General features: G+C 67.4%; 50 protein-coding genes and 2 pseudogenes (1 of these 52 cut by a window edge). 27 read left to right on the top strand and 25 right to left on the bottom strand.

The genetic code is table 11. The features are described from left to right. On the top strand, positions 1-344 hold a 344-nt coding region (locus H6A07_RS03040; RefSeq protein ID WP_204813349.1), incomplete at its 5' end, for a Tex-like N-terminal domain-containing protein. Between the two features lie 165 nt (positions 345-509). Here H6A07_RS03040 and H6A07_RS03035 read toward each other — a convergent pair. Then, a complete protein-coding gene (locus tag H6A07_RS03035) occupies positions 510-1,220 on the bottom strand; it encodes an HNH endonuclease (RefSeq protein ID WP_204813347.1) in 711 nt (236 codons plus the stop codon). Positions 1,221-1,615: 395 nt separating this feature from the next. On the opposite strand from H6A07_RS03035, the gene H6A07_RS03030 reads away from it, so the two are divergent. The 3 genes from H6A07_RS03030 to H6A07_RS03020 all read left to right on the top strand — a co-directional run bounded on the left by H6A07_RS03030 (position 1,616) and on the right by H6A07_RS03020 (position 4,743). Next, positions 1,616-3,772, top strand: a complete 2,157-nt coding sequence (locus H6A07_RS03030; protein ID WP_204813344.1) for a Tex family protein — start codon at positions 1,616-1,618, stop codon at positions 3,770-3,772. Between the two features lie 88 nt (positions 3,773-3,860). Beyond that, the gene (locus H6A07_RS03025) at positions 3,861-4,136 is read left to right on the top strand and encodes a LysO family transporter (protein WP_204813342.1); all 276 of its coding nucleotides are present in this window, start codon (positions 3,861-3,863) and stop codon (positions 4,134-4,136) included. Position 4,137: 1 nt separating this feature from the next. Continuing rightward, the gene (locus tag H6A07_RS03020) at positions 4,138-4,743 is read left to right on the top strand and encodes a LysO family transporter (RefSeq protein WP_204813340.1); all 606 of its coding nucleotides are present in this window, start codon (positions 4,138-4,140) and stop codon (positions 4,741-4,743) included. A gap of 60 nt (positions 4,744-4,803) precedes the next feature. On the opposite strand, the gene H6A07_RS03015 is transcribed toward H6A07_RS03020, so the two are convergent. After that, the gene (locus H6A07_RS03015; protein WP_204813338.1) at positions 4,804-5,490 is read right to left on the bottom strand and encodes a YoaK family protein; all 687 of its coding nucleotides are present in this window, start codon (positions 5,488-5,490) and stop codon (positions 4,804-4,806) included. Positions 5,491-5,571: 81 nt separating this feature from the next. On the opposite strand from H6A07_RS03015, the gene H6A07_RS03010 reads away from it, so the two are divergent. After that, a complete protein-coding gene (locus H6A07_RS03010; RefSeq protein ID WP_239471010.1) occupies positions 5,572-6,258 on the top strand; it encodes a class I SAM-dependent methyltransferase in 687 nt (228 codons plus the stop codon). Between the two features lie 35 nt (positions 6,259-6,293). On the opposite strand, the gene H6A07_RS03005 is transcribed toward H6A07_RS03010, so the two are convergent. Then, a complete protein-coding gene (locus H6A07_RS03005; protein WP_239471009.1) occupies positions 6,294-8,015 on the bottom strand; it encodes an MFS transporter in 1,722 nt (573 codons plus the stop codon). 67 nt (positions 8,016-8,082) lie between these two features. After that, positions 8,083-9,045, bottom strand: a complete 963-nt coding sequence (gene bsh / locus H6A07_RS03000; protein WP_204813336.1) for a choloylglycine hydrolase — start codon at positions 9,043-9,045, stop codon at positions 8,083-8,085. Between the two features lie 199 nt (positions 9,046-9,244). Between bsh and H6A07_RS02995 the strand changes: the two genes are divergently transcribed. Both H6A07_RS02995 and H6A07_RS02990 read left to right on the top strand, forming a co-directional pair. Next, the gene (locus tag H6A07_RS02995) at positions 9,245-9,457 is read left to right on the top strand and encodes a hypothetical protein (protein ID WP_204813327.1); all 213 of its coding nucleotides are present in this window, start codon (positions 9,245-9,247) and stop codon (positions 9,455-9,457) included. Between the two features lie 61 nt (positions 9,458-9,518). Further along, a complete protein-coding gene (locus H6A07_RS02990; protein ID WP_204813325.1) occupies positions 9,519-10,421 on the top strand; it encodes a DUF5131 family protein in 903 nt (300 codons plus the stop codon). A gap of 36 nt (positions 10,422-10,457) precedes the next feature. Here the strand turns inward: H6A07_RS02990 and H6A07_RS02985 are convergent, their stop codons facing one another. Both H6A07_RS02985 and H6A07_RS02980 read right to left on the bottom strand, forming a co-directional pair. Then, positions 10,458-11,366 (bottom strand): ROK family protein, encoded by a 909-nt coding sequence (locus H6A07_RS02985; RefSeq protein WP_204813323.1) that lies wholly within the window; start codon positions 11,364-11,366, stop codon positions 10,458-10,460. 26 nt (positions 11,367-11,392) lie between these two features. After that, positions 11,393-12,163: a GntR family transcriptional regulator gene (locus tag H6A07_RS02980; protein WP_204813321.1), complete on the bottom strand. Its 771-nt coding sequence runs from the start codon at positions 12,161-12,163 to the stop codon at positions 11,393-11,395. Between the two features lie 308 nt (positions 12,164-12,471). Here H6A07_RS02980 and H6A07_RS02975 point away from each other — a divergent pair, with 308 nt between their 5' ends. The 4 genes from H6A07_RS02975 to H6A07_RS02960 all read left to right on the top strand — a co-directional run bounded on the left by H6A07_RS02975 (position 12,472) and on the right by H6A07_RS02960 (position 16,309). Next, entirely contained in the window at positions 12,472-13,872 is a 1,401-nt protein-coding gene (locus H6A07_RS02975) for a glycoside hydrolase family 1 protein (protein WP_204813319.1), read from the top strand. Between the two features lie 136 nt (positions 13,873-14,008). Further along, positions 14,009-15,403, top strand: coding sequence for a PTS sugar transporter subunit IIC (locus tag H6A07_RS02970; protein WP_204813317.1), 1,395 nt, complete (start codon positions 14,009-14,011; stop codon positions 15,401-15,403). A gap of 241 nt (positions 15,404-15,644) precedes the next feature. Beyond that, positions 15,645-15,947 (top strand): PTS sugar transporter subunit IIB, encoded by a 303-nt coding sequence (locus tag H6A07_RS02965; RefSeq protein WP_087322346.1) that lies wholly within the window; start codon positions 15,645-15,647, stop codon positions 15,945-15,947. 17 nt (positions 15,948-15,964) lie between these two features. Beyond that, entirely contained in the window at positions 15,965-16,309 is a 345-nt protein-coding gene (locus H6A07_RS02960) for a PTS lactose/cellobiose transporter subunit IIA (RefSeq protein ID WP_204813315.1), read from the top strand. Between the two features lie 543 nt (positions 16,310-16,852). Here H6A07_RS02960 and H6A07_RS10180 read toward each other — a convergent pair. The 3 genes and pseudogenes from H6A07_RS10180 to H6A07_RS02945 form a co-directional block, all read right to left on the bottom strand. Continuing rightward, positions 16,853-17,035 (bottom strand): annotated as a pseudogene (locus tag H6A07_RS10180) (transposase); the annotation flags it as partial. A gap of 92 nt (positions 17,036-17,127) precedes the next feature. Continuing rightward, positions 17,128-17,205: pseudogene (locus H6A07_RS10410) on the bottom strand (helix-turn-helix domain-containing protein); the annotation flags it as partial. A 49-nt stretch (positions 17,206-17,254) separates the two neighbouring features. After that, a complete protein-coding gene (locus H6A07_RS02945) occupies positions 17,255-17,971 on the bottom strand; it encodes a YoaK family protein (protein WP_204813312.1) in 717 nt (238 codons plus the stop codon). 100 nt (positions 17,972-18,071) lie between these two features. Here H6A07_RS02945 and H6A07_RS02940 point away from each other — a divergent pair, with 100 nt between their 5' ends. From H6A07_RS02940 to H6A07_RS02920, 5 genes are all read left to right on the top strand, one after another. Next, positions 18,072-18,770 carry a B3/B4 domain-containing protein gene (locus H6A07_RS02940; protein WP_204813310.1) on the top strand — a complete coding sequence of 233 codons (699 nt, stop codon included), beginning with the start codon at positions 18,072-18,074 and terminating at the stop codon, positions 18,768-18,770. A 14-nt stretch (positions 18,771-18,784) separates the two neighbouring features. Continuing rightward, positions 18,785-19,558, top strand: a complete 774-nt coding sequence (locus H6A07_RS02935; RefSeq protein ID WP_239471008.1) for a class I SAM-dependent methyltransferase — start codon at positions 18,785-18,787, stop codon at positions 19,556-19,558. Further along, a complete protein-coding gene (locus H6A07_RS02930) occupies positions 19,555-21,117 on the top strand; it encodes an alpha-amylase family glycosyl hydrolase (protein WP_204813306.1) in 1,563 nt (520 codons plus the stop codon). The genes H6A07_RS02935 and H6A07_RS02930 overlap by 4 nt, the downstream gene beginning before the upstream one ends. Positions 21,118-21,316: 199 nt before the next feature. Then, positions 21,317-22,510 carry a helix-turn-helix transcriptional regulator gene (locus H6A07_RS10175; RefSeq protein WP_239471031.1) on the top strand — a complete coding sequence of 398 codons (1,194 nt, stop codon included), beginning with the start codon at positions 21,317-21,319 and terminating at the stop codon, positions 22,508-22,510. A gap of 138 nt (positions 22,511-22,648) precedes the next feature. Continuing rightward, positions 22,649-24,475, top strand: a complete 1,827-nt coding sequence (locus H6A07_RS02920; RefSeq protein ID WP_204813304.1) for an InlB B-repeat-containing protein — start codon at positions 22,649-22,651, stop codon at positions 24,473-24,475. A gap of 320 nt (positions 24,476-24,795) precedes the next feature. Here the strand turns inward: H6A07_RS02920 and H6A07_RS02915 are convergent, their stop codons facing one another. Beyond that, positions 24,796-25,695, bottom strand: a complete 900-nt coding sequence (locus tag H6A07_RS02915) for a LysR family transcriptional regulator (RefSeq protein WP_204813284.1) — start codon at positions 25,693-25,695, stop codon at positions 24,796-24,798. A 111-nt stretch (positions 25,696-25,806) separates the two neighbouring features. Here H6A07_RS02915 and H6A07_RS02910 point away from each other — a divergent pair, with 111 nt between their 5' ends. Continuing rightward, on the top strand, positions 25,807-26,841 hold the full coding sequence (locus H6A07_RS02910) for a YeiH family protein (protein ID WP_204813282.1): 1,035 nt from the start codon (positions 25,807-25,809) through the stop codon (positions 26,839-26,841). A 44-nt stretch (positions 26,842-26,885) separates the two neighbouring features. Here the strand turns inward: H6A07_RS02910 and H6A07_RS02905 are convergent, their stop codons facing one another. From H6A07_RS02905 to H6A07_RS02885, 5 genes are all read right to left on the bottom strand, one after another. Further along, positions 26,886-27,575 (bottom strand): YczE/YyaS/YitT family protein, encoded by a 690-nt coding sequence (locus H6A07_RS02905; RefSeq protein WP_239471007.1) that lies wholly within the window; start codon positions 27,573-27,575, stop codon positions 26,886-26,888. Beyond that, positions 27,572-28,009, bottom strand: a complete 438-nt coding sequence (locus H6A07_RS02900; RefSeq protein WP_204813280.1) for a MarR family transcriptional regulator — start codon at positions 28,007-28,009, stop codon at positions 27,572-27,574. The genes H6A07_RS02905 and H6A07_RS02900 overlap by 4 nt, the downstream gene beginning before the upstream one ends. 96 nt (positions 28,010-28,105) lie before the next feature. Next, positions 28,106-28,603: a pyridoxamine 5'-phosphate oxidase family protein gene (locus tag H6A07_RS02895; protein ID WP_204813278.1), complete on the bottom strand. Its 498-nt coding sequence runs from the start codon at positions 28,601-28,603 to the stop codon at positions 28,106-28,108. Between the two features lie 44 nt (positions 28,604-28,647). Next, positions 28,648-29,115 carry a flavodoxin gene (locus H6A07_RS02890; RefSeq protein WP_204813276.1) on the bottom strand — a complete coding sequence of 156 codons (468 nt, stop codon included), beginning with the start codon at positions 29,113-29,115 and terminating at the stop codon, positions 28,648-28,650. Positions 29,116-29,173: 58 nt separating this feature from the next. Then, positions 29,174-29,431, bottom strand: a complete 258-nt coding sequence (locus H6A07_RS02885) for a hypothetical protein (RefSeq protein WP_204813274.1) — start codon at positions 29,429-29,431, stop codon at positions 29,174-29,176. A 101-nt stretch (positions 29,432-29,532) separates the two neighbouring features. Between H6A07_RS02885 and H6A07_RS02880 the strand changes: the two genes are divergently transcribed. The 4 genes from H6A07_RS02880 to H6A07_RS02870 all read left to right on the top strand — a co-directional run bounded on the left by H6A07_RS02880 (position 29,533) and on the right by H6A07_RS02870 (position 31,884). Next, positions 29,533-30,063 (top strand): PTS sugar transporter subunit IIA, encoded by a 531-nt coding sequence (locus H6A07_RS02880; RefSeq protein ID WP_204813272.1) that lies wholly within the window; start codon positions 29,533-29,535, stop codon positions 30,061-30,063. A 140-nt stretch (positions 30,064-30,203) separates the two neighbouring features. After that, on the top strand, positions 30,204-30,677 hold the full coding sequence (locus H6A07_RS10170) for a DUF1016 N-terminal domain-containing protein (protein WP_239471006.1): 474 nt from the start codon (positions 30,204-30,206) through the stop codon (positions 30,675-30,677). Positions 30,678-30,737: 60 nt separating this feature from the next. Further along, positions 30,738-31,241 carry a PDDEXK nuclease domain-containing protein gene (locus tag H6A07_RS10165; protein ID WP_342636548.1) on the top strand — a complete coding sequence of 168 codons (504 nt, stop codon included), beginning with the start codon at positions 30,738-30,740 and terminating at the stop codon, positions 31,239-31,241. 13 nt (positions 31,242-31,254) lie between these two features. After that, positions 31,255-31,884: an alpha/beta hydrolase-fold protein gene (locus H6A07_RS02870; RefSeq protein ID WP_239471005.1), complete on the top strand. Its 630-nt coding sequence runs from the start codon at positions 31,255-31,257 to the stop codon at positions 31,882-31,884. Positions 31,885-31,908: 24 nt separating this feature from the next. Here the strand turns inward: H6A07_RS02870 and H6A07_RS02865 are convergent, their stop codons facing one another. The 3 genes from H6A07_RS02865 to H6A07_RS02855 are packed head-to-tail and all read right to left on the bottom strand — an operon-like array spanning position 31,909 to position 34,203. After that, a complete protein-coding gene (locus H6A07_RS02865; protein ID WP_204813268.1) occupies positions 31,909-32,781 on the bottom strand; it encodes an SIR2 family NAD-dependent protein deacylase in 873 nt (290 codons plus the stop codon). After that, positions 32,705-33,529, bottom strand: coding sequence for a protein-ADP-ribose hydrolase (locus H6A07_RS02860; protein ID WP_204813266.1), 825 nt, complete (start codon positions 33,527-33,529; stop codon positions 32,705-32,707). The genes H6A07_RS02865 and H6A07_RS02860 overlap by 77 nt, the downstream gene beginning before the upstream one ends. A gap of 29 nt (positions 33,530-33,558) precedes the next feature. Continuing rightward, entirely contained in the window at positions 33,559-34,203 is a 645-nt protein-coding gene (locus H6A07_RS02855) for an NAD(P)H-binding protein (protein ID WP_204813264.1), read from the bottom strand. A 122-nt stretch (positions 34,204-34,325) separates the two neighbouring features. On the opposite strand from H6A07_RS02855, the gene H6A07_RS02850 reads away from it, so the two are divergent. Further along, complete coding sequence (locus H6A07_RS02850; protein WP_204813262.1) at positions 34,326-34,667, top strand: winged helix-turn-helix transcriptional regulator; 342 nt, start codon at positions 34,326-34,328, stop codon at positions 34,665-34,667. Here H6A07_RS02850 and H6A07_RS02845 read toward each other — a convergent pair whose 3' ends face one another. The 3 genes from H6A07_RS02845 to H6A07_RS02835 all read right to left on the bottom strand — a co-directional run bounded on the left by H6A07_RS02845 (position 34,668) and on the right by H6A07_RS02835 (position 36,720). Next, positions 34,668-35,600, bottom strand: coding sequence for a DUF1848 domain-containing protein (locus tag H6A07_RS02845; protein ID WP_204813260.1), 933 nt, complete (start codon positions 35,598-35,600; stop codon positions 34,668-34,670). A gap of 80 nt (positions 35,601-35,680) precedes the next feature. Further along, positions 35,681-36,118, bottom strand: coding sequence for an acetyltransferase (locus H6A07_RS10300; RefSeq protein ID WP_204813258.1), 438 nt, complete (start codon positions 36,116-36,118; stop codon positions 35,681-35,683). 14 nt (positions 36,119-36,132) lie between these two features. Beyond that, complete coding sequence (locus tag H6A07_RS02835; RefSeq protein ID WP_204813256.1) at positions 36,133-36,720, bottom strand: tRNA (cytidine(34)-2'-O)-methyltransferase; 588 nt, start codon at positions 36,718-36,720, stop codon at positions 36,133-36,135. A gap of 360 nt (positions 36,721-37,080) precedes the next feature. On the opposite strand from H6A07_RS02835, the gene H6A07_RS02830 reads away from it, so the two are divergent. Beyond that, positions 37,081-37,500 carry a peptide deformylase gene (locus H6A07_RS02830; RefSeq protein WP_204813254.1) on the top strand — a complete coding sequence of 140 codons (420 nt, stop codon included), beginning with the start codon at positions 37,081-37,083 and terminating at the stop codon, positions 37,498-37,500. Position 37,501: 1 nt separating this feature from the next. Beyond that, positions 37,502-40,015: an excinuclease ABC subunit UvrA gene (locus H6A07_RS02825; protein WP_204813245.1), complete on the top strand. Its 2,514-nt coding sequence runs from the start codon at positions 37,502-37,504 to the stop codon at positions 40,013-40,015. A gap of 28 nt (positions 40,016-40,043) precedes the next feature. Here the strand turns inward: H6A07_RS02825 and nth are convergent, their stop codons facing one another. Beyond that, positions 40,044-40,706, bottom strand: coding sequence for an endonuclease III (gene nth / locus H6A07_RS02820; RefSeq protein ID WP_204813243.1), 663 nt, complete (start codon positions 40,704-40,706; stop codon positions 40,044-40,046). A gap of 150 nt (positions 40,707-40,856) precedes the next feature. Between nth and H6A07_RS02815 the strand changes: the two genes are divergently transcribed. Both H6A07_RS02815 and H6A07_RS02810 read left to right on the top strand, forming a co-directional pair. Next, complete coding sequence (locus H6A07_RS02815) at positions 40,857-41,915, top strand: zinc ribbon domain-containing protein (protein WP_204813241.1); 1,059 nt, start codon at positions 40,857-40,859, stop codon at positions 41,913-41,915. Between the two features lie 202 nt (positions 41,916-42,117). Beyond that, positions 42,118-43,632: an aminotransferase class I/II-fold pyridoxal phosphate-dependent enzyme gene (locus tag H6A07_RS02810; RefSeq protein ID WP_342636547.1), complete on the top strand. Its 1,515-nt coding sequence runs from the start codon at positions 42,118-42,120 to the stop codon at positions 43,630-43,632. Here the strand turns inward: H6A07_RS02810 and H6A07_RS02805 are convergent. Then, positions 43,629-43,994 carry a hypothetical protein gene (locus tag H6A07_RS02805; protein WP_204813239.1) on the bottom strand — a complete coding sequence of 122 codons (366 nt, stop codon included), beginning with the start codon at positions 43,992-43,994 and terminating at the stop codon, positions 43,629-43,631. The two genes, H6A07_RS02810 and H6A07_RS02805, sit on opposite strands and share 4 nt — an antisense overlap. Continuing rightward, the gene (locus tag H6A07_RS02800) at positions 43,987-45,315 is read right to left on the bottom strand and encodes a Y-family DNA polymerase (protein WP_342636546.1); all 1,329 of its coding nucleotides are present in this window, start codon (positions 45,313-45,315) and stop codon (positions 43,987-43,989) included. The genes H6A07_RS02805 and H6A07_RS02800 overlap by 8 nt, the downstream gene beginning before the upstream one ends. Positions 45,316-45,402: 87 nt before the next feature. Between H6A07_RS02800 and thpR the strand changes: the two genes are divergently transcribed. Then, entirely contained in the window at positions 45,403-45,927 is a 525-nt protein-coding gene (gene thpR / locus H6A07_RS02795; RefSeq protein ID WP_204813237.1) for an RNA 2',3'-cyclic phosphodiesterase, read from the top strand. A gap of 24 nt (positions 45,928-45,951) precedes the next feature. Here the strand turns inward: thpR and recQ are convergent, their stop codons facing one another. Continuing rightward, on the bottom strand, positions 45,952-46,615 hold the 3' end of the coding sequence (gene recQ, locus H6A07_RS02790) for a DNA helicase RecQ (RefSeq protein WP_204813225.1). It continues 1,259 nt past the right edge of the window; only the last 664 of its 1,923 coding nucleotides appear in the window; its start codon lies off the right edge, out of view; its stop codon occupies positions 45,952-45,954.

Below are 46,615 nucleotides of genomic sequence, written 5' to 3'. Positions count from 1 at the left end.
GCTATGCTAGGTGGCTCTTGCACGCAACCGTTTGGAGCCACAGACACATGGACCTTATCGCCACGCTCGCAAGTGAGCTCAACCTCAGGCCGGAAGCCGTCGAAGCCGCAGTCAAGCTCATCGACGAGGGGAACACCATCCCCTTCATCGCGCGTTACCGCAACGGGCGGGCGGCTGTCGCCGGTGAGCGCGGCAATCTGGAGGAAAGGCCATCGAGGTCGCGTCACAACGCGTCTCAGCTGGTCTCGGGGCGTCGCGCCGAAGTGGACTTTGTGACGCAAAGAGGAACGGAATGTTTAGCCTGGATTTGCCTATGCATGAGAGAGCATGATTCTTTCGCGTGACGGCAGAGGACAGCATGGGGATGGCCGGGACCGCCGCTCTCCCGAGGCTCTCCCAAACGCATGTCCCAGCGAGAAAAAATCCGATCGGCCCCTGCTGGGCATAAGGCGGCAGATGCTGATAGCCTGCAGTGAATAAAAAAGTGCAGCCAATCCCTTGGCTCCTGGCTATCGGGCGCCCTTGCGACCATTGCATCTGTTGCAGAGGACCCTCAAATTTGAAGGCACGGTCTTGCCTCCCTTTGCGACGGGAATGATGTGATCAATCTGCAGGCCGACTTCATCCGGCATATACTTTCCGCAGATTTGGCAGGTGTAGTGATCGCGCTCCATGATTTGCTTTCGAAGCGCCTTGGTCATCAGTTTGCGCTGGCTTTTGCTGTGATATTCCTTCAGGGTGGCCTCAAAGCCAATTCTGGCAAGACGTTCGTGGCGGTCCACGAGCCATCCCCAGCTCACGTCCAGCTCAGAATCAGCGACAGACACCTTATAGGACGTTTTGACATAGTTGCGCTGCCTGTAACGCGTCTGGTCTCTTACGGTTATGAAGCGAAACGCTCTCTCATCGTCAAGGGCTTCTCGGTATTGTCTTGTGCGCCGCCCTTTGAGGGCGCACGTTTGTAGGTACTGCTCCTGCTCCGTTTTCCACCGCTCAATCTGGGTTGCGTGCCACTTTACCTCCTGCCAGTTGGCGCGGTTGCACAGGAACCGGTCGACGTAGTCGGCAATATCGACATTCCTTTTTCTGGAGACATCAAACGTGTGCGTGTAATTCGGATAGCGGAAGGGGTTTCGCAGGATTCGATAGGCAACAAAAATGAGGACAGCGAGCGCGACGAGGGAAACGATGGCCACAAATGCAAGTTCGTTCCGGTCCATAGATGGTCCCTTCGAACACCGCCGCCAGTTGTGCTGCATGAATCATAGCGCTCAATTTGCTGAGGGCGCTGGGGACGTTGGGCTTAGATTGCGGTTATAGAATCTCAGCCCCTTACGGCAGATGTACGATACGGGCTTTCTCGGAGCCTTTGAGGTCGGAACCTTTGCTGTGCTCGTCAGAATTCAGCGCCACCTGTTCCGGGACGTCTACAAGTTCTTCTCGCCCGCGTCTCTTCAAAACCTCACAGGTAGTGTTTCTCTCATAAAGAAATGGTTTGCGAGAATAACGGAAAGTCGTGAAAAGTCGTACCACCTATGAGGTTTGACGGGCGAGAAGAACGTCCGACCGCTATGCTAGGTGGCTCTTGCACGCAACCGTTTGGAGCCACAGACACATGGACCTTATCGCCACGCTCGCAAGTGAGCTCAACCTCAGGCCGGAAGCCGTCGAAGCCGCAGTCAAGCTCATCGACGAGGGGAACACCATCCCCTTCATCGCGCGCTACCGCAAGGAGGCCACGGGCGGGATGGACGACGTCGCCCTGCGCGCGCTCGACGAGCGCCTTGCCTACCTGCGCAACCTCGAGCAGCGCAAGGAGGACGTGCTCGTTCTCATCAACGCCCAGGGCAAGCTCACGCCCGAGCTCGAGGCGGAGATTCGCGCGGCCACGCAGCTCCAGCGCGTGGAGGACCTCTACAAGCCCTATCGCAAGAAGCGCATGACGCGTGCGCAGAAGGCGCGCGAGGCCGGCCTGGAGCCGCTTGCCAACATGATCTTCATGCAGGTGGCCACCAAGGGCTCCGCGCTCGACGAGGCGGCCCGCTTTGTGACGCCGGAGGCCGCCGAGGCGGGCTTTGACACGCCGGAGAAGGCGCTCGCCGGTGCGGCCGACATCGTGGCGGAGGTCGTGGCGGAGGACGCCGAGAACGTGGCCGACCTGCGCGCCTTCACGGAGGCAACGGCGGACGTCGTCTCCGCGGCGGTGAACGCCGACGAGAAGACCCCCTACGAGCCGTACTACGACTTCTCTGAGCCCGTCTCCAAGATACCCAACCACCGCGTGCTCGCCATCGACCGCGGCGAGCGCGAGGAGAAGCTCCGCGTGCGCGTCCGGGTGGACGAGGCGGCCGCGGTGGCGCGCCTGGCCGGGCGCTGGCCGCGCCGCCAGGGCGTCTTTGCGCCGGTCTTTGAGGCCGCCATCGCTGACGGCTACAAGCGCCTGATGGCGCCCTCGCTCGAGCGAGAGGTCCGCGCAAAGCTCACCGTGCGCGCCCAGACGGACGCCATCAAGGTCTTTGCCAAGAACCTCGAGGGACTGCTCTCCGCTCGCCCGGTGCGCGGCGCCCGCATCATCGCGCTCGACCCGGGCTATCGCACCGGCTGCAAGGTGGCGGTGCTGGACGAGACGGGCAAGCTGCTCGACCACGGGGTGGTCTATCCCACCAAGCCCCGTCATGATGTCGCGGGCACCAAGCGCACGCTGGCGCGCCTGGCCGAGAAGTACGCGATTAACACCATCGTCATCGGCAACGGCACGGCCAGCCGCGAGACCGAGGAGGTCGTCTCCGAGTTCATCGCCGAGTCCGCGCCGGAGCTGCGCTACACGATCGTCAACGAGGCGGGCGCCTCGGTGTACTCGGCGAGCGAGCTGGCCAGCCAGGAGTACCCGGACCTCGACGTCACCACGCGCGGCGCCATGAGCCTGGGGCGCCGCCTGCAGGACCCGCTCGCCGAGCTGGTGAAGATTCCGCCGCAGTCCATCGGCGTGGGCCAATACCAGCACGACCTCGACCAGACGGAGCTCGCCCGAGCCCTCGGCAACGTGGTGGAGGACGTGGTCAACCGCGTGGGCGTGGACGTGAACACCGCGAGCGCGAGCCTTCTGGGCTACGTCTCGGGCATCACGTCCGCGGTGGCCAAGAACATCGTGTCCTATCGAGAGGAGCGCGGCGCCTTCACCGACCGCCGACAGCTCAAGGACGTTCCCAAGCTCGGGCCCAAGGCCTTTGAGCAGTGTGCGGGCTTCCTGCGCATCGCTGGCGGCGTAAACCCGCTGGACGCAACGGCGGTGCACCCCGAGAGCTACGCGGTGGCGTCGGAGGTGCTGTGCCGGGCCGGCGTCACGGCCGACGAGCTCACGCGCGGCGGCGTGCCCGACATCGAGCGCCGCGTGGGCGGCGTGGGCGCGCTCGCGAGCGAGCTGGGCTGCGGTATGCTCACCCTCATCGACATCGTCGCCGAGCTCAAGAAGCCCGGTCGCGACCCGCGCGACGACGCTCCGGAGCCCGTCTTTAGCCGCGCGGCGCTCTCGATCGACGACCTGGAGCCCGGCATGGAGCTCACGGGCACCGTGCGCAACGTGGTTGACTTCGGCGCCTTTGTGGACGTGGGCGTCCACCAGGACGGGCTCGTGCATATCTCCAAGCTGGCCAGGCGCTTTGTCAAGCACCCGAGCGACGTGGTGAGCGTGGGGGACACGGTGAGGGTCTGGGTCGAGAAGGTCGATCGCGACCGCGGCAGGATCTCGCTCACGATGGTCCAGGGGAAGTAGGGCGCCGGCGAGCCTCTTGCGGCCAAGCCCTTCCGCTCGCGGCCGCGAGCGGCTACACCTCTGAGGGCGCCCGGAAGAGAGGGGAAGCATGCTGACGGTAGTGCTGATGTGCGCTGGCGCGCTGATCGGGAGGTTCCTGCTTCCGCCGTGGTGGGTGCGCGGCAACAGCCGCGTGCAGGCCGCGCTCACGGTCCTGCTCATCTTCACGATGGGCGTCTCCATCGGGCGGAACGACGACCTTTTCGGCGACCTCGGCTCCATCGGGCTTGACGGCGCCCTGTTCTGCCTCATTCCCATGGCGGCCTCCGTCGCGCTGGTCCACCTGCTCGCCCGTCGCGCGCTTGGCGTGGGCAAGGGGAGGTAGCGTGGTCCTTCTGGCCCTGGTCGCCCTGCTTGCCGGCGTTGCCTGCGGACTCTTTGGCGGGGAGCTCCCCGCTGTGGACGCGCTGCTCTCGTCGAGTGACCTCATCCTCAACCTGCTGATGATCTCGGTTGGGATGAGCATCGGCATGCAGCGCGGGATCGCGCGCAAGATCTGCCAGTACAACGTCAGGGCGCTCGTCATCCCCCTAGGCGTGACCATAGGCTCGGTCGCGGGCGGGGTGGCCTGCGCGCTCGTCACGGGCTACTCGCTCGCCGAGAGCATCTCCATCGCGGGCTGCATGGGCTGGTACAGCCTCGGCGGCGTCACCATCGGCGCGCTCTCGGGCGGGATGTACGGCGGCGTGGCGTTTCTCAGCAACCTCATGCGCGAGATGCTCTCGTTCTTCTGCATCCCGCTGCTCGCGCGCCACCTGAGCCCCGCCGCCTGCGTAGCGGCCGCCGGAGCCACGAGCGAGGACACCACCCTCCCCATGATGATGAAGTACACCGATGAGGAGAGCGTCGTCCTGTCGGTTCTCAACGGGGTCATCTGCTCGACGCTCGTGCCGGTGCTCATCTCGCTGAGCTATCAGGTGTTTGGCGGGTAGCGGCGGAGCGTCGGGCCAAAGGGGGCGGAGGATGCATGAGGAGTGAGGGGGTGCGCACGGCTAGGCCTCCGGAGTCCCCGCTGGGTCTGCGATGAAGCGCGTGGAGAGCAGGAAGAGCGCGCTTATCGCCAGGCAGGCAAACTTGCCCGCGACGCCGACGAGCAGGCTGCACGCCACGGCGCCCGCGCAGAACGAGGCCACGAGGGCGGCGTAGCGGGCGGATCGGTGCAGCTCGTGACGGTCGCCGCCCATCAGGCCGTCGTAGAGGGTCTCGCCTAGGGAGCGCAGGTTGCCGGTGCAGAAGACGCTTGAGTAGGCCGAGCGCGTGCCAAAGAGCCGGAAGTTCTCGTACGAGAGCGCGGCGCAGAAGGATATGAAGCTGTTGACCAGGAGGTCTGGGGCAGAGGACGGCAGCAGCGCGATGATCAGGAACGCCGCCGCCTCAAAGAGGGCGACCCAGCGCATCATCGGATGGCGCTCGCCGCCGTGGACGCTCGCGAGGATGTGCTTGGAGAGCACGATGCCCACTACAAAGGAGACGATGGGCACGAGATAGTGGCCCACGCCGGGCAGGTCGCCCGCAGCGAGGCGCATCCCCAGCAGCGCGACGTTTCCCGTCTGGCCGGTGGCAAAGACGTGCTCGTGCAGCAGATACGAGTACGCGTCCATGAAGCCGCCCGCGCAGATGACGGTGAGTCCCAGCCGCACGGGCACCTTGGCCCTCCCCGCTGCCTGTCCCTGGTCCATGAGCCCTCCCATGCTCGACTTTGCCCAAGCCGCGTGCCATCCTAGAACAATCCGACGCCCGTGCGGAGGGAGGCGAGGAAGTTGACGCATGCGACAGAGGTCGCCGCCGCGGCGGGGCTTGAGCTGCGGGAGGGCCCGGAGGGCCTGGCGCTCATCGGCGATGGCATGGAGCTGCGGGCCGATCTCTCGCGTCTGCTGCCGCGGCTGCGCCCGGACCGCCTGGGGCGGGAGCTGCTCGTGCGTGCGGCTCGGGTGCGCGGCGTCGAGAGGCCAACGGTCGTGGACGCCACGGCGGGCCTGGGGGAGGACTCGCTGCTTCTGGCGGCGGCGGGCTTCACGGTCACGATGTGCGAGAGGGACCCGGTGATCGCGGCGCTGCTGCGCGACTCGCTCGCGCGTGCGGCAGGCGATTCCCGGCTCGCGGGCACCGTCTCGCGTATGGAGCTCGTGGAGGGCGACGGCGCAGCCTTTCTGCGTGCGATGGATAAGGCACCTGACGTGGTGTTTCTTGACCCGATGTTTCCGGAGCGCACCAAGAGCGCGGCCGTGAAGAAGAAGTTCCAGCTTCTGCACCATCTGGAGCGCCCCTGCGAGGACGAGCGCGCGCTGCTCGACGCGGCGCTTGCCGCCCGTCCGCGCAAGGTCGTGATCAAGCGCCCGCCCAAGGGCCCGTGGCTCGCCGGGGCGAGGCCCAGCCATTCGATTGCGGGGAAGGCCGTGCGCTATGACGTAATCGCGCCCCCTACGAACGCTCCGAGGCATCCGTAGGGGGCGCTGGGCCCGCCTTGGCCGCTTTGGGTCACTCACTTGCGATTGCCCTGGGCTCTGCGACCTCTCGGGCACTTACCGTTGGAAGCCGCTCCGGGTGCCGGATTCTCCTTGTGGAGCGTCTTGATTGCCGGGGTGGTGAGAAGCCCCAGCAGCACGATGACGGCACCCACGCCGTAGGCGAGGCGCGTCGAGTCAAAGCGTGCCTGGGCCTCCAGGCCCACCAGCGTGGTGCGCTCGGCGTCGCTCATCTTGATGTCGGCGATCTCGTCCTCAAAGGCCGTGTTGCTGTTGAGGTTGATGGTGAGCTCGGAGACCTGTTGCGCCACGTCGGACGAGATGGAGGAGTCGGCGGCCATCTCGTTGCGCAAGGTGGAGCTGATGCCAAAGATGAGCACCGCGCCGAGCAGGGCCACGCCCAGGGCCTGGCCCACGTTGCGCATGGTGCTCTGGATGCCGCCGGACTGCGAGGCGTCGCGGTCGCTCACCGCGAGGGCGACCACGTTGCTCGCGTGGGACGAGACGGTTCCCGCGCCAACGCCGGCCATGAACGCGCCCAGGTAGACGCCCACGCGGCTCGCGCCATCCAGGGTCACCGAGAAGGCCATGATGCCCAACGCCGCCGCCATGGCCACGTAGCCCAGCTGAATCACGTGGCGCGGGTTGGCCCTGGGAAAGAGCTTGGGGATGCCGAGCGCCAGCGCGAAGGTGGGGACGCCAGTCGCGATGGAGATGGTCCCGACCTCAATGGGCGTCCAGTTGGCAACGAGCTGCAGGTAGGGAGCCATGAGAATGGACTGGGCGCCCATGAAGAAGAACATGAGCGCGTTGGCCACGAGGCCGGCGAGCACCTGTGGGGTGGTGATGAACGAGCGCGGGAGCACCACCAGGCCGTAGCGCCTCTCCTCCTTGCCTTCCACCACCACGAGCAGGGCGAGGACCACGATGCCCAGCGCAACGAGCGGAAGCGCCGGCGAGATGCCGAAGAGGGTGAATGGGGCGGTGCGCAGCGGCTCGATGAGGCCCCACGTCGAGATGCTCGAGAGGCCGATGAGCACGAAGAAGAAGCCCGACGCCGCGAGCGCCACGCCAATGGCGTCGAAGTGGGACTTCTCGTGCGGCTGCTCGATCTTGGACAGGCCCAGCGAGAGGGCGGCCACGCCGACGAAATAGGCGGCGAGCACAAAGAAGGTGACGCGCATCCCCGCCGTCTGCATGACGACGCCCAGGACGAGCGGAAGCACGGCCGAGAGGCCGGACGCGGCGCCGATGCAGCCAAAGGCGACGGTGCGGTTGGAGCCGTGGTAGATGAAGGGGATGATGCCGAGAAGGGACGGGATGAGGAAGCTCGCCCCCAGTCCCACGAGCACGCGGCCAACCCAGATGAAGACCGTCATGTTGGGGGAGAGCGCCAGCGCGACCTCGCCCACGGCCGCGAGCGACGCGCCGATGCGGAAGGTCTTTCGCCAGCCGATGAGGGTGCCGGCGAGGCCGCCCGCGATCATGAACGAGCCGCCCACCAGCGGGTAGATCATGTTGGCGAGCTGGATGTCAGAGGTGGTCGCCCCGAGGTCGGCCGTCAGGGCCGTCGCGGCGAGCGAGAGCGCCCCGTTGTCGCCGGTGGCGCCCATTTGGGCAAGGATGAGAATGACGATGGGCAGCACGAGGAACTTCTCGCGCGTGCCAGGCGCCGGCGCGGCCGCGGGCGATGCCGCCGCCGCACGGGCGGATGAGGGTGCAGGGGTCGTGCGCGTCATGAGCGCTCCCTTCGCCCGGGCGCGAGGCCCGGGACTTGGCAGATGGGGTATGGGGCCTCACGGACGCCTAGGCGGCGGTTGCGACGAACGGCGCGGTGCCGGTGAGGTCGCAGGCGGAGAGCGGGTAGGCGCGGATGGCGGGGTCGTCGTAGGTGGCGTGGTAGTAGGTCAGCGTACTGGCGGAGAAGCAGCTGGTGTAGAGGGTCTTCTCGTAGGCGCCGTTGCCCATCTTGGCCACGCCGTCGGGTACCGCGGCCGCGCCGAGCGTGCGGAAGAGACGCGTCACGTTGGCCTTCTCGCCGTCCTGAACGGGGTAGTGCGCGTTCACGAACGCCGCCCGCACAAAGCGCGCCGGGCCGCCATAATCGCCGGGCAGACCCTGGACGCCCACGCCCGAGCCAAACGGCCTGAGCTCGGCGCGGTCCCAGCTGGCGGACGCGGGCAGGCCGTCGTTGAGCATGAGGTAGTTGCGCAGGTTCTGACGGTGCCAGCCAAAGTCGGGCTCGTTGGTGAGCACGTCGACGTCGTCCCCCCAGACGCGCAGGCCGTCGGCCATGCACTCGACCACCAGGCTGCCGGTGGCGTCGCCGACGAGCCAGTGGAGGTTGGCCACCGGCAGCTGCTCGTTCACGGGCTTGGCCACCACGGTCACGTGCGGCAGCGCCGCCCGCAGCTCCTCGAGCGTCGAGAAGTTCCGCGTGACCCAGTAGGGAAACTCATAGGCGGCGACGTTGGTGGTGCCGTCCACGGCGTCGGGGGCGTAGTGCGCGCTCTGCGGGAAGTTGAGGCCCGCGACCGCCAGGCCGGCATCGTTGCCGCAGTCAAAGTAGAGCGGAATGCCCGCCACGACGATGCCCATGCCCATCACGGCGTGGCCGCTCGCAAGATCCCCGGGGCGCTCAAAGGCTGCGGGGACCCTCGTCGCCGGGGGCGTCACAACCACCTGCTCCCCGTAGCCCTGGGTCCAGTCCAGGTTCCGTCCAAAGTACATGGCGCCGTTCTTGTCGTTGAAGCGGATGCCCGTACACATAGGGCCGCTCCCTTCTTGTCGGCGGCGGGGCCGCAGGCGCTTGTGGGGAAGATGAAGTCCTTGTATCCAAAAAGGGGAGAAAAAATCGGTAAATGGCAAATTTGCTAGGCAAACGGTGGGATAAACCATCGTAAACGGGCATCTAAGATGGAGCAGGGAGACATGTCGTCCGTATAATGTGCGCAGGAGGGGGGGCGCGATGGGCTTCTCGATAGACGAGGCGGCCCGCGAGTTCGCCGCGCGGGCGGGCCTGGAGCTGCGTCGCCGCGACGACGAGGCCGGGCTGCTCGGCGCCGCGCTCGCCGCGCGCCCGCGCAAGGTCGTGGTGAAGCGCCTGCCCAAGGGCCCGTGGCTCGCGGGCGTCAGGCCGAGCTATCAGGTTCGGGGCAAGGCCATCCGCTGCGTTGTGTAGCGGCCGGCGGAGGGCCCTCGTGCTACCCTAGGAACGTGCGTTCCTGTAGGGGGTGCGAGGCGTGCACGACATCTGGAACCCGTGGCACGGGTGCCGCAAGGCGAGCGAGGGCTGCACCAACTGCTACATGTTCACGATGGACCGCTGGCGCGGGCTGGACGGCTCCGTCGTGCGGCGCAACAAGGCGACCTTCCGCTACCCGCTGTCCCGATCGCGCGACGGCTCGTTCAAGGTGCGCCCCGGCGAGCTCATTCGCGTGTGCATGACCTCGGACTTCCTCGTGGAGGAGGCGGACGCCTGGCGCGACGAGGCCTGGGACGTCATGCGCCAGCGTCCCGACGTGCGCTTCTGGTTGCTCGCCAAGCGCCCGGAGCGCTTTGCCGCGTGCCTCCCGGACGACTGGGGCGAGGGCTGGGACAACGTCATGCTCAACGTCACCTGCGAGAACCAGCGCCGTGCCGATGAGCGAATCGCGATCCTGCTTGCCACGCCGGCGCGCCACAAGGGCATCATGTGCGCCCCGCTCATCGGGCGGGTGGACATAGAGACGTACCTGGAACTCGGCGAGCGCGGCGGGGACGGCGTGCGCGGGTGCGGCATCGAGCAGGTCATTTGCGGCGGCGAGAACTACGAGGGCGCCCGTCCGTGCGACTTCGACTGGGTGCGTCTGCTCGCGGCACAGTGCCGCGAGCACGACGTGACGTTCGCGTTCACCGAGACGGGCACGATCTTCGTGAAGGACGGGCGGACCTATCGCCTGCGCGACCACCGGCTCCAGTCCGAGCAGGCGTTCAGGTCCGGCGTGAGCATTGTCGGCCGGCCGATCGAGTGGCGCCTGCGCGACGCGCTCGGCCTGCCGATTCCCTCCGAGGAGCTCTACCAGCCTCGCTTTCGCGAGCGCTGCGAGACGTGCGGGCAGCGTCTCATCTGCAACGGCTGCTCCGATTGCGGTCGCTGCGCGTGAGCCAAAAGGGGACAGACCCCTTTTGGCTCACGCGCGTCAGCGCGACTGCTCCATGGCGAGGAAGTGCTCGTAGGCGCCGATGAGGTTGGCGTCGTTGAAGAAGCGGCACGCCACGATGTCCGTCTCGGGGAAGGCGTTGTCGAACGAGGCGTTGAAGCGTCGGTGCGCGTCTCTCACACCCTCCACGAAGAGCGGGTTCTGGCTGATGCCGCCGCCGAGGCAGACACGCTCGGGGTCGAGCCAGCACTGGATGTTGTGAATCTGCAGGGCAATCTCGTCGCACACCCGATTGAACACGCTGGCGACGGCCTCGTCCCCGCCCTCGAGCCAGCCGAAGAGCTGCCGCCCGTCGCAGCCGTCGATCCCCTTCGCTTGGGCAACGCGCTCGCATAGGGACTTCGTCGAGCAGGCAGACGACCAGAGCTGATCACTTGTGATGGGGTCCCTGGGGTCCTCGGGCCAGGAGGTGAGGACCTTCGATGCCTCACCGGCAAAGAGGTGCGCCCCCCGCAGGACCTTGCCGCCGGCGATAACCCCGCCACCGATTCCCGTCCCGAACGCGAGCACCACGCCGCAGTCGACGCCCCGCAGGTTGCCACGAGAGAGCTCGGCAATCGCCGAGCAGCGCGCGTCGTTCTCGACTTCGATCGTGAGGCCAAAGCGCCTCTCCCACTCCGTCACGTCGACGCCGTAGTTGTAGAGCAGCGCCCCGCCCGTCCGAATGTACTTCTGGCGCGCATCGATCTCCCCGGGCATGGAGAGGGCCAGACCCTCGACGTCTCCCATGCGCTCAAGGATGCCCTCGATGGTCTCGAGGAATGCCTCGGGGTCGTGGCTTTCCCCGTCGGGAGTGGGCACCTGCCCCTTACCCTCGATATCCGTACCGCATATGGTGCAGTACTTGATCGCGGAGCCACCTACGTCGAGAACCGCCAGCCTCTTCATGTCTTTCTCCTGCCTTCGCCTGCTGCCTATATGACGTTCACGTCGCGCAGCTCGGAGCGCATGCCGTTGCTGCGTGCGACGGAGAACTCGAAGGGCGTTCCGTCGTCGAGGAAGCCGACCTGGGAGATCTCGAGCAGGGGGGTGCCCGCGTCGAGCCGCAGGCGCCCGGCCTCCTCCTCGGTCGCGCCCACGGCGCGGATGATGCGGTGGAAGCTCGAGATCTTGAGCCCGAGCGTGTCCTGGACGAACGAGTAGACGGAGTGGTAGAGCTGGTCGCGCTTGAGGCCGGGCGTTACGTCGATCGGCATGTAGGTGTACTCAATCGTAATTGGGTCGTCCTCAAGGCAGCGCACCCGGCAGAAGTAGTAGGTGAAGTCGTCGGGGGAGATGCTCAGGTGCCGCGCGACGCTCTCGGGCGGGTTCGTGACCGAGAAGTCGTAGACCACCGAGCTCACGCTCCTCCCGCGCGCGCTGTGCGAGGCGGTGAAGCCGATCGGCTGGTCGGGCCTGGTGAACCCGAACGTGTCCTCCCGCGTGCCGTCCTCGCCCACGAGCAGCGGGTCGACGCCCCCCGTGTCGAAGAGCTCCGTGGTGTTCTTCACGTAGGTGCCCGACCCGCGCTTGCTCGCGATGAGGCCCTTCTCGGTGAGGATCTCGAAGGCGCGCTTGACGGTGATCTTGCTCACGCCGTAGCGGTCGCAGAGGTCCACGACCGTCGGTAGCTTGTCGTTGGGCACGAGGTCGCCGTCCTCGATGCGGCTCTGGATGTCCTGGGCAATCGTCTCGTACTTGAGCATGGCGGCCTCCCTCGTGCTTTCTGTGGTTCTCGGCGCTCACCGCGAACGGTCTATTTTTGGCCGCGAACGGTTTGCTTTGGCGGTCAGGCAAGAGGGCGCGGGTTCGTGCGCGTTGCGCCCCGTCGGGCTGGTCGGCTGCAAAACCCCAGCTCATCGACGTGGTTCTCGTCTGACGTAATCCATTATCTTCCTTTGTTCCCGTCTTTGTCTCCAATAAATCCGCTACATAGAGAAAATAAGAGCGCTACAATTCAACTAACAAAGCGCGACAAAGGGCCGCGCAGGACGACCAAGGAAACGGAGGCGTTATGGCAGAACTGATCCTGCCCAAGAGCTTCTTCTTCGGGGCGGCGATGTCCGGCCCGCAGACGGAAGGGGGCTGGAACGTAGGCGGCAAGCTTGAGAACGTGTGGGACACCTGGTCCAACGAGGACATCGAGGCGTTCTACAACCGCGTGGGCTCCTACGTGGGCAACGACTTCATGCACCACTACAAGGAGGACCTTGCCATCCTCAAGGGCCTCGGGCTCGACAGCTTCCGCACGTCGATTCAGTGGAGCCGCCTGCTCGATGCCGACGGCAACATCAACCCAGAGGGCGCGGCCTGGTACCACGAGCTCTTCCGTGCGGCGCGCGAGGAGGGGCTCGAGCCCTTCGTGACCCTCTACCACTTCGACCTCCCCACCTTCCTCTTCCGCCGCGGCGGCTGGGAGAGCCGCGAGACCTGCGAGGCGTACGCCAACTACGTCGAGAAGGCGCTTCACGAGTTCGGCAAGGAGATTCGGTACTGGTTCACGTTCAACGAGCCGAGCGTCGAGCCTGAGAACCGCTACTGGCACGGTGGCTGGTACCCGCAGCACCACAGCTTCCGCGAGGCCGTGGTGGCGCAGTACAACATCTCGATCGCGCACGCGCTCGGCGTCGCCCGCTACCGCGCGGCGCGCGAGGAGGGCGCGCTCCGTCCGGACGCGCGGATTGGCATCGTGTGCAACTTCAGCCCCTCCTACACCAAGGAGGACCCGAGCGAGGCCGACCTCGAGGCGCTGCGCATGAACGACGGCCTCACCACGCGCTGGTGGCTCGACCTCGCGACCAAGGGCAGCCTGCCCGCGGACGTGCTCGAGACCCTCGCCCGCCTCGGGACGCCGGCTCCGGTGCGTCCCGGCGACGAGGAGGTCCTGCGCTCGGGCGTCGTGGACTGGCTCGGCTGCAACTACTACCAGCCCTGCCGCGTGCAGGCGCCGACCCGCGATCATGACGAGTGGGGCAACCCGCTCTTCGCCGAGCCCTACGTCTGGCCCGAGCGCGTCATGAACGAGAGCCGCGGCTGGGAGATCTACCCCAAGGGCATCTACGACTTCGGCATGAAGTGCCGTGACGAGTACCCCGACCTCGAGTGGTTCGTGTCCGAGAACGGCATCGGTATCGAGGGCGAGTACAAGAACCGCGACGAGAGCGGCCAGATCCAGGACGACTACCGCGTCGACTTCGTGCGCGACCACCTCTCCTGGATCGCCCGTGCGATCAACGACGGCGCCAAGTGCCGCGGCTACCACTACTGGGGCCTCATTGACAACTGGTCCTGGGCAAACGCCTTCAAGAACCGCTATGGCTTCGTCGAGGTCGACCTCATGGAGAACTACGAGCGCAGGCCCAAGAAATCAGCCGCTTGGCTCAAGGAGGTCACCACGACGCACGTGGTGAAGTAGGTCCTTGGTCCGGATCGGGAGGAACGGTCCCGGGCTCCCTCCCCCCCCTGGTTCGGTCATCGGATACGCGTCCCCCTGGAGGGGGAGCGCGATGGTACGGCTAATGTTTCCAACAGTTCAGTTAGGAGTGAAAGACATGGCCAACGGACAAAGCTTCCTCGACAAGTTCGCGGAAGTCTCCGCCAAGGTCGGCAACCAGGTGCACCTGAGAAGCCTTCGCGATGGCTTTGCCACCATCATGCCGATCTTCATCCTCGCAGGCATCGCGGCGCTGCTCAACAACGTCGTCTTCACGTTCCTGTGGAGCGCGGACCCGAGCAGCCCCGGACTCTTCCCGAACGCGGACGTGCTCGCCACGGCCCAGTACTGGGGCAACGCGCTCACGCAGGGTGCGCTCTCCATCTCGGCCATCCTGCTGTGCGCCATGGTGGGCTACAGCTTCGCGAACAACAAGCGCTTTGACAACCCCGTCTCGTGCGTGGTGGTGGCGCTCGCGGTCTTCTTCATCATGATGCCGCAGACGGTGGCTGCCAACCTTGCTGCGTCATCGCCGCTCTACGTGGCTGACGAGGTGACCACCGCTCAGGTCTCGAGCGCGTTCATCACCAACTACACGGGTACCAACGGCATGTTCACCGCCATCATCATCGGCCTGTTTGCGCCCACGCTCTTCATCAAGGTCTCGGGCGTCGAGAAGCTGCGCATCAAGATGCCCGAGGGCGTGCCGCCCGCGGTCGAGAAGTCCTTCAACGTCCTGATCCCGATGCTGCTCACCCTGGGCGCCTTCGGCGTGCTCTCGATGGTTCTCTACGCAGGCTTCCAGACTGACGTCACTGCTCTCATCAACACCTTCATCCAGACCCCGCTGCGAGCCCTCACCACCAACCCGATCGGCCTCGTGGTGATCTACTCGCTCGGTGTGTTCCTGTTCACCCTCGGCATCCACCAGTCCACCATCAACGGCGTGCTCGTCGAGCCCGTCCTCACGGTCGTGCTCGTCGAGGCCACGAGCGTGTACAGCTCCGGCGGCATCGACGCCGTGATCGCCCGTCCGGACCTGTGGCTCAACATGAACACCATCAACGTCTACGCGCTCATGGGAGGCTCGGGCTGCACGCTGGCGCTGCTCATCGCAACGTTCATCTGGGGCAAGTGGCGGCCCTCCCGCGAGGTGTCCAAGCTCGGCATCCTGCCCGCCATCTTCAACATCAACGAGCCGGTCATCTACGGCTACCCGATCGTGTTCAACATCCCGCTCATGGTTCCGTTCGTGCTGAACACCATCATCGGCATCCTCGTCGGCTACTTCGCCACGGTTATCGGCTTGGTCAACCCGACCTGCATCCAGGTGCCCTGGACCACCCCAATCATCGCCTCGGGCATCCTGTCCACGGGCGGCGACATCCGCGCCGGCATTCTCCAGATCGTGCTGCTCGTGATCTTCACGCTGATTTACCTGCCCTTCATGAAGGCTTCTGAGTCCGCGCAGCGCAAGCAGTTCGAGATGGCCTCCGAGAGCACCGAGAACTAGTCCCCCCTGGCGTGCGCGGGGCTCTTGGGCCTCCGCAACCCCCGGCAGCCTTTTCCGGACTCGCCCCCCCACGCGACCGTCGGACGCGAGCTGCTCGCCGAAGCGCCCGTCCCCGCGCACGCCCCCGTTCCACCGCCGACGTCACACATGCCGAACAGTGCTTGCTGGCGTTGGAAACCCATCCGGACCTCCGAGCGTCCGGAGCGCAAGGCCGCCCGCGGGCGGCCGGAAGGGAACCACCATGAAGAAGATCATGCTTTGCTGCAATGCCGGAATGTCCACGAGCCTCCTCGTGCAGAAGATGCAGAAGGAGGCCGCGAGCCGCGGCGAGGACGTCGAGATCGAGGCGCGCCCGATGAACGAGGCCATGGACCACATCAACGAGGCCGACGTCATTCTCCTCGGGCCTCAGATCGGCTATGCCAAGGGCGACTTCGAGAAGGCCGTCGACGGGCGCATCCCCGTGGCAGTCATCCCGATGGTCGACTACGGCCGCATGAACGCCCCCAAGATCCTCGACGACGTCAAGAAGATGCTCGGCTAATCAGCTAGGAGGCTGCGATGGAAGACATGGACGAGCTCGAGCAGATCTGCTTCGAGATCATCAGCTGCGTGGGTACCGCCAAGTCCTGCTACGTCAACTCGATTGCCAAGGCCAAGGAGGGCGACTTCGACGCGGCGGCCGAGCTGGTCAAGCAGGGCGACGAGGCGTACAACGGCGGCCATGAGGTTCACATGAGGCTGCTCCAGGCCGAGGCGTCCGGCGAGAGCAAGAAGACGCTGCCGCTGCTCCTGCTTCACGCCGAGGACCAGATGGCGAGCGCGGAGACCTGCAAGCTCATGGCGCTGAACTTCGCCGATACCTATCGCGAGCTGCTCTCCCTCAAGGAGAAGCTCGGCGCGTAGGCGTGGCGAGACGTGACCTGCGGGCCGGGGCTGCCGATGACGGCGGTCCCGGCCTTTTCGTGATCCCTGCTCCCTTCGGACGTTTCCGACGGCTAGCCGTTTGACGCACAATAGGCGACGATACGTTGCGTACTGACCCGACCACGAGGAGCAGAGTCATGGAGTATTGCGAGCTGCTGCACGGCGGAGAGAAGATCGGCGTCATCGGCTTGGGCGCCGCACAGCTGGGCGCCACGCCGCGCAGTCGCCGTTCGGCCAGGCGCTCGCCCGCTACCAGTGCCTGCAGTACGCGCTCGACACCCCGGGCGTGGTCTGCGTGGTCTCAGGCGTGCGCGACCGCGCCGACCTGCGCGTCCTTCTTGGCTTTTTCTACGCGCCGGATGTCGAGAAGGACTGTTCGGTGCTGAACGGCCTGGCTCCGGAGAAGGTGGCCGGGCGCTGCGTCTACTGCAACCACTGCGCGTCGTGCCCCGCGGGCATCAACGTCGGCCTGGTCAACAAGTTCTACGACCTCGCGCTGTCGGGCGACGTGCTCGCCGCCGACCATCCGAGGGTCTTGCGCGGCCTCCCGTTGGGCTGGTCCTGGGCCTCGCGCACCGCCTCGTCGGTGACCAGCGAGAAGTCCGCCCCCTTGGGGAAGAACCGCCCGAGCAGCCCGTTGGCGTTCTCGTTCGCGCCCCGCTGCCAGGGGGCTGCGGGGTCGCAGAAGTAGACGTCGAAGCCCGTGGCGCCGGCGCCCACGACGAGGTCGCCCCCCCAGCGGCCGGGTGCCGAGGGCCGGCGTCGTAGCGGCCGTCCGGGAGCGCGTTGCGGGCGAGCTCGCGCGACACGGTCGAGTGGGAGGCCCCGAGCCCGCGCGCGATCTCCCTCGCGCCGCGCCCGGCGTCTTGCCGCACCCCAGCTCTCGCGTAGCGGGATGAGACAAACGAACCTGTCCCCTTTGTCTCACAGGGTGACGACGCCGCCGCGATCGGGGTCCTCGTCGAGGCGCGCGAGGCGGGCCGACACGCCTATGAACAGCGCGCTGATGACCAGGCACGCGAGCCGCCCCACCGCGCCGATGAGCAGCACGCCGGCGAACGCGCCCACCACGAAGGCCCCGATCAGCGCGGCGTAGCGCTCCGCGCGGTGAAGCTCGTGTCGGTCGCCGCCAACGAGCCCCTGGTAGAGGGTCTCGGCAAGGGAGCGGAGGTTGCCGGTGCAGAAGACGCTCGCGTAGGTCGACTTGGTGCCGAACGAGCGGAAGTTCTCGAAGGCCAGCGCCGCGCAGAACGAGATGACGCAGTTGACGGGCAGGTCGGGCACGCCGTCGGGCACCAGCGCCATCGCGGCGAACACCACGGCCTCGAGCGCCGCGACCCAGCGCTGCGTGCGGTAGCGGTTGCCGCCGAGCAGGCCGTGCAGCAGGTGCATCGAGAAGAAGATCCCGATTGCGCACGAGAGCACCGACACCAGGCAGCCCAGCGCCCCGAGCCAGTCTCCCCCGGCGGAGCGCACGGTGAGCAGCACGATGTTGCCGGTCTGTCCCGTGGCAAAGACGTGGCCGTGCACGAGGTAGGAGTAGGCGTCCATGAAGCCACCCGCGCAGATCACCGTGAGGCCGAGCCGCACGGGCACCTTGGTCCTTCTCAGCTGCTGCCCTTTGCTCGCGTTCTGCCCCATGCGCTTCCTCGTCCCCGTCGTGTCAGCCGCGTGACATCCTAGCGCGAATGCGCGGCCCGGGGCGCGGCATCCGTATAATCTGCGTAGGAAAGGGGGCGCGATGGTCTTCTCGATAGACGCCGCAGTGTTTGACGCGCTGCCCGCGCTGTGCGTGGGCGTGGTCACGGCCGAGGGGTTTGACAACTCCTCCGAAAGCGTGCCCGCGATCGACGCGTTGCTCGACGAGGCGGTGGCCGACGCCGAGCGGCGCCTTGCGGGCATCCATGCGAGCGACGACCCGCGCGTGCAGCCCTACCGCGCGGCGTTCCATGCGCTCGGCATGAGCCCGAGCCGCTATCCCTCCTCCAACATCGCCCTGCTGAGGCGCATTGCCAAGGGCAAGGGGCTCGGGCGCGTGAACCCGGTGGTCGACCTGGGCAACGCGGTCTCCATCAAGTACGCGCTGCCGCTGGGCGCGCACGCGCTGGCCCCCGGGGAGACGCTCGAGCTGCGCCTCTCCCGTCCCGGTGACGCCTTCGTTGCGCTGGGCGAGAAGGACGCGGACCCCACGCTCGCGCCCGGCGAGCTGGTCTACGCGGTGGGCGACCTCGTGCAGACGCGCCGCTGGACCTGGCGGCAGAGCGAGAACGGCAAGATGGGCGCCGCCACGACGCGCGCGGTCTTTCCCATCGACGGCTTTGTGGGCGTGAACGACGACGCGGTGCGCGCGGCCTGCGACGAGCTCGCCGCGCACCTGCGGGACGACCTGGGCGCGCGGACGGACGTGGCCCTGGCGTCCGCCGCGGCGCCGCGCGTGTGATGGCGGCGCCGGAGATGGCAGCGCCGGAAATGATGACGGCGCCGGAGATGGCGGCGCCGGAGGCCGCGCGCGAGCTCGCCGCGCGGGTGGGCCTGGAGCTGCGGAGGCGCGAGAAGGACGGTGCGCTCGTCCTGGCGGGCGACGACATGGGGCTTGCGGCCGACCTCGCGCAGCTCCTGCCGCGGCTGCGGCCGGACCGGCTGGGGCGCGAGCTGCTCGTGCGGGCGGCGCGCGTGCGGGGCGTCGAGCGCCCCACGGCGGTGGACGCCACGGCGGGCCTGGGGGAGGACTCCCTGCTGCTGGCGGCCGCGGGCTTTGAGGTGACGCTGTACGAGAGGGACCCGGTGATCGCGGCCCTTCTCGCCGACGCGCTGGAGCGCGCAGCAAACGAGCCGCAGCTCGCGGGCGCCGTTGCGAGGATGCGGCTCGTGGAGGGCGACTCGGTGGCCGCCCTGCGCGACCTGCCCAGGCCGCCCGACGTCGTCTTTCTCGACCCGATGTTCCCCGAGCGCCACAAGAGCGCCGCGGTGAAGAAGAAGTTCCAGCTCCTGCACCACCTCGAGCGCCCGTGCGACGACGAGGCCGCGCTGCTCGGCGCCGCGCTCGCCGCGCACCCGCGCAAGGTCGTGGTCAAGCGCCCGCCCAAGGGCCCGTTTCTGGCCGGGGCCAGGCCGAGCTACCAGCTCACGGGCAAGGCCGTGCGCTACGATGTCATCGTGCCGCCCCCTGGTCGGGCGGCTTCCAACGCGATCCCGGCGGGACCGGGGCCCAGAGAGGAGTGCCCATGAGCGCGTGGCTCGACGACGCCGTCTTCTACGAGGTCTATCCCCAGAGCTTCAACGACACCAACGCCGACGGCATCGGCGACTTGCCTGGCGTCATCGAGAAGCTCGACTACGTGCGTGAGCTGGGGTGCAACGCGCTCTGGCTCAACCCGTGCTTCGTCTCGCCCTTCGGCGACGCTGGCTACGACGTGGCCGACTACTGCCAGGTGGCGCCGCGCTACGGGACCAATGCCGACCTCGAGCGGCTCTTCGCCGAGGCGCACGCCCGCGACATGTACGTCCTTCTCGACCTCGTACCCGGGCACACCTCGATCGAGCACCCCTGGTTCAAGGAGTCCTGCCGCGCCGAGCCCAATGAGTTCACCGGCCGCTACGTCTGGACCGACGACGTCTGGACGCCGGTGGGCGACGTGCCCGGCGTGAACGGCGTCCTGCGGGGCATCTCCGAGCGCAACGGCGCGGTGGCCGTGAACTTCTTCGCCTTCCAGCCGGCGCTCAACTACGGCTTCTACCGCGTGACGGAGCCCTGGCAGAGCGCGATGGACTCACCCGAGGCCCTGGCCACGCGGCAGGCCATGAAGGACGTCATGGCGTTCTGGCTCGAGCGCGGCTGCGACGGCTTCCGCGTGGACATGGCCGGCTCGCTCGTGAAGAACGATCCCGAGCAGGAGGGCACGATAGCCCTCTGGCAGGACATGCGCGCGTTCCTTGACGAGCGCTATCCCAACGCCGTGCTCATCTCCGAGTGGGGCGAGCCGGACAAGACCATCCGCGCGGGCTTCCACATGGACTTCCTGCTCCAGTTTGGCACCTCGCACTATATGGACCTCTTCCGCTGCGAGCACCCGTGGTTCGCGCGCGAGGGCGCGGGCGACGCGAGCGAGTTCGTGGCCACCTACCGTCGCAACATGGAGCTCACGGACGGACGCGGCCTCATGTGCATCCCCTCCGGCAACCACGACATGGACCGCCTGCGCAAGTTCCTCGACCCGGAGGAGATGAAGCTGGCGTTTGCCTTCATCATGTCCATGCCGGGATGCCCCTTCGTCTACGCGGGCGACGAGATCGGGATGCGCCACCTGGACGTGACCTCCGTCGAGGGCGGCTACCAGCGCACGGGCGCGCGCTCGCCGATGCAGTGGGACACGGCCGAGAAGAACCTCGGCTTCTCCGACGCTCCGACGGAGCGGCTCTACATCCCGCAGGACAGCGGCGACGACGTGCCCACGGTCGCCGCGGAGATGTCCGACGAGGCGTCGCTCTGGCGTGAGGTGCAGCGGCTCATTGCGCTGCGCCGCGCCACGCCGGCCCTCGGCGTGAACGCTGCGGTGAAGTTCGTCTACTGCGAGAAGGGCGCCTACCCGCTCGTCTACCTGCGCACGGAGCGCGGGGAGGGTGGCCAGCGCGTGCTGGTGGCCCTCAACCCGTCGGCGCGCGCGGTCGAGGTGCCGTGCGAGGGCGAGCCGGCGCGCACGCTCTACGCCCTCGGCGACGCGGCAAAGCTCGTCGACGGCACCCTATCCGTCCCCGCCTGCTCGGCAACCTTCTTCGAGCTGGCGTAGGGGCACTAGACGACAGTCGTGTCACGCGGCGCTGCCGTCGTCGGGGCGGCGCCGCGCGGGCCCGGTCGTGCGTCTCCCTCTCAGCGATTATTCGCCTGAGCGAATAGAACTCACCCCGGCCCTCGTGCCATAGTTGTCCACTGTGACGAGCATACGGCGACGCCGCCCTGCGGCAGTTCGGGAGATGGCAGTGGAGTACATGACCGTGCGGGAGGCGGCGCGACGCTGGAACGTGACGGAGCGCCTGGTGCAGCGGCTGTGCGCCGACGGCCGCGTTGACGGCGCGGTCAAGTTTGGCCGCTCGTGGGGCATTCCCACGGTCGCGCGCAAGCCCGGGGACCCTCGCCGCGCGGCAGCGTCTCCTGAGGTCTCGTGGCGCCCGCGCCGTCTGCCCGGCGACCACGCCAACCTCATGCCGCTCATGAACACCCCCTTCGAGCCGGGTCATGCCCGCGAGTTCGTCGAGTCGCTCGACGCCGGTCCCCGCGCGGACATCGCCCGCGCGGAGCTCGCCTACTTCTCCGGCAGGGCGGACGAGGCCGCCGGGCTCGTCGAGGAGCACCTCGAGAGCGAGGACTTCGAGATTCGTCTCTCTGCCTGCCTCATCTGCGCGTACGCCAACCTTCCACTGGGCCGCATCGACCTCTCCCGTCGCGCGCTCGACGCGGCGAGAAGCGCGCTCGTACGCGCGTCGGAGGAGAACCCGCAGCTCCGAGCCGCCGAGGGCTTCATCTCGCAGGCTGCGAGCGTGCTGCTGCACCTTCCGGTTCCCACGGACGCGCCGGGCGCCCAGGAGGTGATGCCGCTCCTGCCGATGGGTCTGCGCGCCTTCGCGTTCTACGTCCGGGCCCACGCCTTCTATCTCGCCGGCGACTACGCGCACAGCCTCGGGATCGCGGAGACGCTGCTCACGGGCATGGAGGAGGTCTACCCCATACCGTTTATCTACCTGCATCTCGTTGCCGTGATGGACCTCATGAGCCTGAGGAGGACCGAGGAGGCGCGCGAGCACCTGCTGGCCGCATGGGAGCTGGCGCGCCCGGACGACCTGATCGAGGGGTTCGGCGAGCACCACGGGCTTCTCGGCGGCATGCTCGAGGCGGTCATCAAGCCCGCGTGGCCCGAGGACTTCAAGAGGATCATCGCCATCACGTACCGCTTCTCCGCGGGATGGAGAAGCGTGCACAACCCCGCCACGGGCGACGACGTGGCGGACAACCTCACCACCACGGAGTTCGCCGCCTCGATGCTCGCCGCGCGGGGCTGGACCAACGCAGAGATCGCCCGGCACATGGGCGTGTCCCCCAACACGGTGAAGAGCTACATCTCGTCCTCGCTGCAGAAGCTCGGTATCACGCGCCGCCAGGACCTCGGGCGTTTCATGCTGGCGTAGGTCGGCCCCAGACCTGTCTTGCATCACCCGTTTTCCCATCTGAACGGGTGATGCGCCCTCCCCCCCCCTTCGCTGAGAATTGGACCGTCATACCTCTCTTCCGTCCAATGCGACGGATTGCCGAGAAGGACGGTGGCCATGGGGAAGAAACTTGCGACGATAGCGGCGTGCGCGTTCGCTGCGGTGCTGTTTGCGGTGCCGGCACCTGCATGGGCGGTTGAGCACAAGGGCATCAACGTCAACGGTGTCGATATCGTCACGGACGACGACCATATCGTCAAGTGTGGTGACGGCACGGCGGAGTATGATCCCACGACCGGCGTGCTCACGTTGACGAATGCCAAGATTACAAAGGGTACCGGCTACATAACCACACAGTGCGGTATCGAGAGCGGCAGGGACATGAGCCTGAACATCGTCCTGGTGGGCGAGAACACTACGACCTTGCCCATAAGCGCGACGAGCGGTGATTCGGCTGATCCGGTGATCGATGGTACATGCGGTGACATCACGATTTCTGGTCCGGGAAGCCTTGAAGTCACGAGCTCTCAGGTCGCGCCGAATGCCATCAACGCTTATAACAGCCTGACAATTAAGGACGGAGCGCGCGTTACCGTTCGCACCGAGAGCAGCTGTGCCATCAACGCGCAGAACGGGAGCGTAAACATCATCAACGGCGCTCATGTGGAGGCGACGTCGGCTGGTGACTATAGCTTTGCCGTCAGTGCTCTGCAGCCGAGTGGCGATACCAAAGATAACGACATCGTCGTCTCCGGGAAAGGGACGTATCTTAAGGCGTCTAGCGCCAAAGCGGCGGTCAACGCGGGCTATCCAACGCTTTGTGCGGGGAACGATCTCGTTTTAGAGGACGGCGCAGTAATCGAGGTCGACGGAACTGCTGTTGCCAACAAAGACGTGACGATTCAGAGCGGTGCTAAGCTCTCGGTATCAAACGAGGGCGGCTCCTATGCCCTGTACGCTGTGGGCGCGTTGACGATTGATGGTGCGTCCGTGTCCGCGAGCAGCGTTAGAGGATACGGCATCGTCGCGCGCGAGAACCTGTCTGTTCACGACGCCGTCATCGATGCGCAGTCCACGGACTCCAACGGGCTGAGGGTCACTGGCGGCGGAGCGACCATTGACGGCGGGACGATTACCCTATCCTCCGAAAACTATGCTGCTCTGTCGACGGCGGGCAATGCTTCGATTGTCGGTGGTGTCGTAACGCTCAAGGGAGGTTCATCGGGGGCTCTTGCGGTTGCGGACCTCAACTTTGGCGGCATGAACTGGTACCAATGGGCAACATCGGCGGCCGGTGAGGTGACCAAGAGCGAGTCCGACGCTTACGATTCTGCTGACCGAACCGACACCTATCTGCGCATCGAGCCCGTTGGCACCACGTACGATCTGGCCGTCTCGGGCGGCGAGGGCAGCGGTTCGTACGTTGCTGGCACGCAGGTCACCATCTCTGCGGACGCGTTCAATGCAAGTGGGCACTTCAGCGGATGGACGGTGAGTGACCCGACGGGTGCAGGCGTGCTCGCCAGCCCCTCAGCTGCCGAGACCACCTTCACGATGCCCGCCGGTGCCGTCGAGCTTACCGCGAACTACGAGTCCCACGCCGTTCTGGAGCACGTTGCCGCCGTTGACCCCTCCTGCACGAGTGAGGGCACAGCCGAGCACTGGAAGTGCTCGGAGTGCGGCGCGCTCTTCTCGGACGATGGGGGTACGACGCTCGTCAGTGCCGATGACCTGTCGGTTCCGGCCCTCGGTCACGACTATGTTGACGGCGTCTGCACGGTGTGCGGCGAGAAGGACCCGGACTACGTGGCGCCCGAAGATCCCGAGAAGAGCGATACGACCATCCCCGCGACGGGTGACGCGAGCGTGCTCTTCTCGCTCGTGCCCGCCCTTCTCGGCGGATCGGCGCTCGCTGCGGGCGTCGTCGCGAGGCGCCGTCGATAAGAACGAGCCCGCTGCTTGGCTGAGCGCGGGGCGGGCGCCTGGAAACGGGCGCCCGCCCCGCTTTGTTTGCTGCGATGCGATACCCGCTCTGCCCCGTGAACGGGATGTGGGCAATGGGACGGCACGGGTGAGGCGGGCACGCTCTTCTCGGCCATGCGCGCCCGAGGTGCCGTCGCTTGCCGCTCGGTCAAGCGACCTTTCGCCGAGACGGAGGAACTACGGAAAAGAGGCGCCCTGAGGGCCCGATTTTCCGTGATTCCTCCGTCTCGGTGTCTGGCCAGAGGGGGCCACCAAAGGGACCCGACCCCTTTGGTTGCAGGCTAGGCGGGCGCCCGCCCCGTCTCCTGCCCACGCCACTCGTCGAGCAGCGCGCGCCAGCGCGGGGCGTAGCGGCTGCCGCGCTGCCAGATGAGGGAGAAGTCGTGCTCTACGGCTAAGTCCGCCGGCGTGACGTCGACCAGCGTGCCCGCATCCAGCTCGTCCTCGACCGCCACGCGGTAGAGGAAGCTCACGCCGGCCCCTGCGGCCACGCAGGCCTTGATGGCGGGGATGCTCGCGAGCTCGATGACGCCGGCGAAGTCCCCCACGGCAAGGTCGCGTGCCGCGAGATGCCGCTCCAGGATCTCGCGTGTGCCCGACCCCTTCTCGCGCAGGACCAGGCACATCTCCAGCAGGTCGGCGACGCTTGCGGGTCGTGTGCCCGCGGCCGCCACCGCCACGAACGGCTCGCGCGAGAACGTCTCGCTCTCGAACGACGCCCGGTCGAAGGACCCCTCCACCAGCGCGAGGTCGACTTCCCCCCGGTCGAGCAGCCCCACGAGCTCGGCCGTGTTGCCCACGCGCATGAGCAGCTGCTCGTTTGGATGGCGATGCAGATGGCCCGCCAGGATGCGCGGAGCCACGAAGTCGCCCACGGTGCGCGTGCAGCCTAGGCGCAGCGGCGGGCGCACGTTCTTCTCGCCCCCGAGTGCGTCGAGCTCCGCGCGCAGGCGTCTCTCGTCGTTCTCCATCGCGCCGAGCTCCCGGCGGAGCAGCTTGCCCGCCGCCGTCGGCTCCACGCCGCGCCCCGTCTTGGTGAACAGCCGGCAGCCGTAGTGCCGCTCGAGCTGACGTATGTGCTGCGAGACCGCCGGCTGGGTCACATGGAGCTCTGCGGCGGCCCGCGTGAGGCTGCCCGTGCGGCAGACGGCCAGGAACGTGTGCGTGCGATAGTCGAGCATCCGCGTCCTTATCGGTAAATGCTTATGAATCTATAAGCAACTGGCTGTATTTAATTATAACATCCGGCGGTAGTCTCTTCTGGAACGGAGTGGCTCGAGAAGGGCGGACGCATGGAGCTCGTCAAGGACTTTGGAAAGCTGTGGAGGGGAGCGCTGTTTGCGCTGGTCATTGCCGTGCCGGCGTGGCTCCTGGGCAAGCGGTTTGAGGTCGTGGGCGGCCCGGTCTTTGCCATCCTCCTGGGTATGGCGCTGGCCCTGGTGGTGCCGGCCGAGAAGGGCGCGCCGCTTGCGGCCGGCATCAAGTTCACGTCAAAGAAGGTGCTCCAGTGGGCCGTCATCCTGCTCGGGTTTGGCCTCAACCTGGCGCAGATCGCGCAGGTGGGCATGACGTCACTGCCCATCATCGTCTCCACGATCGTCACGTCGCTCGTGGTGGCCTTCGTGCTGTGCCGCGCGCTCAAGATCCCCGGGAAGATCTCAACGCTCATCGGCGTGGGCTCCTCGATCTGCGGCGGCTCGGCCATCGCGGCCACGGCACCCGTGATCGATGCCGATGACGAGGAGATCGCCCAGTCCATCAGCGTGATCTTTCTGTTCAACGTGATCGCGGCGCTGGTCTTTCCCACGCTCGGCGGCATCCTCGGGCTCACGAACGAGGGCTTTGGCCTCTTCGCGGGCACCGCGGTGAACGACACCTCCTCCGTCACTGCCGCTGCGGCCGCGTGGGACGGCATGCATCCCGGCGCCAACACGCTCGACGCGGCCACGATTGTCAAGCTCACGCGCACGCTCGCGATTATTCCCATCACGCTGGCGCTCGCGTTCTGGCAGGTGCGGCAGGCCCGTCGCGCAGGCGGGGAGGCGAGAAACACCTTCAGCCTGCGTCGCGCGTTCCCCACGTTCATCGTCTTCTTTGTGCTGGCGAGCGTGGTGACCACGGTCTTCTCGCTGCCCGCGGCGGTCACGGCGCCCATCAAGGAGCTGTCGAAGTTCCTCATCGTCATGGCGATGGCGGCCATCGGCTTCAACACCAACGTCGTGAAGCTCGTGCGCACGGGCGGCAAGCCCATCCTGATGGGCCTGGCCTGCTGGGTGGCCATCGCCGCGGTGAGCCTGGGCATGCAGCACGTGCTGGGCATCTGGTAAGCTGCCAAACCTGCCAAAGGGGTCAGACCCCTTTGGCAGGTTGCTCAGCAGAGGGAGCGAATCGCGCGGATGAGCGGCAGGCGAGCGTTGATGAGGTTCACGATGGGGCCCACGGCGAGCGCGGAGATCACGGTGCCCACGCCCAGGCCGTTGAGGTAGCCAAAAAACAGCAGAGAAAGCCCGCAGGCAATGAGCACGAGCGTGGCGTCGAAGCAGAGCTTGCACGTGCCGAACGGGCAGCCCAGCTTTCCAGCGATCGCGCGGACGATGCCCTCGCCGGGCACGACAATGACGCTCGGCGCCACCTCGACGGAGAGCCCGAAGCCCAGGATGCAGCAGCCGAGTGCGAGCGATGCCAATTGTGCGGGTAGCCCCACGGGCGCGAGCCAGGAGAGCAGGCCCATGCTCACGTCGATGAACGCGCTGAAGACGAGGTTCGCCACGACCTGCAGCAGCTGGACCGGCTCGAAGTCGCGCCGCAGAAGCGCGACCTGCGCCACGATGTAGACCATGTTGAGCGCAAAGGTCGTCTCGCCGAAGGTGGGCACGAAGGCGAGGTCGAGCACGTAGGGGATGCTCGAGACCGGCGAGGTGCCGAGCGCGGCCTTGGTGATGAAGGCGATGCCAAACGAGTTGATGAGCAGGCCCGCGACAAAGCAGAGATAGCGCAGGGCGACCCGGCCGGCCTCCTCCCTCGAAACGTCGAGTCCAAACCGTGCTGCCAGCTCGCTCATGCGTTCTTCTCCTCTTCTGCCGCAAAGTTGTCGATGACGCGCGCGAGCAGCCTGGAGAGCGTTTCGCGCTCGTTTGGTGTCATGTTCGCGTGAGCGATGGCGTCGACCTCGGCTCCACAGACGGCCACGCGCTCCGCTGCGGCCCAACCGGCGTCGGTGAGCCAGACTTCCAGCGCACGGCGGTCGCCCGCCTTGGGACGGCGCTCGACGAGCCCCGTCTCCTCCATGCGCGCGAGCAGGCCGGTCGTCGTGGCGCGATCCATGGCGCAGGCACGGGCGATGTCGCGCTGCAGACAGCCCTCGTTCTCCGCCACGAACTCGAGGACCTTGGGCTGGCCCGGCATGAGGCCGAACGCGCGGATGCGCGAGGTCATGGCGTGGTTTGATCGGCTGAACGCCAGTAGCAGCTGGTGATGGATCGTGTCAAGCTCCACGCGCCCTCCGATGGCTATCTGTTAGCATGCAAACAATTGGCATCCTAACATAAATGCCCAAAGAGGTCCGGCCCTTTGGGCACATTTAGGCAAGTCTCACAGAAGCTCGACGCACTGCTTGCCGGCGACGTGCTCCAGCGTCACGTCGATGATCGTGACGTGCGGGAAGCGGGCGATCTCGATCTCGGTCCGGTCTGCGGGGAGCTCCGCGCAGTATTTGTTCGCAAGGGCGAGCAGGGCGGCGCGGCGTGTCGCGTCATCGGTGACGAGGCGCGCCCGTCCGAAGGCGATGACGCTGCGGAAATACGTGGTGTACTTCTCGGGCACCACGTCCGCCTGCGCAACCACGCAGGCGCTCACGCGCGGATCGGCGGCGATGGCGTCGAGCTTGGCGCCGACGGGTGCGCAGTGGATAAGCAGATGAGGGGTGCCGTCGGAGTCCTCGTGCAGGGCGTAGTTCACTGGTACGGCGTATGGGAAGCCGTCCGTGGCGTCGCTCGCCGCGAGCGCGAGCACGCACTCGCGGCCCCGGGCGAGGATCTCGCGGCACGCGGCCTCGCTGAGCTGCTGCCTGCTTCGGCGCATGGGTCTCATGGAGCTCCTTTCGCAAAAGTTGCTAAAAAGGGGTCTGACCCCTTTTAGGCAAGTGCCCAGGCGCGGAGGTCGTCGGTGCTCAGGGGGCCGTTGAGCAGCCGTCCCTCCGTGACCGTGGCGCCCGGGGCGAGCGCGGCCACGCGCTCCGGCGCGCGCCCCAGGCCCGACCCACCGCTCGTGGCAAATGGCACGATGGTCTTGCCGGCAAAGTCGTGCGCCTCTAGGAACGTGTCGATGATGCGCGGCTCCACGTACCACCAGATCGGGAAGCCGAGAAACACGGTGTCGTAGCGGCCCATGTCGGGCGCGTCGCCCGCGACGGCAGGACGGCACTTCTCGTCGGCCATCTCGCGCGAGCTGCGGCTGCGGCGGTCGTTCCAGTTGAGGTCGGCGGCGGTGTAGGGCTGCTCGGGCCTGATCTCAAAGAGGTCGGCGCCGACGGTCTCCGCCAGCGTGCGGGCGACGCGGGCGGTGGTCCCGGTTGCGGAGAAGTAGGCGACAAGGGCGCTCATGGGAAAGTCCTCTCTATAGGTGACATGACGTTACCTATAGAGATACCCAGCCGGGCGCCTAGCGAGTCATGAAAAACAGTGCGATGTTGCTCACGGCCGAGAGCACCGGCGTGAGAAAGCACAGCAGCGCGCCCGTTATGGAGCACAGCATCCCGATCGCCGTGGTGAGGCTCTTGCGGTAGTCGGCCTTCTTCGCCTTCCGCGCGAGCACGATGCCGGCGATGCCCACGAACCCGCCCACGACCTGCAGCCAGATGAGCGGCGTGAACGCCGTGACCAGCGCGAGCACGCCAAACACGATGGAGAGGATGTCCATGAGACCTCCGAGAAAAGCGGTCGACCTGCATCCATCATAGGGCATATGCGGCTCCGTCACGCTATCATTGCCTCGACGTTCGTTGGAGGAGAGGAGCCCCCATGGCACTGTTCGACAAGTTCACCAAGAAGGATGCCCCGGCCGTCGAGCCGCCCGCCAGCATCGCAATCGACGCCCAGCCCGGCATCGGCTATGCGCCGGTCTCCGGTCGCGTCATCCGCATGACCGACGTGCCCGACAAGGTGTTCAGCACCGAGGTCCTGGGCAAGGGCTGCGCGCTCTGGCCGGACGGCGACGTCGTGTATGCTCCGGCGAGCGGCTGGGTCGCCAGCGCGATGAGCCACGCCGTGAGCATCAAGTCCGACGGCGGCGCCGAGGTGCTCGTCCACGTGGGCGTGAACACCGTCAACCTCAAGGGCAAGGGCTTCACCACCTTCGTGTCCGAGGGCGACCGCGTGGTGGCGGGCCAGCCGCTCATCAAGATGGACCGCAAGGTCATCTCCGAGGCGGGCTACCAGGACTGCGTGGTTCTCGCCATCTCCAACTCCGACGAGCTGGCGGACGTCGAGCTCACGGCGGGCTACAGCGAGAAGGTCGAGGCCGGCGCGCCCGTCCTCAAGGTGACGTTCTAGCCTGTTCACATGTCACCCCACACGAGGGCGGCGGCCATCTGGCTGCCGCCCTCGGCGTCTGATGCAAGGCGCAATTTGTGTCCGGTCCTCCAGATAGTCTTCTTGCATGGTAGGTTCCATCAATCGGAGGGCGTATGGGCATGGGCGAGAAGAGCGGTCTGGCAGCATCGGAGATCATGCCGGAGGGCTTCTACGAGCACGTCTCCGACGTGCTGGACGCCGCGCGGCGCCGGGCGTACACGGCAGTCAACTTTGCGATGGTGGAGGCGTACTGGGAGATTGGCCGCAGCATCGTGGAGCAGCAGGGTGGGGAGGAGCGCGCGGAGTATGGCGAGGCGCTGCTGAGGGAGCTCTCCAGGCGGCTTACGAAGGACTTTGGCAAGGGTTTTGACGAGTCCAACCTGAGGTACATGCGACGGTTCTACCTTGCGTTCCCGATTCGTGACGCACTGCGTCACGAATTGAGCTGGACGCACTACCGGCGCCTTTCTCGCGTTGCGGACCCTGAGGCGCGCATGTGGTATATGAACGAGTGCACCAGGAACAACTGGAGCACGCGCCAGCTCGAGCGACAGATCAATACCCTGTTCCGCGAGCGCCTGCTCGCAAGCTGAGACAAGGAGGCCGTCGCCTCGGAGGTCTTTGAGAAGGAGACGCCCAGGCGGCCCGAGGACATCATTCGGGACCCGTACGTGCTTGAGTTCCTTGGCATCTCTCAAGACGAGAAGTTCCGCGAGACGGACGTCGAGTCCGCGCTCATCTCGCATCTCCAGCGCTTTCTGTTGGAGCTCGGCCGCGGCTTCACGTTTGAGGCGCGTCAGAAGCGCATTACCATGGACGGGCGCCACTTCTTCATCGATCTCGTCCTCTACAACTATCTCATGCGCTGCTTTGTGCTCATTGACCTCAAGACGGGAGACCTCACGCATCAGGACCTCGGGCAGATGCAGATGTACGTAAACTACTACACGCGCGAGCTCATGAACGAGGGGGACAACCCACCCGTGGGCATCGTGCTCTGCGCCGACAAGAGCGACTCGCTCGTCGAGTACACTCTCCCCGAGGACAACACACAGATATTCGCTGCCAAGTATCTCTCGCACCTGCCCTCCAAGGAGGAGCTAGCGCTCGAGCTGAGCGCGGAGTACCGAGCGCTCGATGAGGGAGGAACGGACTGACAAAGGGGGTCGCTTGATCTACGTCATAGACTCGCCGGAGCATCCGATGGATGTGGCTGCGGCGTCGGCGGGGTTGCGGTCGCGCGTGGTGAGCGTGCCGGTGGAAGACTGGGGCGACGCGCTCACGCCGTGGCCCGCGCCTGCCCTGCGTCCGGGCGAGAAGGACTTTGGCGGCCAGGCGGACGAGACGCTCGCCTCGCTCGCCGAGACGCTCAACGGGGCGCCCGGGCCCCATGCCATCTGCGGCTATTCGCTCGGCGGCCTCTTTGCGCTCTACGCGTTCGCGCGCGAGCCGCAGCTTGCGGCCTGCGCGTGCCTCTCGGGCTCGGTCTGGTACGAGGGCTGGGTCGAGTGGCTGCGCGCGAACGCGCCGGACTGCGCCGGGCGCTCCGCGTACTTCTCGGTGGGGAGGAAGGAGAAGCGCGCGGGACTGCCGTTTCGCCACGTCGAGGAGGACCTCGCCGCCTGCGCGGAGATCCTCCGCGCGCATGGATGCAGAGTGGATGTGGCGCTCGGTCCCGGCAACCACATGCAGCACGTGACCGATCGCCTCGCCGCAGGGCTCTCCGCGCTTGACGCGTTTCTCGCCAGCGGCGGACGGGTCGGCGTGCCCTCGGGCGCCGTCACGCAGAGGTGGTCGTAGTCGTCCAGCAGGTCGAGCGCCCCGTCAGCCGAGCAGCGCGCCCACCACGTCCGCCGCGCTGGCGTCGAGAAGGACGCTCCGCCCGGCGATCTCCGCCGGCGCGCATGCCTCGCCGAGGTTCACGCAGGCGTAGGTGGCATGCGGATTCTCGGCAGCCATGCGCCAGAACGGGTACTTGATGATGACGGGCGTGTTGCCGCCCACGCCGAGCTCCAGCAGGAGCAGACGCGAGCCCCGGGGCCGACGAACGAAGTCCTGGTAGCGGGCTGCGGCAGCGTGCCAGCCCTCGTCCTCCACGAAGGTGTCGTCCGAGCGGAGGTTCATCGACATGGGGCGGCCGCACACCGGACAGCGCGGCACGAGCTCCGTGGGCACGCGCATGTCGCGCTGCTCGGCAACCATGCGACGCACTACGGCCTCGTTGTCGTAGGTGCGCGCGTGACACGGCTTGCTGCACTGCCACAGGCCGTAGTCGCCCTGCGTGTAGAAGAGGCGCTCCTTGGGAAATCCCGCGCGCTGGAAGCAGTGGTCCACGTTGGTGGTGAGGACGAAAAAGTCCTTCTCGGCCAACAGCTCAAGAAGCTGCTCGTAGAGCGGGGTGGGCACCGGGTCGTAGCGGTTGATCTTGATGTAGCGGCTCCAGTACGCCCAGCGCTCCTCGAGGGAGCCGTAGGGGTAGAAGCCTCCGGAGTACATGTCATGGAAGCCGTAGGCTGCCTCGAAGTCGGCGAAGTGCTCGCGGAAGCGCGCACCCGTGTACGTGAGCCCGGCGGCCGTGGAGAGGCCCGCGCCGGCGCCCATGAGCACGGCGTCGCAGGCGTCAAGCGCGGCGGCAAGCCGCTCGAGCTCTGTCGAGAAGTTCCTGGTAGATGCGCTGGTCAGTGTCGAGAAAAACATCGATGATCACCTTGAGTCGCTGGTCGTGGTGCGTGAGATGGTCGAGGATCGCATCGAGGGCGATGCGGGCGGCCTCCTCCTGCGGGAAGCCGAAGATGCCCGTGGAGATGCAGCAGAACGCGAGCGTGGAGAGGCCCCGGGTCGTGGCCTCGGCGAGGCAGGCCCGGTAGCAGCTGGCGAGAAAGGCCTCGTCGCGAAGCGTCGGCCGCCCGCCCTGCACGATCGGCCCCACCGTGTGGAAGACGAGCCCGCTCGGCAGGTTGTACGCGCGCGTGACCTTGACCTGCCCCGCAGGTTCTGCGTGGCCCTGCGTCGCCATGAGCCGAGCGCAGTCCAGGCGCAGCTGCATGCCGGCGTAGGTATGGATCGCGTTGTCAATGCAGTGGTGCCCGGGCACAAAGCAGCCGAGCAGCTGGTCGTTGGCGGCGTTCACGATGGCGTCCGCCGCGAGGCGCGTGATGTCGCCGTGCCAGAGCGCCACGCGGGAGAGCACGGGGTCTGCGGCGTCAACGGGCGGCAGGGCCTCCGCGTCCACCGCCCCGCCGCGCTCGTGCAGGCGCTCCGCGAGGTAGGCGCCCTGCACGGCCAGCATCTCTGCCGCCACGGGCGCGGGCGGGCGAACGTTCATGAGCGCGCGCAGGAGGGCCCGTTGGTCGTCGGCGTCTTCCGGCACCACGATCTTCTCGTCGTCCGCGCGCTCGGCGAGCAGCGCCTTGATGAGGTAGATCCTGCGCTCGTCCTGGGTCATGATCGTCGCCCGCCCTTCTCGCCGTGTCGCTACTTGCTCACCACGGAGACGCGCTCGCGCACGTGCTCGCCGCTCTCGACGAGGTCCACGATGGCGATGGCGTAGTCGGCGTAGCTCACCGTGGACGCACCGGCCGCGTTGAGCGTGAGCTCCTCGCCCGCGAGCGTGTAGGCACTGGTGCGTGCGCCGTCTGCCTGGAAGTCTGCGGCGGGGGAGATGTAGGTCCAGCTGACGTCCGTGCGCTCGCGCAGGTTGGCGAGGGCGGCGCCGTGGGCGGCCGAGAGCGGCTTCCAGTCCTCGGGGAAGTCCGGGCCCTGGTCCACGGTGGCGGTGTGCTCGGGGTTCACGAAGAGGCTGCCCGCGCCGCCCACGACGACGAGGCGCGTGGACGTGCCCGCCACGCAGTCGGCCAGGTGGACGGCCACGTTGGTGATCGCCGGGATGGTCTCGGGCGTCCAGCCGCCCGCAGCGTCCACTACAACGTCAAAGCCGGCGAGGTCGGCGGCGGTGAGCGCGAGCGCGTCCTTGACGAGGCTCTTCTCGGCAGCGGTCCTGTTCTCCCCGCGCACGACGGCGGTGACGTCGAGCCCGCGCTCCAGCGCCTCCCTCACGACGAGCTGGCCCACGCGACCGTTGGCGGCGACGACGGCAATCTTGAGGTTCTTCTCGGACATTGCGGTTCCTTTCTCTTGCACTTTCGCTGACACCGGTATGGTCTCCCCATTAGTGCAAAATAGAAAGTAGGCACAATAAAGTACGGTAAGTACCTTCTAGTAACTATTGGCGGTGACCAGCTATGGACGAGAAGAACCTCACGCAGCGAGACTGGCCGGCATGCCCGGTGGAGACCACGCTCTCGCTCATCGGCGACAAGTGGAAGGTCCTCATCCTGCGCGAGCTTTTGGGTGGGACGCGGCGCTTTGGCGAGCTGCAGCGCGGCATCGGGCGCGTCTCGCAGAAGGTGCTCACGGCGCAGCTGCGCGCGATGGAGGCGGACGGTCTCGTCCGTCGCGAGGTCTTTGCCGAGGTGCCGCCGCGCGTGGAATACTCGCTCACGCCGTTGGGCCGGAGCCTCGCACCGGTGATGGACGCCCTGCGCACGTGGGGCGAGGGCTTCAAGGCGCAGCTGAGCGCCTAGCTACAGCAGCGTGGGCTGCAGGCGACGCAGCGGCCTCTGCGCGCCCTGGGTCACGGTGTCCTCGGGGCGCAGGTGCCCCAGGAGCAGCGGCGACTCCGGGTCGTGCCGCGTGCGGTAGTTCTCGAGCGCGCGCTTGGGGTCCTTGTTGGCGTAGCAGTAGCGGCACCCGTTGGGACAGGAGTCGTAGGCGCCGATGTCGCGGCTCTCGATGCAGCTGCAGCCGGCGCGCTGGCCCTTGTGCTTGCGCGGCGCGAACTTGATGCCGTTGGCGGCGCCCAGGATGTCGAGCGTGGTACAGCCGCTCGGGTGGATGCCGTAGGCGCCCCAGTCTCCGTTGGAGCCGCAGGTCTGAAGCCAGATGCCGTGCTCGGCGGCGATGGCGCCCATGCCGCGCGCGAGCCGGTCCATGTCCTCCGGGCCGATGGGCATGAGCTCGGGCATGTTGAACTGCAGCTTCTTGTAGAGCTCCACGAACGAGAAGATGCAGCGGTCCACGTGGCCGGCCAGTTGTCCGCACAGGAGGTCGAACGTCTCCAGGTGGCGCTCCACCGTGTAGGCGGGCGTGAGCAGCACTGGATCGTAGCGCCAGGCGATGCGTCGCGCGCCCACGATCTTCTCGAGGTCGTAGAGGGTCGCCACGGAGTCCTCGACGCTAGGGACGCGCGGCTCGATGTCCGGCCCGTAGGCGGTGATGGTGTAGTGGAAGTACGTGTTGAAGCGGTCCGTGATTTCGCGCAGGCGCGGCAGGATGGGCGCGTAGTTCTTGGAGCAGAAGATCACGACGTCCACCACGTCCGGCGTGAGCTCGTAGCGCGTGACCTTGGTGGGGAAGAGCGGGTTTCTCGCCAGCGCGTAGCCCTTCTCGAAGCGCCTGAGCAGCCAGGGCGTGTACCACTGCACCGTGTCCGTGCGCGCACCGGTGTTGATGATCATGCCGCCTCCCATGAGCGAACAAATGTTCTTATCATAGTAGCGCATGGGGGACGGCGGTTCAACCGTGCGAGAGCCTCTGCCTAGAGGCGCATGTAGAGCAGCGGGTAGGGGCGACCCTCCTCGTCCGTCTCGGTGCGGCGGTACGTCTTGAAGCCCAGGTGCTCGTAGAAGCCCACGGCCTGCGGGTTCTGCTCGTTGACGGTGAGCTCGGTGACGCCGAGGCGCTCGATGCCATGGGTGAGGAGCGTGCGGCCGAGGCCCTGCCCGCGCGCATCCGGGTCGAGGAAGAGCATCTCCAGGCGCCCGTCCTGCACGCCCATGAAGCCCACGGGTACGCCGTCCTTCTCGGCCACCACGAGCGTGCCCACGCCCGCGAGCGCCTGCGGAACGAACGGCTTGATCTGGGCGACCTCCGCCTCGGAGAGGAACGTGTGCGTGGCGCGCACGGAGCGCTCCCACACGTCGATGAGCTGGTCGACGAGCTCGGGCGTGCGCTCGGCGACGGGATGTATCTTCACGTTTTTGTTCGTCGTCACTCCATTCCAGGGAAGTCGGTCTGACGCAGGGCCTCGTAAAGGACCACGGCGGCGGCGTTGGAGAGGTTGAGCGCGCTGATGCGGTAGTCCTCCGGGTTCACGAAGTTCCCGCAGACGTCCTGGGCGAGCAGGGCCGTATGGTCCGAGGCCTCGCCCGACGCACCCCAGCTCGCCGCGTTGTCGAGCGACGTTGCGTCCGGCAGCATGGGGATGCGCTCGCAGCGGTTCGCGTGCGCGGCGAGCAGCTCCTCCGGCAGCCCCACGCTCTCGCAGCCAAAGACGAGGAAGTCGCCGTCTTGGTAGCGCGCCTCGGCATAGGTGCGCCGCGCCTTCTTGGTGAGGAGGTGCAGCCGACGGTCGTCTGCCGTGAGGTCGTTCTTCTCGGCAAATTCGTTCCAGTCTGCGTAGACGGTGACGTCCAGGCTCTCCCAGTACCCGAGGCCGGCACGGCGCAGGCTCCGCTCGTCCAGCGAGAACCCGAGCGGTTTCACGAGGTGCAGGCGCGACCCCGTGACCACGCACGTGCGCCCGATGTTGCCCGTGTTGGCCGGAATCTCCGGCGCCACGAGCACGACGTTGAACATGGCGCACCCCCTCATCTTGAAAATGCCGCCGGGAGTCGGCCGGCGCCGTGCAAAACGGCCTCTCGTGTGACATTCTGCCGGCTTCTGAAGCAAAACGTGCTCTCGTGTGATGCAATTTTTCCTCCTGGAGCGCAAGCGGCTGGGCGGCAGGTGGCCTTTTCCGAAGTTTCCGCAGTTGGCAAAAAGATACGAATATCTATGTCTGCGTTTCGGGCAAGAAACCCATCACACGAAAGGCGGTTTTGCATTCTAACCGAGCAAACTATCACACGAGCGACCGTTTTGCGCGCCGGGGACGTTTCTTCCCGGCTCGCTATACTGTGTGGGTGTGACAAAGGCCGACTTTTGCAAAGGAGCCCCATGATCAAGGAACTGGTTCACGACGAGGCCATCCTCTCCACGCCGTGCGAGCCCGCGACCGCCGAGGACGCCGCCCTCGCGCAGGACCTCGTCGACACCCTCGCGGCCATCGACGACGCCGTCTGCCTTGCCGCCAACCAGATCGGCGTGACCAAGGCCGTCATCGCCTACCAGGACGACGACGGCACCGCCCACGTGATGTACAACCCCAAGGTCCTCGCCGGCTTCGCGCCCGCCAAGGTCGAGGAGAGCTGTCTCACCCACGAGGAGCCGGTCCGCGTGACGCGCTTCGCCAAGATCAAGGTCTCCTTTGATGAGCTCGTGGATGGCCAGCTCAAGGCCCGTCGTCGTGACTATATCGGCTGGACCGCGCAGATGATCCAGCACATGGCCGACCACTGCAAGGGCAAGCTGGTCTAGCATGCCCGCGCGCGGCGGCGCATCGGCGCCCGACCACATCGAGGTGCGCGGTGCCCACGTGCACAACCTGCGGGGGATTGACGTCGACATCCCGCTGAACGAGCTCGTGGGCGTGGCGGGCGTCTCCGGCTCCGGCAAGAGCTCGCTCGCGCTGGGCGTGCTCTACGCCGAGGGCAGCCGGCGCTACCTGGAGTCCCTCTCTACTTACACGCGTCGCCGCATGACGCAGGCGGGCCACGCCGCCGTGGACGACGTCCGCTACGTCCCGGCGGCGCTCGCGCTCCACCAGCGGCCGGCCGTGCCGGGCGTGCGCAGCACGTTCGGCACCATGTCCGAGCTGCTCAACAGCCTGCGCCTGCTCTTCTCGCGCGTGGCGAGCCATCGCTGCCCGCGCTGCGGCGCCTACGCCCCGCCCTCGATGGCGGTGGCCACGGACCAGCCCATCACCTGTTCCGCCTGTGGCGAGAAGTTCTTTGGCCCCAGCGCCGAGGACCTGGCGTTCAACAGCGGCGGAGCCTGTCCCACCTGCGAGGGGACGGGCGTGGTCCGCACGGTCAACGAGGCCTCGCTCGTGCCGGACGAGTCCATCTCCATCGACGAGGGCGCGGTGCTGCCCTGGGGCAGCCTCATGTGGGACCTCATGAAGCAGGTCTGCGGCGCCATGGGTGTGCGCACCGACGTGCCCTTCCGCGAGCTCACGCCCGAGGAGCGCGAGATCGTCTTTCACGGCGCGGCCGAGAAGCGCCACATCCTCTACAAGTCCAAGAAGGGCGACGACTTCGCCGAGCTGGACTTCACCTACTACAACGCGGTCTACACCGTGGAGAACGCGCTCGCCAAGGTCAAGGACGAGAAAGGCCTCAAGCGCGTGAGCCGCTTCCTCACGGAGGGGCCCTGCCCGCACTGCGGCGGCACGCGGCTCTCGGACGCGGCGCGCGCCCCGCGCGTGGCGGGCGTCAGTCTGGCGGACGCCACGGCGATGACGCTCGACGACGCAGTGGCCTGGGTCGCGGCGGTGCCGGCGGGCCTGCCCGCCGAGCTGCGCCCCATGGCCCAGAGCATCTGCGAGTCCTTCCAGCACACGGCGCGGCGCCTGCTTGACCTGGGCCTCGGCTACCTCTCACTCGACCGCGCGGCGGCCACGCTTTCCACGGGCGAGCGCCAGCGCGTGCAGCTGGCCCGCGCGGTCCGCAACCGGACGACCGGCGTGCTCTACGTGCTCGACGAGCCGTCCATTGGCCTGCACCCCGCCAACGTGGACGGGCTGCTCGGCGTCATGCGCGACCTCCTGGCGGACGGCAACTCCGTCGTGATGGTGGACCACGACGCGCGCATCCTCGCCGAGGCGGATTATCTCATCGAGATGGGTCCCGGCGCCGGAGCGGACGGCGGGCGCGTGATCTGCCGGGGCACGGTCGCCGAGGTGGCGGCGAATCCCGCCTCGCGCGTGGGCGGCTTTCTCACGGGCGAGAAGGACGTGGCGGTCCGGCCTCGCGCGGCGGCGGAGGAGATGTTCGACCTGGGCACCATCTCGATGGAGACCGAGGCCCTCCACACGGTGCGGCCGCTCCACGTGGAGGTCCCGCGCGGGCGGCTCGTGGTGGTGACGGGCGTCTCGGGCTCGGGCAAGACCACGCTCGTGCTGGAGACGCTGGTGCCGGCGCTCTCCGCCGCTGCGGCGGGGGAGCCGCTGCCTGCGCACGTGCGCTGGGTGGACGCCGAGGGCGTGCGCCGCGCGAACCTCATCGACGCCACGCCGATCGGCATCAACGTGCGCTCGACCGTGGCCACCTACGCTGGCGTCCACGACGAGCTGCGCCGCGCCTACGCCCGGACCGACGAGGCCCGCGCCGCCGGCTACAAGGCCGGGGACTTCTCGTACAACACCGGGCGGCTGCGCTGCCCCACCTGCGACGGCACGGGCGAGGTCTCGCTCGACGTGCAGTTTCTGCCGGACGTGGACATCCCCTGCCCTGACTGTCGCGGGTCGCGCTACGCCTCGGCGGCAGACAAGGTGCGCCGCCCGCGCAAGGGCGAGTCGGCGGGCACCGGCCTCACGCTGCCGCAGCTCATGGAGCTCTCCGTGGACGAGGCGCTCGACGCCTGCTCCGACCTGCGGCGCGTTGCGACGCGGCTGCAGGTGCTGCATGACCTGGGCCTGGGGTACCTCACGCTCGGCGAGGCCACGCCGGCGCTCTCCGGCGGCGAGGCGCAGCGCCTCAAGCTGGCGAGCGAGATGGGTCGCGCGCAGGACGACGCCGTCTTCGTCTTTGACGAGCCCACGATCGGCCTGCACCCGCTCGACGTGCGGACGCTGCTCGCGGTGTTCCAGCGGCTCGTGGAGGCGGGCGCCACGGTCATCGTGATCGAGCACGACCTGGACGTGATCCGCAACGCGGACTACGTGATCGACATGGGTCCCGGCGGCGGCGAGGCGGGCGGCCGCATCGTCTGCGCCGGCACGCCCGAGCAGGTCGCCGTCTGCCCGGAGAGCGTTACGGGCCGCTACCTGTAAAACGGGACGGGTTCACGCCCCCTTCGTCTCAGCAGCGATGGGCGCTCGGGCAGATGTCCTCGAGGACGCAGCCGTCGCACTTGGGGCCGCGCGCCGTGCAGGTGTCGCGCCCGTGCTTGATCCACTGGTGGTTCACCGGCCCCCAGAGCTCGCGCGGCAGCAGGCGTAGCAGGTCCTGCTCGGTCTTGAGCGGCTCCTTCTCGTGCGTCTTGGGCGAGAGCGCCAGCCGGTGCGCGATGCGGTTGACGTGCGTGTCCACCGCGATGCCCTCCACGATGCCAAACCCCACGTTCATCACGATGTTGGCCGTCTTGCGCCCCACGCCGGGAAGGCGCGTCAGCTCCTCCATCGTGTGCGGGACCTCTCCGCCGAACTCGCTCACGATCATTTGCGCGCACTCCACGCAGTGCCGTGCCTTGGACTTGTAGAACCCCAGGCTGTGGATGTACTCGGCGACCTCCTCGGGCGAGGCGGCGGCCATGGCCTCCGGTGTGGGAAAGCGCTCGAAGAGCGCGGGCGTAACCTTGTTGACCTGCGCGTCCGTGGTCTGCGCGGAGAGCAGCACGGAAATGGTCAGCCTAAACGGGTTCGCGTGGTCGAGAAAGCACTCGACCGGACCGTACTTCTCGTCCAGGCGGCGGCACACTTCGACCGCACGCTCGACCTTTGCCTGCTTGGTCTCTCGGGGCATGTGTCCTCCCTGCTCGCGTCCTCTCGTCGATGATAGGCCGACCGGTCGGGGGAGAAAAGCGTCGCCCCCTCACAGCGAGCTCGGGGCGTGTGGTACTGTTTTGCTGCTGCCGCGCAGGTCGCGGCGAGAAGAACGACGGAAGGAGGGGCGATGTTCTGCATGAAGTGCGGCGCCCAAAACGAAGATGGTGCCAAGTTCTGTACCGTGTGCGGCGCGCCGCTGGGCGGCGCCCAGACCGCTGCCCCGCAGCCCGAGCCGCCCGTTGAGGCGCCCGCTCCCGCTCCCGAGGAGCCGGCTTTCGAGACGCCGCCCCAGAACTGGCCCGACTACTCCGAGCAGGGTCCGGTCCAGGAGGGCGGCGCGCCCAAGAAGGGTCTGGGCACCGGCGCCATCGTGGCGATCGTGGTCGGCGCCGTCGTGGTCGTTGCCCTGGTTGTCGTCGCGGCGCTCTTCATGACGGGCACGCTCTCGCTCGGCGGCGCTGCGGCGGAGCAGCCTGCGGCGGAGCAGCCTGCGGCGGAGGAGCCCGCCGGTGACGGCGAGGACGGAGAGATCGAGGGCTTCGGTGACGGCGTCGGCGGCGCGGGCGACTCCGCCGAGGTCGTCGACGTCAGCGGCACCGCGTTCGACCGGGCGACCTACAGCGGCACGCCGGCGGAGATCGACGACGCCCTCGAGGCGGCCGGCCTCTCGCTCGACGGCACCTCCGCCTATCATTACGACGGCAGCTCCGACTCGCTGTATCTGGACTACAAGGGCACGGTGGGTGGCCCGTTCCCCGTTGCGGACGCGGGCGGCGAGGTGTCCGTCACGCTCAACCTTGACGCCGAGGAGTTCGACTTCCCGTGGGACGAGGACGACTCCGCCTACGACTTTGACGTCAACCCCGCTGAGCTTCCCGAGGACACCACGCTGTACTCGGCGAACATCAGCTTCGACGCCGATCTCGACCCCGAGGAGTTCGTCTCGACGGTCGTTGCGCTGCGCGACTCCCTGGGCTTCTCGGGTGACGTCAGCATGCTGAGCGTCACCTCGTCCGACCTGGCCGACGAGGCCACCGATGCCCTGGGAATCGGCGACGACGTCTCCATCAACATCCACGGCGACGCGTCGTACGACTGCATCACGGTCTACTTTGAGGACGGCACCCTTGACATCACCCGCTGGAGCTCGGGTGACACCACGGTCACGATAGGGTACAGCGCGTAGCCAGCGGCGCAACACGCACGGTTCCGGCGGCGGGCGATCGTTCGAGAGGACGGCACCCGCCGCCTTTGGTGTGAAGAAGCCGAGAAGCGCGAAGCGTCCCGACTCGGTGACAGAGTTCAATTCTGTTTTGTGATAGAGTGACCAAAGTTGAACTTCTGAGAACAGAGTTCAATTTAACGAGAATTGAACCTTGGGAGGTGCGATGACGCGCGAGGGGTTCGCGGAGCGGCTCGGGCAGGCGATGGCCGAGCGGGGCCTCAGGCAGGCCGACCTCGTCCACGCCGCCGCCGCACAGGGCGAGAAGCTCGGAAAGAGCCAGGTCAGCCAGTACGTGAGCGGCAAGGTCGTCCCGCGCGCGAACGTCGTGCGCCTGCTCGCCGCCCTTCTCGACGTGGACGCTTCCTGGCTTGCCACGGGCGTGCCGGCGACGCGAGCCGCCGCGCGGCCTGAGACCGCGACCCAGCCCGCACCGCCCGCAGCCCACCAAAGGAGCACCACCATGCGCGAGTTCAAGAAGTCCACCAAGCTCGACAACGTTCTCTACGACGTTCGCGGCCCCGTCGCCGACGAGGCGGCCCGCATGGAGGACGAGGGCGTCCGCATCCTCAAGCTCAACATCGGCAACCCCGCGCCGTTCGGCTTCCGCACGCCGGACGAGGTCGTCTACGACATGCGCCAGCAGCTGCCCGACTGCGAGGGCTACTCGGACAGCCGCGGCCTCTTCTCCGCCCGCAAGGCCATCATGCAGTACGCGCAGCTCAAGCACCTGCCCAACGTGAGCATGGACGGCATCTACACCGGCAACGGCGTCTCCGAGCTCATCCAGCTCTGCATGAACGTCCTGCTCAACACCGGTGACGAGATCCTCATCCCGAGCCCGGACTACCCGCTCTGGACCGCGTGCGCCACGCTCGCCGGCGGCACGCCCGTCCACTACCTCTGCGACGAGCAGGCCGAGTGGACGCCCGACCTCGCCGACATGGAGGCCAAGGTCACGAGCAACACCAAGGCGATCGTCATCATCAACCCCAACAACCCCACGGGTGCCGTCTATCCGCGCGAGGTGCTCGAGCAGATTGTCGAGATCGCGCGCCGCCACCAGCTGATGATCTTCTCGGACGAGATCTACGACCGCCTGTGCATGGACGGCTACGAGCACGTCTCCATCGCCTCGCTGGCGCCCGACCTGCCGTGCGTCACGTTCTCCGGCCTCTCCAAGTCCCACATGGTGGCGGGCTATCGCATCGGCTGGATGGTCCTCTCGGGCAACAAGCGCTGCATGCGCGACTTCATCTACGGCATCAACATGCTCTCCAACATGCGCCTGTGCTCCAACGTGCCCGCGCAGTCCATCGTGCAGACGGCGCTCGGCGGCTACCAGAGCGTGGAGCGCTACGTGGAGCCGGGCGGGCGCATTTACGAGCAGCGCAACTTCGTCTACGAGGCGCTGAACGACATCGACGGCATCTCGGCCGTGAAGCCCAAGGCCGCGTTCTACATCTTCCCCAAGATTGACGTGAAGAAGTTCAACATCACCGATGACGAGCAGTTCGCGCTTGACCTGCTGCACGAGAAGCACATCCTCATCACGCGCGGCGGCGGCTTCAACTGGCCGGAGCCGGACCACTTCCGCATCGTCTACCTGCCGCGCATGGGCGTCCTGCGCGAGGCCATGACCGACCTCGCCGACTTCTTTGCCCACTACCGTCAGGGCTAGGGCCGGCCGGTTTCAAAGGTTGGCTGGGGCGGCCCGCCCGGGCGCACGCTCCAGACGTCGTCGAAGCGGATGCGCGTGCGCACGACCGTGAGCTCGCGGGCCGCAGGGTCGACGCGGGTCACGATGCCCTCGGTCGTGACATAGGCGTCGCGCTCGTAGTGGGTCACGCGGACGAGCCGGCCCTTGCGCACGGCGGCGAGCTCGGACGAGATGCGCCCCGCCTCCTCCTCGGAGGGCTCGCGGCGCGGCTCGCTTACCCGCTCGCACTCACGGACGAGGTCGTAATAGCCGCTCAGCGCCGCGAACGGCATGAACTGCGCCGCGCGGTCGGCGTGGCGGCGCGGCTCGGGCTCCCTACTCATGGTGGCCTCCCACCTGCTGGTTGCGCTCCCGCCCGGTCGCGGCGGGCCGGTAGCTGGTTCCGCGCAGCAGCGCGTTCTTGCCAAAGCGACGCTTCACGGCCAGTGTGGCGCGCGCGAGGCTCTTCTCGGCCGTGTCCGCCGCAGGGTCCGAGAAGAGCGTGAGCTCCGCGTACTCCTCCGGCACGAGCGCCCCCATCGCGATGTTCACGCGCCGCGCCGGGCGGTTCTTGTCCGCGATCTGGGCGTGGAGGACGAGAAAGGCCTCGATCAGCGCCTCGCGCGACGAGGTGGCCTCGGCGAGCTTGCGCGACGCGTTGGCGCCCTCGCCGCGCCGGCCCACCACGCGCGTCCCGTGCTCGCCCGTGAAGGTCTCCGCAGGCGCGTCCTTATCGCCCGCCGCGCCCCGCTCGCGCGCGTAGCCCACGAAGAGCGAGATGTGCCCGCAGACCAGGCCCTTGTCCACGAGGTCGAGCACGAGGGCGTCCACCATCTCGCGCAGGACCACGCGCGTCTCCTCGAAGGTGTAGTCGCGCATGAGGACCTGGCCCGAGCCCACGGAGTGCGCGCGCGGCCGGTAGGCGTGGATCTGGGCCATCGTGCAGGGCTCGATGCCCCACGCGTGGTCGATGAGCAGCTCCGCGTTGACGCCGAACTCGTCGTAGAGGGCCCGCTCGGGCAGCAGCGCCACGCCGCCCATGTCGTGCGCGCCCATCGCCGCGAGCCGCCGCGCGATGCCCGGGCCAATGCCCCAGATGTCCGTGATCGGACGATGTGGCCAGATCAGGCACTTGTAGCGCTCCTCGTCCAGCTCGCCGATGTTGTTCGCCGCGTGCTTGGCCGTGACGTCCAGCGCGACCTTGGCGAGGAACAGGTTGGTGCCGACGCCCGCCGTGGCGCAGATGCCCGTCTCGCGCCGCACCATCGCAACGAGGCGCTCCGCCAGCTCGCGCGGCGTGGCCCCGTAGAGCGCGAGGTAGGGCGCCACGTCTATGAAGACCTCGTCCACGGAGTAGACGTGGATGTCCTCGGGCGAGAAGTACCGCAGGTAGAGACTGTAGATGTCCGCGGAGACCTCCATGTAGCGCCGCATGCGCGGCCGGGCCATCTCGTACGTGATGCCCTCCGGGATTTCGAACACGCGGCAGCGGTTGCGCACCCCGAGCGCCTTCATGGCCGGCGAGATGGCGAGGCAGATGGTCGTGCGGCCACGGTCCGGGTCCGCCACGACGAGCCGATGCTCGAACGGGTCCTCTCCCCGGTCCACGCACTCCACCGAGGCGTAGAAGCACTTGAGGTCTATGCAGAGATACGCGCGATCCACGATGCCCCTCACAAACGTCTGTTCTGTGATGGGACCATGATAGCCGAGGGGCCGGACAGATGTTCGGTCAAACAGGGAGGAGGGGTCATGCGGGCGTTCGTCGCGCTGGAGCTGCCGGAGGCGTTCGCGGACGAGGTTGCCGCGCTGTCACGACGGCTGGCGGCCGCGTGCCCGGGGCGCTTTGTGGCCGAGGGGAGCCACCATCTCACGCTGGCATTTCTCGGTGAACTGGACGAGACGGGCGTCCGTGGCGCGATGGACGCGCTGGACGCGGCGTGCGCCGGCGCGGGCCCGGTCGGGCTGCGCGCCACGGGGCTGGGCACGTTTGGCCGGGGTCGCGATGCCACGCTCTGGCTGGGGGTCGAGAAGACCGACGAGCTCGCGGCCCTGGCGGGACGTCTGCGCGGGGAGCTCGCCGCGCGCGGCCTCGCCTCTGACGAGAAGGACTTCCTGCCGCACGTGACGCTCGCGCGGCGGGCCCGCGTGCCGCGCGGCGCCCTGGGCGAGCTCGCCTTCCCGCTGCCGGACGAGGCCCGGCGCGTCACGCTCTTCCGCAGCATCCTCGGGCCCGACGGAGCGCGCTACAAGCCGCTCTACACCGTGGCGCTGTGAGACAAATGAACCCGTCCCTTTGGCTCACCGGGCGATCTCGGCGAGAAACGCGTCGGCGTAGCGCTCGGCCTTCTTGGCGCCCACGCCGGAGACGCCGAGCAGCTCATCGACGGTCCTCGGCCGCTTGGCGCACATGTCCACCAGCGTGGCGTTGGAGAAGATGAAGTATGCCGGCACGCCCTGCTCGCGCGCGAGCTCGCCACGCAGGGCCGCGAGGCGCGCGTAGAGCTCCTGCCCGGCGGCGTCCAGCTCGCTGACGTCGGTCGCCGAGCGCGACTTTGCCGGCGCCGCCGGCACGCGCGGGGCCTTGGGCTTGCCCCGGGCGACCTTGAGCACGAACGGGCCGTCCCAAGGAGCCTCGCGCCGCAGGAACGCGCCAGAGGTCGCCGTGAGCGCGATCACCGGGTAGTCCCCGCCCGTGCGCGCGAGCACGCCGCGAAAGACCAGCTCGTCCAGGACAGCCCGCACGTGCGCGGCGCTCGCGTCCGCCATGATGCCGTAGGTGGAGAGCGTGTCAAAGCCGCGCTGCCGCACCTTCTCGCCGCGCGATCCGCGCAGCACGTCCACGACCATGCTGGCCCCGGCGCTCCGCCCGCGCTGGGCGATCCGTGCCACGCAGCTCACCACCTTGAGCGCGTCCTCGGTTGCGTCCGTCTCCTCAAAGTCCGCGAGGCAGTTGCCGCAGGCA

The organism is Olsenella uli (assembly GCF_016899935.1).
In the GTDB taxonomy this organism is placed as follows: domain Bacteria; phylum Actinomycetota; class Coriobacteriia; order Coriobacteriales; family Atopobiaceae; genus Thermophilibacter; species Thermophilibacter uli_B.
The sequence above is the reverse complement of the archived record's forward strand: the minus strand, read 5'-3'. Positions and strand labels throughout refer to the sequence as shown.

What these genes read in the sequence shown, in the direction of transcription:
- H6A07_RS02945 (WP_204813312.1), bottom strand. Translation starts at nt 17,971, where the DNA reads ATGGGGCAGAACGCGAGCAAAGGGCAGCAGCTGAGAAGGACCAAGGTG.
- H6A07_RS02865 (WP_204813268.1), bottom strand. Translation starts at nt 32,781, where the DNA reads ATGTTTTTCTCGACACTGACCAGCGCATCTACCAGGAACTTCTCGACA.
- H6A07_RS02930 (WP_204813306.1), top strand. Translation starts at nt 19,555, where the DNA reads ATGAGCGCGTGGCTCGACGACGCCGTCTTCTACGAGGTCTATCCCCAG.
- thpR (WP_204813237.1), top strand. Translation starts at nt 45,403, where the DNA reads ATGCGGGCGTTCGTCGCGCTGGAGCTGCCGGAGGCGTTCGCGGACGAG.
- H6A07_RS02915 (WP_204813284.1), bottom strand. Translation starts at nt 25,695, where the DNA reads ATGCTCGACTATCGCACGCACACGTTCCTGGCCGTCTGCCGCACGGGC.
- H6A07_RS02960 (WP_204813315.1), top strand. Translation starts at nt 15,965, where the DNA reads ATGGAAGACATGGACGAGCTCGAGCAGATCTGCTTCGAGATCATCAGC.
- H6A07_RS02830 (WP_204813254.1), top strand. Translation starts at nt 37,081, where the DNA reads ATGATCAAGGAACTGGTTCACGACGAGGCCATCCTCTCCACGCCGTGC.
- H6A07_RS03005 (WP_239471009.1), bottom strand. Translation starts at nt 8,015, where the DNA reads ATGACGCGCACGACCCCTGCACCCTCATCCGCCCGTGCGGCGGCGGCA.
- H6A07_RS02855 (WP_204813264.1), bottom strand. Translation starts at nt 34,203, where the DNA reads ATGTCCGAGAAGAACCTCAAGATTGCCGTCGTCGCCGCCAACGGTCGC.
- H6A07_RS02895 (WP_204813278.1), bottom strand. Translation starts at nt 28,603, where the DNA reads ATGAGACCCATGCGCCGAAGCAGGCAGCAGCTCAGCGAGGCCGCGTGC.
- H6A07_RS02940 (WP_204813310.1), top strand. Translation starts at nt 18,072, where the DNA reads ATGGTCTTCTCGATAGACGCCGCAGTGTTTGACGCGCTGCCCGCGCTG.
- H6A07_RS02850 (WP_204813262.1), top strand. Translation starts at nt 34,326, where the DNA reads ATGGACGAGAAGAACCTCACGCAGCGAGACTGGCCGGCATGCCCGGTG.
- H6A07_RS02985 (WP_204813323.1), bottom strand. Translation starts at nt 11,366, where the DNA reads ATGAAGAGGCTGGCGGTTCTCGACGTAGGTGGCTCCGCGATCAAGTAC.
- H6A07_RS10170 (WP_239471006.1), top strand. Translation starts at nt 30,204, where the DNA reads ATGGGCGAGAAGAGCGGTCTGGCAGCATCGGAGATCATGCCGGAGGGC.
- H6A07_RS02975 (WP_204813319.1), top strand. Translation starts at nt 12,472, where the DNA reads ATGGCAGAACTGATCCTGCCCAAGAGCTTCTTCTTCGGGGCGGCGATG.
- H6A07_RS10175 (WP_239471031.1), top strand. Translation starts at nt 21,317, where the DNA reads ATGACCGTGCGGGAGGCGGCGCGACGCTGGAACGTGACGGAGCGCCTG.
- bsh (WP_204813336.1), bottom strand. Translation starts at nt 9,045, where the DNA reads ATGTGTACGGGCATCCGCTTCAACGACAAGAACGGCGCCATGTACTTT.
- H6A07_RS02815 (WP_204813241.1), top strand. Translation starts at nt 40,857, where the DNA reads ATGTTCTGCATGAAGTGCGGCGCCCAAAACGAAGATGGTGCCAAGTTC.
- H6A07_RS02885 (WP_204813274.1), bottom strand. Translation starts at nt 29,431, where the DNA reads ATGGACATCCTCTCCATCGTGTTTGGCGTGCTCGCGCTGGTCACGGCG.
- H6A07_RS02970 (WP_204813317.1), top strand. Translation starts at nt 14,009, where the DNA reads ATGGCCAACGGACAAAGCTTCCTCGACAAGTTCGCGGAAGTCTCCGCC.
- H6A07_RS03030 (WP_204813344.1), top strand. Translation starts at nt 1,616, where the DNA reads ATGGACCTTATCGCCACGCTCGCAAGTGAGCTCAACCTCAGGCCGGAA.
- H6A07_RS02965 (WP_087322346.1), top strand. Translation starts at nt 15,645, where the DNA reads ATGAAGAAGATCATGCTTTGCTGCAATGCCGGAATGTCCACGAGCCTC.
- H6A07_RS02835 (WP_204813256.1), bottom strand. Translation starts at nt 36,720, where the DNA reads ATGTTCAACGTCGTGCTCGTGGCGCCGGAGATTCCGGCCAACACGGGC.
- H6A07_RS02995 (WP_204813327.1), top strand. Translation starts at nt 9,245, where the DNA reads ATGGGCTTCTCGATAGACGAGGCGGCCCGCGAGTTCGCCGCGCGGGCG.
- H6A07_RS03025 (WP_204813342.1), top strand. Translation starts at nt 3,861, where the DNA reads ATGCTGACGGTAGTGCTGATGTGCGCTGGCGCGCTGATCGGGAGGTTC.
- H6A07_RS02905 (WP_239471007.1), bottom strand. Translation starts at nt 27,575, where the DNA reads ATGAGCGAGCTGGCAGCACGGTTTGGACTCGACGTTTCGAGGGAGGAG.
- H6A07_RS02825 (WP_204813245.1), top strand. Translation starts at nt 37,502, where the DNA reads ATGCCCGCGCGCGGCGGCGCATCGGCGCCCGACCACATCGAGGTGCGC.
- H6A07_RS02860 (WP_204813266.1), bottom strand. Translation starts at nt 33,529, where the DNA reads ATGACCCAGGACGAGCGCAGGATCTACCTCATCAAGGCGCTGCTCGCC.
- H6A07_RS02980 (WP_204813321.1), bottom strand. Translation starts at nt 12,163, where the DNA reads ATGCTCAAGTACGAGACGATTGCCCAGGACATCCAGAGCCGCATCGAG.
- H6A07_RS03035 (WP_204813347.1), bottom strand. Translation starts at nt 1,220, where the DNA reads ATGGACCGGAACGAACTTGCATTTGTGGCCATCGTTTCCCTCGTCGCG.
- H6A07_RS02890 (WP_204813276.1), bottom strand. Translation starts at nt 29,115, where the DNA reads ATGAGCGCCCTTGTCGCCTACTTCTCCGCAACCGGGACCACCGCCCGC.
- H6A07_RS02920 (WP_204813304.1), top strand. Translation starts at nt 22,649, where the DNA reads ATGGGGAAGAAACTTGCGACGATAGCGGCGTGCGCGTTCGCTGCGGTG.
- H6A07_RS02910 (WP_204813282.1), top strand. Translation starts at nt 25,807, where the DNA reads ATGGAGCTCGTCAAGGACTTTGGAAAGCTGTGGAGGGGAGCGCTGTTT.
- H6A07_RS02845 (WP_204813260.1), bottom strand. Translation starts at nt 35,600, where the DNA reads ATGATCATCAACACCGGTGCGCGCACGGACACGGTGCAGTGGTACACG.
- H6A07_RS02935 (WP_239471008.1), top strand. Translation starts at nt 18,785, where the DNA reads ATGGCAGCGCCGGAAATGATGACGGCGCCGGAGATGGCGGCGCCGGAG.
- H6A07_RS03015 (WP_204813338.1), bottom strand. Translation starts at nt 5,490, where the DNA reads ATGGACCAGGGACAGGCAGCGGGGAGGGCCAAGGTGCCCGTGCGGCTG.
- H6A07_RS02810 (WP_342636547.1), top strand. Translation starts at nt 42,118, where the DNA reads ATGACGCGCGAGGGGTTCGCGGAGCGGCTCGGGCAGGCGATGGCCGAG.
- H6A07_RS02805 (WP_204813239.1), bottom strand. Translation starts at nt 43,994, where the DNA reads ATGAGTAGGGAGCCCGAGCCGCGCCGCCACGCCGACCGCGCGGCGCAG.
- H6A07_RS02880 (WP_204813272.1), top strand. Translation starts at nt 29,533, where the DNA reads ATGGCACTGTTCGACAAGTTCACCAAGAAGGATGCCCCGGCCGTCGAG.
- nth (WP_204813243.1), bottom strand. Translation starts at nt 40,706, where the DNA reads ATGCCCCGAGAGACCAAGCAGGCAAAGGTCGAGCGTGCGGTCGAAGTG.